The sequence below is a fragment of the Psychrobacter sp. Ps1 genome (assembly GCF_022129425.1).
Lineage (GTDB): Bacteria > Pseudomonadota > Gammaproteobacteria > Pseudomonadales > Moraxellaceae > Psychrobacter.
The window spans coordinates 57,672-115,342 of record NZ_JADQAN010000011.1 but is presented as its reverse complement, the minus strand read 5'-3'; the positions used below and the strand labels follow the sequence as shown (position 1 = coordinate 115,342).

The 57,671-nt window shown below is 42.8% G+C and carries 51 protein-coding genes and 1 pseudogene (2 of these 52 cut by a window edge); 25 read left to right on the top strand and 27 right to left on the bottom strand.

Translation table 11 applies throughout. From position 1 onward, the window contains the following. Positions 1–299, top strand: partial view of a hypothetical protein gene (locus I3249_RS07550; RefSeq protein WP_102091853.1) — the 3' portion only. The gene continues 97 nt to the left of window position 1, outside the view; only the last 299 of its 396 coding nucleotides appear in the window; its start codon lies beyond the left edge, outside the window; its stop codon occupies positions 297–299. A 186-nt stretch (positions 300–485) separates the two neighbouring features. On the opposite strand, the gene trxC is transcribed toward I3249_RS07550, so the two are convergent. The 3 genes from trxC to I3249_RS07535 all read right to left on the bottom strand — a co-directional run bounded on the left by trxC (position 486) and on the right by I3249_RS07535 (position 2,699). Beyond that, complete coding sequence (gene trxC, locus I3249_RS07545) at positions 486–923, bottom strand: thioredoxin TrxC (RefSeq protein WP_102091852.1); 438 nt, start codon at positions 921–923, stop codon at positions 486–488. A 132-nt stretch (positions 924–1,055) separates the two neighbouring features. Next, on the bottom strand, positions 1,056–1,667 hold the full coding sequence (locus I3249_RS07540; protein ID WP_238069354.1) for a class I SAM-dependent methyltransferase: 612 nt from the start codon (positions 1,665–1,667) through the stop codon (positions 1,056–1,058). A gap of 159 nt (positions 1,668–1,826) precedes the next feature. Beyond that, a complete protein-coding gene (locus I3249_RS07535; RefSeq protein WP_238069352.1) occupies positions 1,827–2,699 on the bottom strand; it encodes an MBL fold metallo-hydrolase in 873 nt (290 codons plus the stop codon). Between the two features lie 378 nt (positions 2,700–3,077). Here I3249_RS07535 and I3249_RS07530 point away from each other — a divergent pair, with 378 nt between their 5' ends. The 6 genes from I3249_RS07530 to I3249_RS07505 all read left to right on the top strand — a co-directional run bounded on the left by I3249_RS07530 (position 3,078) and on the right by I3249_RS07505 (position 8,249). After that, on the top strand, positions 3,078–3,365 hold the full coding sequence (locus I3249_RS07530; protein WP_057761516.1) for a metalloregulator ArsR/SmtB family transcription factor: 288 nt from the start codon (positions 3,078–3,080) through the stop codon (positions 3,363–3,365). A 46-nt stretch (positions 3,366–3,411) separates the two neighbouring features. Then, a complete protein-coding gene (locus tag I3249_RS07525; protein ID WP_238069351.1) occupies positions 3,412–5,115 on the top strand; it encodes a SulP family inorganic anion transporter in 1,704 nt (567 codons plus the stop codon). Between the two features lie 236 nt (positions 5,116–5,351). Next, positions 5,352–5,678 carry a sulfur transferase domain-containing protein gene (locus I3249_RS07520; protein WP_057761519.1) on the top strand — a complete coding sequence of 109 codons (327 nt, stop codon included), beginning with the start codon at positions 5,352–5,354 and terminating at the stop codon, positions 5,676–5,678. Positions 5,679–5,741: 63 nt separating this feature from the next. Beyond that, on the top strand, positions 5,742–6,074 hold the full coding sequence (locus I3249_RS07515) for a TIGR01244 family sulfur transferase (protein WP_057761521.1): 333 nt from the start codon (positions 5,742–5,744) through the stop codon (positions 6,072–6,074). A gap of 376 nt (positions 6,075–6,450) precedes the next feature. Beyond that, on the top strand, positions 6,451–7,308 hold the full coding sequence (locus I3249_RS07510; RefSeq protein WP_238069349.1) for a bile acid:sodium symporter family protein: 858 nt from the start codon (positions 6,451–6,453) through the stop codon (positions 7,306–7,308). Between the two features lie 182 nt (positions 7,309–7,490). Beyond that, positions 7,491–8,249 carry a glutathione S-transferase family protein gene (locus I3249_RS07505; protein WP_238069347.1) on the top strand — a complete coding sequence of 253 codons (759 nt, stop codon included), beginning with the start codon at positions 7,491–7,493 and terminating at the stop codon, positions 8,247–8,249. Positions 8,250–8,333: 84 nt separating this feature from the next. On the opposite strand, the gene I3249_RS07500 is transcribed toward I3249_RS07505, so the two are convergent. Together I3249_RS07500 and ahpF are read right to left on the bottom strand one after the other, a co-directional pair. Next, positions 8,334–9,782 carry an alanine/glycine:cation symporter family protein gene (locus tag I3249_RS07500; RefSeq protein WP_101205735.1) on the bottom strand — a complete coding sequence of 483 codons (1,449 nt, stop codon included), beginning with the start codon at positions 9,780–9,782 and terminating at the stop codon, positions 8,334–8,336. A 258-nt stretch (positions 9,783–10,040) separates the two neighbouring features. Next, positions 10,041–11,618, bottom strand: a complete 1,578-nt coding sequence (ahpF, locus tag I3249_RS07495; RefSeq protein WP_238069345.1) for an alkyl hydroperoxide reductase subunit F — start codon at positions 11,616–11,618, stop codon at positions 10,041–10,043. 439 nt (positions 11,619–12,057) lie between these two features. On the opposite strand from ahpF, the gene I3249_RS07490 reads away from it, so the two are divergent. Further along, a complete protein-coding gene (locus I3249_RS07490; protein ID WP_057761532.1) occupies positions 12,058–12,306 on the top strand; it encodes a DUF465 domain-containing protein in 249 nt (82 codons plus the stop codon). Positions 12,307–12,475: 169 nt separating this feature from the next. Here I3249_RS07490 and ahpC read toward each other — a convergent pair whose 3' ends face one another. Next, positions 12,476–13,042, bottom strand: a complete 567-nt coding sequence (gene ahpC, locus I3249_RS07485) for an alkyl hydroperoxide reductase subunit C (RefSeq protein WP_238069343.1) — start codon at positions 13,040–13,042, stop codon at positions 12,476–12,478. Between the two features lie 268 nt (positions 13,043–13,310). Here ahpC and I3249_RS07480 point away from each other — a divergent pair, with 268 nt between their 5' ends. Then, positions 13,311–14,222 carry a hydrogen peroxide-inducible genes activator gene (locus I3249_RS07480; RefSeq protein WP_160022407.1) on the top strand — a complete coding sequence of 304 codons (912 nt, stop codon included), beginning with the start codon at positions 13,311–13,313 and terminating at the stop codon, positions 14,220–14,222. A 40-nt stretch (positions 14,223–14,262) separates the two neighbouring features. After that, positions 14,263–14,934, top strand: a complete 672-nt coding sequence (locus I3249_RS07475; protein ID WP_238069342.1) for a hypothetical protein — start codon at positions 14,263–14,265, stop codon at positions 14,932–14,934. Here the strand turns inward: I3249_RS07475 and I3249_RS07470 are convergent. From I3249_RS07470 to I3249_RS07440, 7 genes are all read right to left on the bottom strand, one after another. Then, positions 14,912–15,514, bottom strand: a complete 603-nt coding sequence (locus I3249_RS07470; RefSeq protein ID WP_238069341.1) for a methyltransferase domain-containing protein — start codon at positions 15,512–15,514, stop codon at positions 14,912–14,914. The genes I3249_RS07475 and I3249_RS07470 overlap by 23 nt on opposite strands. 204 nt (positions 15,515–15,718) lie before the next feature. Then, entirely contained in the window at positions 15,719–16,270 is a 552-nt protein-coding gene (locus I3249_RS07465) for a M48 family metallopeptidase (protein ID WP_238069340.1), read from the bottom strand. Between the two features lie 198 nt (positions 16,271–16,468). Then, a complete protein-coding gene (locus I3249_RS07460; protein ID WP_238069339.1) occupies positions 16,469–18,025 on the bottom strand; it encodes a DUF1513 domain-containing protein in 1,557 nt (518 codons plus the stop codon). Between the two features lie 3 nt (positions 18,026–18,028). Then, on the bottom strand, positions 18,029–19,180 hold the full coding sequence (locus I3249_RS07455; protein ID WP_238069338.1) for an imelysin family protein: 1,152 nt from the start codon (positions 19,178–19,180) through the stop codon (positions 18,029–18,031). A 69-nt stretch (positions 19,181–19,249) separates the two neighbouring features. Then, a complete protein-coding gene (locus I3249_RS07450) occupies positions 19,250–20,806 on the bottom strand; it encodes a di-heme oxidoredictase family protein (RefSeq protein WP_238069360.1) in 1,557 nt (518 codons plus the stop codon). Between the two features lie 381 nt (positions 20,807–21,187). Then, a complete protein-coding gene (locus I3249_RS07445; RefSeq protein WP_238069337.1) occupies positions 21,188–22,648 on the bottom strand; it encodes an imelysin family protein in 1,461 nt (486 codons plus the stop codon). Positions 22,649–22,978: 330 nt separating this feature from the next. Next, entirely contained in the window at positions 22,979–23,635 is a 657-nt protein-coding gene (locus I3249_RS07440) for an OmpA family protein (protein ID WP_057761553.1), read from the bottom strand. 375 nt (positions 23,636–24,010) lie between these two features. Here I3249_RS07440 and I3249_RS07435 point away from each other — a divergent pair, with 375 nt between their 5' ends. The 5 genes from I3249_RS07435 to minE all read left to right on the top strand — a co-directional run bounded on the left by I3249_RS07435 (position 24,011) and on the right by minE (position 28,713). Next, entirely contained in the window at positions 24,011–24,973 is a 963-nt protein-coding gene (locus tag I3249_RS07435) for an acyltransferase (RefSeq protein WP_238069336.1), read from the top strand. Between the two features lie 351 nt (positions 24,974–25,324). Then, a complete protein-coding gene (locus I3249_RS07430; protein WP_238069335.1) occupies positions 25,325–26,422 on the top strand; it encodes a hypothetical protein in 1,098 nt (365 codons plus the stop codon). 71 nt (positions 26,423–26,493) lie between these two features. Then, positions 26,494–27,318, top strand: a complete 825-nt coding sequence (gene minC, locus I3249_RS07425; protein ID WP_238069334.1) for a septum site-determining protein MinC — start codon at positions 26,494–26,496, stop codon at positions 27,316–27,318. A gap of 289 nt (positions 27,319–27,607) precedes the next feature. Next, the gene (gene minD, locus I3249_RS07420) at positions 27,608–28,420 is read left to right on the top strand and encodes a septum site-determining protein MinD (RefSeq protein ID WP_057761560.1); all 813 of its coding nucleotides are present in this window, start codon (positions 27,608–27,610) and stop codon (positions 28,418–28,420) included. Between the two features lie 2 nt (positions 28,421–28,422). Continuing rightward, on the top strand, positions 28,423–28,713 hold the full coding sequence (minE, locus tag I3249_RS07415; RefSeq protein WP_057762631.1) for a cell division topological specificity factor MinE: 291 nt from the start codon (positions 28,423–28,425) through the stop codon (positions 28,711–28,713). Positions 28,714–28,798: 85 nt separating this feature from the next. Here the strand turns inward: minE and I3249_RS07410 are convergent, their stop codons facing one another. The 9 genes and pseudogenes from I3249_RS07410 to pilG form a co-directional block, all read right to left on the bottom strand. Further along, a complete protein-coding gene (locus I3249_RS07410) occupies positions 28,799–29,326 on the bottom strand; it encodes a cytochrome b (RefSeq protein ID WP_238069332.1) in 528 nt (175 codons plus the stop codon). 138 nt (positions 29,327–29,464) lie between these two features. Beyond that, positions 29,465–29,962 carry a hypothetical protein gene (locus I3249_RS07405; protein ID WP_238069330.1) on the bottom strand — a complete coding sequence of 166 codons (498 nt, stop codon included), beginning with the start codon at positions 29,960–29,962 and terminating at the stop codon, positions 29,465–29,467. 17 nt (positions 29,963–29,979) lie between these two features. Beyond that, positions 29,980–30,975 (bottom strand): chemotaxis protein CheB, encoded by a 996-nt coding sequence (locus I3249_RS07400; protein ID WP_238069329.1) that lies wholly within the window; start codon positions 30,973–30,975, stop codon positions 29,980–29,982. Further along, positions 30,965–37,840, bottom strand: coding sequence for an Hpt domain-containing protein (locus tag I3249_RS07395; protein WP_238069328.1), 6,876 nt, complete (start codon positions 37,838–37,840; stop codon positions 30,965–30,967). The genes I3249_RS07400 and I3249_RS07395 overlap by 11 nt, the downstream gene beginning before the upstream one ends. Before the next feature lie 30 nt (positions 37,841–37,870). Further along, on the bottom strand, positions 37,871–38,728 hold the full coding sequence (locus tag I3249_RS07390; protein ID WP_238069327.1) for a CheR family methyltransferase: 858 nt from the start codon (positions 38,726–38,728) through the stop codon (positions 37,871–37,873). Positions 38,729–38,913: 185 nt separating this feature from the next. Then, positions 38,914–40,149 (bottom strand): annotated as a pseudogene (locus tag I3249_RS07385) (methyl-accepting chemotaxis protein); the annotation flags it as partial. A 354-nt stretch (positions 40,150–40,503) separates the two neighbouring features. Continuing rightward, positions 40,504–41,034, bottom strand: coding sequence for a chemotaxis protein CheW (locus I3249_RS07380; RefSeq protein ID WP_238069326.1), 531 nt, complete (start codon positions 41,032–41,034; stop codon positions 40,504–40,506). Between the two features lie 3 nt (positions 41,035–41,037). Then, positions 41,038–41,400 carry a response regulator gene (locus I3249_RS07375; protein ID WP_057761573.1) on the bottom strand — a complete coding sequence of 121 codons (363 nt, stop codon included), beginning with the start codon at positions 41,398–41,400 and terminating at the stop codon, positions 41,038–41,040. A gap of 179 nt (positions 41,401–41,579) precedes the next feature. Then, positions 41,580–41,957: a twitching motility response regulator PilG gene (pilG, locus tag I3249_RS07370; protein ID WP_102091826.1), complete on the bottom strand. Its 378-nt coding sequence runs from the start codon at positions 41,955–41,957 to the stop codon at positions 41,580–41,582. A 687-nt stretch (positions 41,958–42,644) separates the two neighbouring features. On the opposite strand from pilG, the gene I3249_RS07365 reads away from it, so the two are divergent. The 7 genes from I3249_RS07365 (at position 42,645) to I3249_RS07335 (ending at position 51,127) form a co-directional block, all read left to right on the top strand. Further along, positions 42,645–43,865, top strand: a complete 1,221-nt coding sequence (locus tag I3249_RS07365; protein WP_238069325.1) for an efflux RND transporter periplasmic adaptor subunit — start codon at positions 42,645–42,647, stop codon at positions 43,863–43,865. Positions 43,866–44,125: 260 nt separating this feature from the next. Continuing rightward, positions 44,126–44,848 (top strand): response regulator transcription factor, encoded by a 723-nt coding sequence (locus tag I3249_RS07360; protein ID WP_057761578.1) that lies wholly within the window; start codon positions 44,126–44,128, stop codon positions 44,846–44,848. A gap of 85 nt (positions 44,849–44,933) precedes the next feature. After that, positions 44,934–47,072 (top strand): sensor histidine kinase, encoded by a 2,139-nt coding sequence (locus tag I3249_RS07355; RefSeq protein ID WP_238069324.1) that lies wholly within the window; start codon positions 44,934–44,936, stop codon positions 47,070–47,072. 256 nt (positions 47,073–47,328) lie between these two features. Continuing rightward, positions 47,329–48,099 carry a methionine ABC transporter ATP-binding protein gene (locus I3249_RS07350; RefSeq protein ID WP_238069323.1) on the top strand — a complete coding sequence of 257 codons (771 nt, stop codon included), beginning with the start codon at positions 47,329–47,331 and terminating at the stop codon, positions 48,097–48,099. A 19-nt stretch (positions 48,100–48,118) separates the two neighbouring features. Further along, complete coding sequence (locus tag I3249_RS07345; protein WP_057761583.1) at positions 48,119–48,805, top strand: methionine ABC transporter permease; 687 nt, start codon at positions 48,119–48,121, stop codon at positions 48,803–48,805. A gap of 168 nt (positions 48,806–48,973) precedes the next feature. Next, entirely contained in the window at positions 48,974–49,951 is a 978-nt protein-coding gene (locus I3249_RS07340) for a MetQ/NlpA family ABC transporter substrate-binding protein (RefSeq protein ID WP_238069322.1), read from the top strand. A 327-nt stretch (positions 49,952–50,278) separates the two neighbouring features. Further along, positions 50,279–51,127, top strand: a complete 849-nt coding sequence (locus tag I3249_RS07335; protein ID WP_238069321.1) for an aldo/keto reductase — start codon at positions 50,279–50,281, stop codon at positions 51,125–51,127. 100 nt (positions 51,128–51,227) lie between these two features. On the opposite strand, the gene ccmE is transcribed toward I3249_RS07335, so the two are convergent. From ccmE to ccmA, 5 genes are all read right to left on the bottom strand, one after another. Then, complete coding sequence (gene ccmE / locus I3249_RS07330) at positions 51,228–51,728, bottom strand: cytochrome c maturation protein CcmE (protein WP_238069319.1); 501 nt, start codon at positions 51,726–51,728, stop codon at positions 51,228–51,230. A 243-nt stretch (positions 51,729–51,971) separates the two neighbouring features. Next, positions 51,972–52,193, bottom strand: coding sequence for a heme exporter protein CcmD (gene ccmD / locus I3249_RS07325; protein ID WP_101206028.1), 222 nt, complete (start codon positions 52,191–52,193; stop codon positions 51,972–51,974). Positions 52,194–52,209: 16 nt separating this feature from the next. Further along, positions 52,210–52,998 (bottom strand): heme ABC transporter permease CcmC, encoded by a 789-nt coding sequence (gene ccmC, locus I3249_RS07320; RefSeq protein WP_057761594.1) that lies wholly within the window; start codon positions 52,996–52,998, stop codon positions 52,210–52,212. A 286-nt stretch (positions 52,999–53,284) separates the two neighbouring features. Continuing rightward, positions 53,285–53,992 carry a heme exporter protein CcmB gene (locus I3249_RS07315; RefSeq protein WP_102094084.1) on the bottom strand — a complete coding sequence of 236 codons (708 nt, stop codon included), beginning with the start codon at positions 53,990–53,992 and terminating at the stop codon, positions 53,285–53,287. A gap of 84 nt (positions 53,993–54,076) precedes the next feature. After that, positions 54,077–54,706, bottom strand: coding sequence for a heme ABC exporter ATP-binding protein CcmA (gene ccmA / locus I3249_RS07310; RefSeq protein WP_238069317.1), 630 nt, complete (start codon positions 54,704–54,706; stop codon positions 54,077–54,079). A 162-nt stretch (positions 54,707–54,868) separates the two neighbouring features. Here ccmA and I3249_RS07305 point away from each other — a divergent pair, with 162 nt between their 5' ends. From I3249_RS07305 to I3249_RS07295, 3 genes are all read left to right on the top strand, one after another. Continuing rightward, positions 54,869–55,978, top strand: coding sequence for a hypothetical protein (locus I3249_RS07305; protein WP_238069315.1), 1,110 nt, complete (start codon positions 54,869–54,871; stop codon positions 55,976–55,978). 30 nt (positions 55,979–56,008) lie between these two features. Then, entirely contained in the window at positions 56,009–56,863 is an 855-nt protein-coding gene (locus tag I3249_RS07300) for a YbjN domain-containing protein (protein WP_238069314.1), read from the top strand. Between the two features lie 111 nt (positions 56,864–56,974). Continuing rightward, positions 56,975–57,671: the 5' portion of a histone deacetylase gene (locus I3249_RS07295; RefSeq protein ID WP_238069313.1), read on the top strand. The gene runs 218 nt beyond the window's last position; only the first 697 of its 915 coding nucleotides appear in the window; the start codon lies at positions 56,975–56,977; its stop codon lies off the right edge, out of view.

Sequence of the window (57,671 nt, the reverse complement as noted above, 5' to 3'; positions counted from 1 at the left end):
GTACTTATCAAAATTATAATTGCCAAGCACTTGGCCAAGAGTACACTCGCGTCAACCGCTATGTCGAAGCGGCTCGCAATGAGCAATCTACCCTATCGGCATCAGGCGTCGGTGTTGGTGTCTCTGCCGGACGCTGGGGTATCTCGCCGAATATCAGCTTTGGTCTAGGCAAGAGCAACAATACCAAAGCACGCGATGCAAAATTATCGCGTCTCTATGGTGAGCGTGATGCAATTGTCCAGTCGGCGCGCATTCAGCGTTGTAGCTTTGCCAATGGCATCAAGATTTATGGTGAGTAAGGTTAAGCAAGTGCAAAGCTATCTGCACGACTAAGATAGTGCCTGACACCGTAAAATAGTACATGAAATAGCAAAAAGCCAATATGCAGAGCGCATATTGGCTTTTTTATTGCTACGGTTTTTTATAAGAAAACATAAGTATTTGGATAAATAGCTTGGATGATAAGCAGTCTTATATAACTAGTACTACGACTGTAAGCTTTGCACCCACTGAATGATTTGATGACTTGGTAGCGCGCCTGATTGTCGCGCGACTTCTTTACCATTTCTAAAAGCAACCATCGTTGGCAAGCTGCGAATATTATAAGGAGCGGCTGCCTGCTCGTATTTATCCGTTTGTACCTTTGCAAAGACCACCTGCGGTAATTGGCTAGCAGCGCTCTTGAACTCTGGCGCCATCATGATGCAAGGCTGACACCAGCTCGCCCAAAAATCCACGATAGTCAGCACATCATTTTTTTGGATAACCTTATTGGCTGTTTGCGCATTTAGCTCATGCGGACTAGCAGTCAATAATGGCTGACCACATTTACCGCATTTTGGCGCAGCGCTTAATCGTGCAGCAGGTACACGGTTGGTTGCTTGGCAATGTGGGCATACTAGATGAAAACTTTGCTCACTCATTATTTAATTCCTATTCTAATTATTTTATTGTCTTAAATACTGTTCATGAACCATTTTATATAAAAGCTAGTTACGTTGATTGATTACATGAATAATTTTAGCATAGTTAATTGGGCTTATCCTTTATACGATTTACTGTGCCACACCGCTATACACATAGCTCATTGGTCTTGGGCCGGGCAAATACGCTTCGCTCAATTCATCAATAGCAAATCCACCTTCTCTGATAAGCGCCGGAATATCGCGATCTAAATGACACCCACCTGCTATAGGCTTCCAAAAAGGCGTCAATCGATGCTGCCAACGCTCAACAGAGGAATCTGGCGCTACGCCATGCTCACAAAATAATAATCGACCGCTAGGTTTTAACACACGTGCCATTTCTCGAAGCGCCGCTACTGGGTCATCAATACTGCACAAGGTAAAAGTCATTACAATCGTATCAAACTGATCTGTATCAGCATGGATACCTTGTACATCGACAGCTATCACTTCAACCGGAATGCCAATGTTAGCTGCACGCTCACGAGCCAGCGACTGCATTTGAGCCGCTGGATCCACACCGATAATAGAAGAGACTTTATTAGCATCATAAAACTGCAAATTCAAACCGCTGCCAATGCCAATCTCCAACACCTTACCGAGCGCTTGCGGAACAATTTTAGAGCGCGCTTTCATCACATTACCTGTACTACAGGCAATATCTATCATCTTTGGCAACACATAGCGCTCGTAAGGGTTCATTGCTCTCTCCAGTTATTGCCGCACTTAGCGCTTGCAGGTGGTCATACATAGCATCTAAAAATCGACAGTCTACAGGTTAGCATTCTTATAGATATCAATCATACGATACTTACGTAGAGCTGCATCGGGTAATGATTTTCAGTTATTAAACTGTTTAACTTATCCACCGAGGACATTGATCGGAACTTTTAGATAGCGCGTACCATTATCTTCTGGCTCGGGGAAATTTCCTGCATCGATATTGATTTGTACAGCAGGAATGATAAGGCGAGGCATATCTAGAGTCGCATCGCGGCGCTCACGCATCTGCACAAACTCTGCTTCATTTATACTGTCCTTGACGTGGATATTTTCTAGTTTTTGGGCGGCTACTGTCGTCGTTGGGCAATGCTGACGGCCTTTGCTTGGATAATCATGACACAGATACATGACCGTATCTTCAGGAAGTGCTAGCAGCTTTTGAATAGACTGATAAAGCGTTTTGGCATCGCCGCCAGGAAAATCGCAGCGCGCTGTACCGACATCAGGTGCGAACAATGTATCTCCAACGAATACCACTGTTTTTTCATCATCAGCGGCTAGATAGGCCATATCGGCACGCGTATGTCCGGGTACATACATCGCAGTGATAGTAATGTTGCCAAGCTCTAAGGTCTCGCCTTCGTCTGTCAAAATATCAAACTGGCTGGCATCAGTGCGGAAACTCGTGTCAAAGTTAAAAATTTGCTTAAAGATTTTTTGTACTTCGGTGATATGCTGACCGATGACTAGTTGTCCGCCAAGGCTTTCTTTTACATGGATGGCCGCTGATAAATGATCTGCATGCGCATGGGTCTCGATAATGTACTTGAGCGTCCAATCCTGCTCACGTACAAACTCAATCACTTCATCGACACTGCTGGTATTGGTTCTGCCTGACTTAGCATCGAAGTTCAATACAGGATCGACAATGGCGCATAATCTTTGCTCGGTATCAGCAAGTACGTGGGTATAGGTTTCTGTATCGCTATCTAAAAAAGAATGAACTTGCATGGCGGCCTCTTTGATTATTTATACGTAAGTTATTTATACATATTTTGGTCATAGGGATTTTTATCTTTAATTAACCCTTAAGTATGATATTCAGTCGTATATAATGCGTTCCTACGACTTATCTGATGCCACCAATATAACAACCACCATACAATTTATCAATTTATATAATGTAATTAATGATAACTTGCTATGTGGCGTGATATCATTGATAATCAACTATATATTGCTCAAAAAATCATGGTATTTGTTACCCTCTAATGTAAGGAATTTGTTCTGACTACTTCTATTTCAGCCGAAGGTACACCTACTCGCAGTACCACTGACGATGGGTCATCTGATACTGCAGATTTAGTACCTGCCGATCTTGCCAAGCAAATGCAGCAAGCATCGCTACAAGCCAGCCAACTACTAAAATCGTTATCGCACCCCGATCGCCTACTTCTTCTCTGTCAATTGACCCAAGGTGAATATTGCGTCGGTGAGCTGGAAGACTTGGTCGGGGTTGGGCAGCCGAGCTTATCGCAGCAATTGGGTATATTGCGTAAAGACGAGCTGGTCGCCACACGCCGCGAAGGTAAGCAAATTTACTATAGTATCGCAAGCGAGGATGCCCTAGCTGTACTCGATCTACTGTATCAACGTTTTTGTGCTAAAGCAGAATAACGCTGCCCTCGCCTAATTATTTATACTATCTACTGTGGTGATTGATATGTCCTCTATCGTCGCTCGTCTGATTCCAGCTTGGCTGCGTCAATACCAGCTCTCAGCGTTGCCGACTGATCTCGTCGCAGGCATAGTGGTGGGCGTGTTGGTCATACCGCAGAGCCTAGGTTACGCCGTATTGGCAGGACTGCCGCCTGTCTATGGCCTATATGCAGCGATCGTACCTGTCCTCGTTTATGCGTGGCTCGGCTCTAGCAACGTGCAAGCCGTAGGACCTGTTGCCATTACCGCCATCATGACCGCCAGTGGCTTACTGCCTTATGCCGAGCAAGGCACTGAACAATATGCACTGATGGCCAGCCTATTGGCACTGATGGTAGGTGCACTGCTGTGGATTGCAGGACGGTTAAAACTTGGCTGGATAATGCAGTTTATCAGTCGCGGCGTGTCCGCAGGGTTTGTAAGCGGTGCAGCGGTCCTTATATTTGTCAGTCAGCTCAAATATCTGACAGACATTCCGGTCACTGGCAATAGTTTGATTGGGTATCTATCTACCATGCAACGCTATGCCAGCCAGCTGCATCCATTAACCTTAGCTATCGGTATTACCGCATTTGCGCTATTGGTTGCCAATCGCTATGCAAGTGAGTGGATATGGCAGACGTGGCTATCATCGTCATATGCCAAATGGGCAGAGCGCTTATTTCCGCTTATTTTACTTGGTGTCGCTATTGTACTTAGTATGGCACTGCATTGGAGCACATATGGTGTCGCGACCATCGGTCGTATTCCACAAGGGCTGCCGAGCTTTACGTTACCGCATATCTCTGATCTACAAGAAGCGCTGAAGCTCTTGCCGACAGCAGGGTTGATGGCACTGATCGTATTTGTGTCGAGCAGTTCAGTTGCCAGTACCTATGCTCGCTTGCGTGGTGAGAGTTTTGATGCCAATCGTGAACTGACTGGACTGGGTCTGGCCAACCTGTCTGGTGGACTGTTCCAAAGTTTCGCGGTTGCGGGTGGCTTTTCACGTACGGCTATCAATGCCGACTCAGGCGCGAAGACACCGCTTGCCAGTCTCGTTACCGTACTGGTAATGATTGCCGCGCTTATAGCCTTTAGCAATGCGTTAGCCCCGCTACCCTATGCACTACTGGGCGCAACTATCATGGCCTCTATCATTGGCCTGATAGATATTGCGACGTTGAAATCTGCATGGCAGCGTGATCGCTTAGATGGTGCTAGCTTTTTGGCCGCGTTCGTCGGTGTGCTTATATTTGGTCTAAACACGGGGCTGGTCATTGGTCTCATGGTGTCATTTGCCAGTCTCATCTGGCAGTCAAGTAAGCCACACGTGGCTGTCGTTGGGCAATTGGGCGGTACAGGACATTTTCGTAATATCAATCGCCATGACGTCGTAATTTTTGACAACTTATTGATGTTGCGTATCGATGAGAGTCTGTTCTTTGGTAATAGTGAATCTGTACATCGACGCATCCTCAATGCCATGCAGCAATATCCCGATGCCAATGAAATTATATTGATTATGGCCGCCGTCAATCACATAGATCTGACCGCTCAAGAAATGCTTTGCACCCTAAACCACGAGTTAGCATTACAGAATAAGCGCCTACATTTTAGCTTTATCAAAGGTCCTGTGATGGACATCATCGGTCACACCCCATTGATTAGCGAGCTATCAGGACAAGTCTATCTAAGTACTTTAGATGCTGTCGATGCGTTAAAGTAATCTATAGTTTGACCACAACAAAGTTGCTGCTACATTAATTTCACTTAACCTCAATTACTATTGTCGCCTACAACACAATATCGCTATGATAGCGCCTGTGTTATGCTAGACGCACTAAATAAGGAATCAATTAACCTAGAAATCGGTCTAAAAAATGCTGATTTATAGTCCTTTGATATTCTTAGCCCAACCCTCAATAATAAATATACTTTAACAAATATAACTGAACCTATTTTATGACCGATGATTTAACGATTTATAAGCAAATATATCCAAGCCAGTGCGTTAAAATTGCTGAACTTGGTTATCGCTCAGTGCTTAATATTCGCCCAGATGCCGAGATTGAAACACAGCCTAATAGCTGTGATTTGGCGACTGCTACCGAACAGGCGAACCTAGCTTATCAGCATCTGCCGTTTGATGATGAACGCCTAAGTATGCTGACGGTTGAGCAGTTTGCCGATTTCTATCACTCAATGCCCAAGCCTATATTAATGTTTTGCGGTACTGGGGCACGCGCCAAGCTACTTTACCAAAGCGCATTGATGCAAGGTCTGTTATAACAACCATAGCTCGAACTAACACGTTTTATAAACCCAACAACACCAATAAAAAAAGGAGCTCTTATGAGCCATGAAGTTAGCTTTACCGGACAAATCACGCCTGACCAAGTGCCTATGATTGCCGAAAATGGTTTTAAAACCATTATCAATAACCGTCCTGATGGTGAAGAGCCAAATCAGCCAACCAGTGCCGAAATCGAAGCAGCAGCCAAAGAAGCTGGTCTTGCTTATAAAGAGATTTCTTTTGCAGGTAATGAGCTGAATCAAACTCATGTCGAAACGTTTGCAGATTTCTTTAATCAAGCTGAGCAGCCAATGCTGATTTTTTGCCGCACGGGTAACCGCTCAAACGGTATCTATGAAGCAGCCAAGCAAATGGATTTACTAGACGACTAGTGCAGCATAAATAGACTAGAAAGTTAGAGTATTTAGCCCACAGAATTTCGTGGGCTTTTTATTGCGCTTATCATTATGCTCAAAGCGTCATTAGCCAATCACTGCCCAATCATTGCCTAATCACTTCCCGATAGCTTCCAACAACCTCGACCAACCTTAATAGTCACGACAAGTGGGTTACTATACGAGCGTAATACCGCTATTATCATTTGATATGCTTGAGCTAGCTTAGTGGTTGAGACACCTCAATAGCTAGACGATTAAATACCAAAACACATGGAATGTGAGCAGCTGTATGGTGACAAAGTTGCCCCGCTGCTATTTACTTTCAAAACGCCATCTTGATATGGCATTTTAGTTTTACAAGGAATGTTTGATGAATAATACCGCGCTAGCATTACTGCCACTAGCCCTTGCCTACATTATGTTCACTCTAGGAGCAGGGCTAAAACTTAGTGATTTTAAGGTCATTGCAAAATATCCAAAAGCGTTCTTTGTCGGCTTAATCAATCAAGTTGTGTTGGTACCGTTGGTTGCGCTCGCAGTCGTGTTAGTGACGGCACCGCCACCAGCGATTGCTTTTGGGATTATGCTGATTAGCTTTTGCCCCGGCGGCGTCACTAGCAACATGCTGACCTACTATGCCAAAGGAAATGTCGCACTCTCTATCGCGTTGACTGGTGTGGTCAGCATACTATCGGTCATTACATTGCCCATTTTAATCACCCTGGCTTTTGATCACTTTATGAAAGATCAGGCAAACTCTATTAGCGCGATAAAGATTGGCCTAGTCATGTTCTTATTGACCACATTGCCCGTATCTCTTGGTATGCTTGCTCGCCACAAATTTACGGACTTTATGGTACGTCGTAGCAGCCTTCTAAACGGCTTGGCCAGCGTATTTTTTGTACTAATTGTCTTCGCTGCTATTGCCTCTAACTGGCAACTACTACAAACACAGTTCACTCAAATTGGTTTAGAGCTTATCTTTATCATTGCTATTTTATTTGCTATTAGCATCTCAATCTCTAGAGTCCTAAAGCTTAGCTGGTTTGATACCAAAACCATCTCGATAGAAACCAGTATTCAAAATAGTACGACGGCTATCACCTTAGCCCCTATCATCATGGGCGTGAGCACACTACCCGTCATCGCGCTGCCTGCTGCTTTGTATGGTGTGCTGATGTATGTCGTTGCGCTGCCCGTTATTTTCCTAATCAAAAACAAGAACTGATTGTAGTAAGTACGAGAAACAAAAAGCGCCCGTCTAAATAAGCGCCCTTCCAAACATTGGATGGGCGTTTTTTTCGGAATAGGATTTACATGATAGAAATATGGCTCGGGTTATAGACTGGTCAATACTCAATATTGAGTACATAATAAAATGCTACTGTTATCGCTTAATAGGACTCTATGATGCAAAAACCGCTATTAATTATTGGGAATAAAAACTACTCCTCTTGGTCGCTACGAGCGTGGCTATTGCTCAAAGCGTTCAATGTTGATTTTGATGAGCAGCTTATTGAGTTGTTTCATCCATCAGCACGTCCAACGCTTGAAGCGCATTCACCAACAGGTAAAGTACCTATTTTAGTCTATGGTGAAAAAGATAATAAAGTAACCGTTTGGGACACCTTAGCGATTGCGATGCATGTTAATGAGTACTTTACGGATATTGATATTTGGACAGGTATTGATAAATCTAACGCTGAAAAACGTAATAACAATCAAAGTAGAATAAATAGTGCCTATTGCCAAAGCATCGTAGCTGAGATGCATTCGGGATTGACAGGCATTCGTAATGAGATGCCGATGAATATACGAGCAAAGGCTAAGATACAGCCAAGTAGTGCTTGCTTAGCGGATATCGCTCGTATCGAAAACATCTTCGCCGATTGTTTAAAAGGTCGCTCAGCAGACAGTTTCTTATTCGGAGATTTCACAGCAGCCGATGTGTTTTTTGCTCCAGTGGTGCTGCGATTACAGACTTATGCTGATGCGTCCAATATTGCTTTGCAGCCAATGACCAAGCAGTATTGCCAAACTATGCTAAATCATCCACACATACAGGCGTGGCAACAATCAGCACTGACAGAAACTCGAATTATTGAAGAAGACGAAGCAGGCGAGATCATGTCGATAGCTGGCGTATTGGCGAATAACCATTCATTTTAGGCATAAATAATATCTTGCATAAAAAAACCACTTCAACTCAGTTAAAGTGGTTTTTTCTTTCATGAGAAATAAAGCCTACAGGTACTACTGTTTTTGGTCTAACGCTTCTTTCACTGCTTTTTTACCCCATGCGCTCAAATCGAGATCCAGTTTTTCATACTCTTGCGCATCGAACAACGGCTCTTTAACCCCTGATCTTAACTGACTTGCAAAGTCGTCAAGTAGACGCTTAGCTCGCGGAAATAACATTATCAAGGCCAATAAGTTTGCTAGCGCTAGCACGCCCATCAACGGATCAGCAAAGAAGAACACTGCGGTTGCTGCAGGAGCCACTGCGCCCAAGAATAATACCGCAATCACAACAATTCGCAAAATCAGAGTCGCCATTTTGATATTCTTTTTGATCAAGAAATTAATGGCATTTTCACCCATATAATAGTTATACATGATAGAGCTTAGGGCAAATAACAATATCGATATGGTGAGAATATACTGCGCCCAATCCCCAAGCTGGGTCGTTAGCGCCTGCTGTGCCAATACAATACCATCGACTTCAGCACCTGGTTGATACACGCCGCTCAGTAAAATCATAAATGCGGTGGCACTACATACGATTATCGTATCAATAAACACAGACAGGGACTGCGAGATACCTTGACTAACAGGATGAGTGGCGTAAGCGGTGGCGGCAATATTAGGCGCAGAACCCAAACCTGCCTCATTAGAGAATAAACCACGCTTCATGCCTTGCTCAATCGCCACACCAATACCACCGCCCACGACAGACTCAATGCCAAAAGCATTTTTGACAATCATTACCATCAGTGCAGGCAGTTCTGTAAAGTTAAACGCAATAATAATAAGTGCCATACTGATATAGATTAATGCCATAACAGGAATGACAACGTCGGCTACTTTTGCAATGCGCTGAATACCGCCAAAGACAATAAATCCACCCGCAATGACCAATACCACACCCGTTATCCAGCGATCAATCCCAAAGCTTTCAAGCGCTGAGCCTGCTACCGTGTTGCCTTGGAACGCCACAAACCCGATAGAAAAAGACAGTAGTAGCGAGATCGCATAAATAACAGCAAGCCAGCGATAGTCTTTACCTAACCCATGTAGAATATAGGTCGCAGGGCCACCGCGAAAGTTACCATCATTGTCTCTACGCTTGTAAAGCTGGGCTAAGCTACATTCGACAATGCTGGTCATCATGCCAATTAAGGCCACAACCCACATCCAGAATACCGCTCCCGGCCCCCCTAAAGAGATTGCAACCGCAACACCAGCAATGTTACCGCCGCCTACACGTCCACCGATAGAAACGAGCAACGCCTGACGGGCAGAAATTCCGTCGTCTCCTACTTCATCCGTTTTGAACACACGGAACATACGTTTAAAATATCTAAACTGGGCAAACCTACCTACGATGGTGAATAGTAAACCAAAGATAATTAGCATAGGCACGAGCGCCCAGCCCCACGTTAGATCCCCGATTAGGGCGAAAAAAGCTTCAATGTATTCCATGCCTATTTTCCTTATAGTTCATGACGCTATGATAGGTTTTATTGCATACATTATTGCATCAACAACACGAGTTTGTAATGCAAATGTCGAATTTGTAACGTAAATACTGATATTTTCTGAATGAAATCGCGTTATTTGTTTACTTAAGAGTCCATTTTCTAATTATCAGGATTTTTTTATATAGACGTATTTATGCGATAGCACAAAAAAACCACCTCAACCGAGGTGGCCTTTTGTACTGAAACTAAACTGAACAGCTTACTGCATGACTAGGTATTCAAAGGCTGACAATGCTGCTTTACTACCTTCACCCATCGCAATGTTAATCTGCTTAAATGGTACGGTGGTTACGTCACCACAAGCAAAGATACCTTTACGATCTGTACGGCAGCGCTCATCGATTTCGATCTCACCAAAGCGGTTTAGATCAACGAAGCCTTTGATGAATCCAGTGTTTGGTACTAAACCAATCTGTACAAACACCCCTGATAAATCACGCTCATGAGTCTCACCTGTGCTGCGATCTTGGTAGACGATAGACGATACTTTACCATCAGTCGCTTTGATCTCTTGCGTTGCTGCACCGGTAATGAACTCAATGTTGGTCTTCTCTTTAGCTTTATTAATCAGTACTTGGTCAGCTTTCAACTCGTCAGCGAACTCGAGTACAGTAACGTGATTGACGATACCTGCCAAATCTAGTGCTGCCTCAACGCCCGAGTTACCACCGCCGATCACTGAGATGTCTTTACCTTTAAAGAATGGGCCATCACAATGCGCACAGAAAGCCACACCTTTACCGATATTTTCTTCTTCACCTGGTACACCAAGCTTTCTCCACTGAGCACCTGTTGCTAAGATAATACTACGAGTATTAAAAGTCTCACCAGTATTTAGGTGAATACTGTAGTTCTCTTCTTCAGTCTCACCGATTTCTTTAACGCTCACATGCTCTTTTAGCGTGATATTATATTCGGCCAAGTGCTTAACAAAGTTGGCCGATAAATCTGTACCATTGGTTAGCGGCACTGAAATCAAGTTCTCAATGTCTTGCGTGTCTTTTACCTGTCCACCGATACGATCAGCGACCATCGTGACTTTTAAGCCTTTACGCGCTGTATAAATGGCTGCAGCCACACCTGCAGGGCCAGCACCGATGATAGTGACGTCTTGCTGCTCTAATTGCTCAGCATCGTCTTCTACTTCTGACAGTAAATCAGGGAACTGCTCTTGCAATTTTCCAATCAATTTAGCAGTGTCGATTAGACCATTAGCAAATGGCTTACCATTCAAAAATACAGCTGGTACACCTTGAATTTTATTCGCCTCTACTTGCTCTTGGAACAATGCACCATCGATCATTTCATTGCTGATACCATCGTTTAGTAGCGCGAATTGGTTCAATGCTTGGACCACTTCTGGGCAGCTATGGCATGACAATGACACGTAGGTCTGGAACTGTAATGGCTTATTAAAGCGCTTAACTAGCTTTTGGATACCTTCATCCAACTTTAGCGTATGACCACCCGCTTGCAGAATCGCCAAAATCAATGACGTAAACTCATGACCACCTGGGATACCGCTGAATACGATACCAGTGTCGTTTGATTCGCCATCAATGTGACTGACTACTTTAAAACTAATCGCACTAGGCAAACTATCGTCAGTTGCTTCTGCATCGAAGTTAATTTTATCTGTCGTTCCAGCAATCTTGGTCAAAAAATCTACCAATTCTGCACGTTTTGCATGCGTACCATTACCCAATACAAAAGTAATTGGACGTGTCATGTTTTCGCTATAGCTCTTAACGGCATCTAATAAATTTTGATCTATCATGTTTGTTCCTCATTATGACTGAATATGTAACGGCAGCTGTCATGCTACGCGTCTAAATATGAAATAGTTGGTGTTGATAATTTTGTATAAAAGGTTATATATAGTGGACTCTTGCCCTTTGATGTGTCTATTATCAAGCGTTTAGCGAGTTTCGGCAAGCTGAGAAACTCAAACTTTATGTTTTATAAAACCAATCGTTTATTGACTTAAATAATTAAATATAAATACACAAACAAATGATAGTGATGGTACATGGTCTATTTTTTCGCTACAATCGAATGGTATTGATAGCAATATGCATTATCAATATCGTGAAGTAACTATCTTTATTACCATTAAACGTTCACCCCTTCCAAACAAAGTCTCACCATCATAAGCGTCTTAACCATAACGTGCTTACGCTTATTCTAAGCTTGCACTAAATAACAAGGATGACAACATGACAATGACAGACACATGGCAAGATCACAGTGATATTATCGATGAGCTCAAGCAAAAGGACACGCATTTTGCGAGTATCTTTGACGAGCATACAACTCTAGATAGGCAAATCAATAAGCTTGAAAACGATGTGGTCAAGCATGCCAGTCGCGACGAAGAAATCGAACAGATGAAACGACGAAAGCTACAGCTTAAAGACGAGATTTATAAAACCATTGATAAAAATAAAGCACAGTCTCGCGCTTAATATTGCGTCTATACTTAGAGATATGCTGAAAAATAATACTAACAATATCTATGCTTAAGACGTAAAAAGACCCCATCAACTTATGTTAATGGGGTCTTTATTTGTAGCACTGACTTAAATCAGATGTTTAGGATACAGCGCTACTTTTATCTAAGTATGAAATATCTACTTAGATTTTACCAACTAGGTCAAGACTTGGCTTCAATGTTTCGCCGCCTTGTTCCCAAGCTGCTGGGCAAACTTCGCCGTCGTTTTCACGAACATACTGTGCTGCTTTCACTTTACGTAGCATGTCTTTTGCACTACGGCCGATACCGCCAGCATGGATTTCAGCGACTTGGATCAAGCCATCAGGATCTACTAAGAACGTACCGCGCTCAGCCAAACCTGCTTCTTCAATCATGACGTTAAAGCCACGAGTGATTTTACCAGTAGGATCGCCGATCATTGGGTATTGTACTTTACCGATAGCTTCTGAAGAATCATGCCATGCTTTATGCGTGAAATGAGTGTCAGTAGATACTGAGTATACTTCAACACCAAGGCCTTTTAGCTCGTCGTAATGAGCGGCCATGTCTTCTAGCTCAGTTGGGCAAACAAACGTGAAATCGGCTGGGTAAAATAGGAAAATCGCCCAGTTGCCTTTTACGTCTTCTGAAGTGATGGTTTTGAACTCACCGTTTACGTATGCATCTGCTGAAAATTCTGGGATTTCTTGATTGATGATAGACGCCATGGTTGGCTCCTCTATAGTTAAGTAAATTGGAAATTAATTATGTGGTTTTTTCAATTAGCCCTCTAGCTCTCTGGGCTACCTGACAAACTATACGCGAATTCTATGGTTAATCCAGTTAAAAGTTTTTAATGTGATGTTTTGTTTTATTAAACTTGTTAAACTATTATCTCTACATTTTATCATTGGTGCTTAATTGGTAATTTGCTACCTTGTAAAGGTTGACCAAACATAATAAATTCCATTAAAAACCCACTAATAGAGAGGTTTTATGATTACTTTACGACAACTTGAGTTTGCCCTAGCCGTCGCCAAACATCGTCATTTTAAACGTGCTGCTGAAGATTGCAATATCTCGCAGTCTGCACTGAGTTTGGGTATCGCAGAATTAGAAAAACAACTAGATACTCAGATTTTTGAGCGTAATAATAAACAGGTATTAATTACCCCTATCGGTCAAGACATCCTCACGCGTGCGCAGCGAGTGTTTTCTGAAGTCAGCGATTTGACCACACGTGCCCATAGCCATCAGACGCCGCTTGCATATCCTATGACTGTCGGTATTATTCCAACAATTGCGCCTTATTTGCTGCCAAAAGTACTGCCTGCGCTACGTGCTCAGTATCCAGAGTTCCGCATGACCATTGTCGAACAACAGACAGAGCGTTTGCTTGAACAGGTACGCTACGGTCATATCGACACCGCTATTATTGCGCTACCTTATGCGGTAGATGGGCTACACAGTTTTGAGTTTTGGAGTGAAGACTTCTTTGCTGTATTTCCAAAAGATGACATACATGCCAAGCTTGAGACCATCAATGCTGACGAACTGGCAACTGCCAACCTCATGCTACTTGGTGAAGGACACTGCCTAACTGACCAGACGCTATCTGTCTGTCATTTTGACCGTGCACAAATGAAATCAAGCTTCTCAGATGCCAGTTTAAACACTTTGATTCAAATGGCACTTGCCAATATGGGCACAACGCTAGTACCTGAAATGGCGCTCGATCAGCTACACCTACAAAACCAAAATGCTGTCGCCATACCATTAGCTGAAGACGGGCCGCATCGCCATATTGCCTTTGTCACCCGTCTGAACTATGCGCGTGTCGATGATGTTAGTTTGCTTGGTGATGTATTCAACAAAGCATTCAAAGATGCAGTGGCTAACAAAGAATAATCAAACCATTTTTACCATGGTCATAGTGAAAAAATGACATATGAAAACTGTCTCAAATAAGCATGATGAGCTTGGCAAGTGCTTTGCACAACATTTATCAACTATGACTAGCGATATTTCGCCAAAGCAAATAGATAGACTTTGGCAAAATATCGTGACGCGCTATGGTGAACCACAACGTGCCTATCATACACTCAATCATATTGAGCAGTTATTGGTACAGCTTGAGAATATTAATCACATTCTGTCTGAGCCGCATATCACTGCATTGGCACTGTACTATCATGATGTGATTTACGACCCAACACGCTCCGACAACGAGCTAAAAAGTACAGAATTTGCGACAGATGCTTTGAGCCCTTATCTAAGCACAGAGCAATGCCAACACATTCACGCTCTCATTATGATGACCGCTAATCATCAGCTAGATACGTTGGTAGACAATGACAAATATAACGATGCGGCATATCTGTTAGATATGGATTTGAGTATTTTGGGTGCGCCTTGGTCTGCATATGAGCAGTATGCAAAGGCGATACGTCAAGAATATGCACACGTCGCAGATGACAATTACCGTGATGGGCGCACTGCAGTGTTGCAAGGATTACTAGCACATCCCAAACTTTATCTGACTGACCATTACTATAATCAGTTAGAAACGCAAGCTCGTAATAATATTAAGCGCGAGCTTACTTTGCTCGCAGCTTTATAAACAGCTCACTACCCTGCCGCGCTAGATATGAATTATAGCTGGGCTCCATGATATCGATATCAAAATGACTTTGAAAACGCTGTTGGTACTCTTCATTGCTGCCGCCGAATGGTGGCTCTTCCCGTCCAAAATCCGTGTCGAATAACAACCCAATCAGTTTACCTTGTGGCTTTAATAGCTTTGCCATCTGCTGCACGTATTCATCACGTCGCGACGGATTGATCGCACAAAAAAACGTCTGCTCAAGTATCCAATCGAATTGATATTGCTCAGCTGATAAGCTAAAAAAATCCGCACAGATCAGATGTTCAGAGGGAAAATCAGGATAGCGCTCTGCAAACGTCTCAATCGGTGCAGGGGCAAAGTCAACCAACGTGACATTGGTAAAACCTTGCTCATATAAATAGCCTACTTCATAAGCATTACCCGCACCTGGCACTAGTATCGCTTGATCTTTCGCGCTCTCAGGTAGCTGGTCGATATATGCTTTGAGCGGTGGTGATACCTGTCCCATGTCCCAACCGATGCTGTTCTTTTCATAACGCTGCTGCCAAAACTCCGCTTGGTTGACGTTTTCCATATGACATCCCTGTATATAAATCCGCTGTTTAAACGACACGATTTGTACTGTTATTTCTTATCATATCAGGCTTATTCAGGTGTGTCCTTATTTTAAAAATGATGATAAAAATAGGACTAGGTGCTCTGCATAATGAAAGTTACGCAGATGATATCGAGGTGCTTACTAGGGTTATTTAGATGGTTAAATAGTTAGATGATAGGTTTAGTCCAGCTGTCCTGTTTTGCCCGCTAGGATATTATGCCATTGCTGATAATCTGGCATCGCTGTGGCAACCGTTTGCCAAAACGCTCGGCTATGGTTGGCATGATGCAAGTGGCACAGCTCATGAACGATTACATATTCGGTGCACTCAATAGGATAGGCAGGAAGATAAACCGATAGCCAAATTCGTTTTGCGCGCGTGTTGCAACTGCCCCAACGTGTGTGCATTTTTTTTAACCGTATCTCATTGGCATAAGCGCCAACGATTGGTTGCCACTTTTCAAATAGTGCAGGTGCGACTTCGGAGAGTTGTTGCCGATAATAGGTAACTTTTTTATCAGGACTGAGCGTAAATGATTGCTCTGTACCCCATAATGAAACTAAGTTATTAGCAGTTGAAAAGTCTGACGACGTATTGTGTCTACGTCTATATTGTTCTAATACCTGCGGGTGATTTTCAATCGCCCACGGTACCCGCTTAGCCACAGCATGCAACATTTGTAATGCGCTGACATGCATCGGTGCAGAGACCATCAACGTATGAGGCTTCAAGCGAAAATTGATATTTTTAACACGCTTTTTACGGATGTGTAGCTCGATGCCTGCTTGTCCAAGCTGCTGTCTGACCGTATCTAAATTGGTGTCTAAGCTAATGCTCTATCTCCTTGGCTGACTATTACTGCCATTCTAGTAATAGTCATTATTAATCACCATGCCTGTTCGTCTGTCGCTCTTGTTGAATGTCACGCATTACAGTGCTTGCAAATGGTTGTCAAACGACATCATATGCAGTTGACTGTCTTTGATAATCCGTTCATGACGTTCAACTTCTTTTACGTCCAAATTTACTTCTGGTAAAGCATTTACTCTTAACGCGGTTAACTGTCCTTGACCATCACTAACGATAAAACCTTTCGGCTCGGCATGTTTATCAATTTTACTCATTGAAGCACTAGAATTAGCTAACACCGAAGCCCCTGCACAATCTGGCAGACTTACATCATCAATCAGCTTGCGAGTATGTAAATCATAAATCGCTGCACAGCCGCCGATCGGTGTGGTCACACACAGTAAGTTACGCTCACTATCCACCGCCACGCTAGCGATATATTGGTGAAAACGTTGCCATTGATTGTTTGGCATAGTGAGTGGTGTAAAGCTGGCGTCACCACGTTTATGAGTCAGCACTAACGGGACATTGATATGTTTTTCACCTTGGAACTGAATACCGATCATCACTGTGCCGTCATCGTGCATGGCTAAATGGCGCACACTCATCTGATTATGTTTGGGAGTCACTTGCTCAAGCAATGTGCCATCGTGACGATTCAGATAAACCAGTGAGGGTCGCATGGTATCTAGATTTAGCTCTTCGCGTGAGGCCTGCTCGGTTTTGATGCCACCATTTGCAATGACGAGCGTTTCGCTATCAGGATGCATAATCAGTTCATGCGGGCCGATACCATATGAGTCAAACTCTGCTACTTTTTTATAAGCATCATGGGCATCATAGATACCAATTTTACCTGCCAAACTCACTGTGTCGTTCTCAGTTACATAGAGCAAGCTACCATCTAAGCTATAGCAAGCATGACCATAAAAGTGACGGTTTACATCAGCTTTGATCGCATGTTGTACTTGCCCACTTGACGTATTAAGCACCCAGAATCTTTCGCTTGGACGGCGACCCATGACGACGACATCACGTTTTTGATCCACATGGCTATGCTGAGCTTGAGATATATTGACAGGCAGAGGCTGAACAACGATGTCGTGGACACGCTCCGGCATAGTCGTTTGCCAAACGATTTGTCTGTCGGCATCAATACCTACCACGCCAAAGTCATGCTCATTTTGGCTTGATGAGGTCTGATCTTTTGGCATGGAGGCGACGCCACTGACCCAGCTGACTGGTCGTGCCAGCATCGTTGTCGTATACATGACAGCAAAGTCAGGCGTGTTACTTTTACCATCACCTACAGCGTGATAAGCCTGCTTCCAGGTTGCCGCTGCTTGCTCACAAGCATAACGTAAGCGCGAAAACTTCGGCGTTGAATCAGGACCAGCTCGTAATACCTGCAACTGCGTACGAATACCATTTACATAATCTTGTAGACTGGCATCTGGATGCTGCTGCTTACGATAACGATGGTGAATACCGACCAGCGCTGCCGTACCAACTGCTGTCAGCACTGAAATCGTCAAAAGCTCATGAGCTGACGAAGTTCTCCCAGACCGATTAGATCTGTTCATCTGGTCATGAGTCTGGACTGCTGACACTGCTGTACTCGCTTCGATAGTAGACATTGTCTAATCGCCATCAGTGCTGTTAAAGCCCACACGGATACCAAGTGCTGGGATTAACTGGCGCTTAATCAGACGAGTGACATCAGTCAGATGATCGTACAACGCTTGTTGATCGTCCTTACTAGCCTCTGATAAATCTTCTGGCATTTGTGCTAATAATGCAGTCGTGTCAGCCAATGCGGTCGATAGATTATCCGAAACTTTGTTTTCGTCATTGCTGTCAAGAATAGCCGTCAACACAGGGTCAGTCATGGCTTTATTAATCGTATCTAACTTAGCATTGATAATAGCGCGGCTTTGACCAGCAGTAGCAGCAGGCAGATGACCTTTTGCTTTACCTGTTAGACCGAGTGGCTGATCAATAGCGTTAGACTTCATGGTCTCAATCAATGACAGCAGAGAATTAATCCATTGATTTAGGCCTCTATCGCTTTCTGCTGTTTTGTCTATCGCCAATAAATCAGTCGCGTTTTGCTGCCAGTTTTTCTCGATGTCTTTTAGACGCGTGCTCAACGCACTACTGGCACTAATCACGTAAGCACACTGACCCGCGTCTAAACTGTCGTTGGCAAACAAAGCCTCTTCCAACCCTGGCACACCTTGTACGATCGCGCTCTCGCCAGCAAGCTGCTCTGGCGTTAGTTTTGGATTGGCAGCGATTAAATCAGCCACGCCACTATGTACGAGTCCGCGCTCGTCAGGATAGTAGTTGATGTATAGATTGCTCATACTAGCAGTCGCAGGACCAAAGTTGACCATCTCAGCACTTGACCATGCTTTTGCCAATGCTAGCCACTGCGCACGTAATGCTTGTAGCTCGTCGCCACTTACTGGAGCTTGGATACAATGTTTCTGCGCCAATTCGTTCAACAGATCGCTTTGCTTGGCTGCATCAGCATACGCCGGAATAACGATATCGTCTGCCACATGCGTCAAGTACGTTTTTGCAGTCTCAGGGCTGATATCTACTGCTACGATTTGCTCAGTACTTTCTTTGCTGTTTTCTATTGAGCTGTCCGTAGCTGCACTGTCTTGCACAACTTTTTGGCTGTCTACGTCTGCAGCTTTGTGGTCATCGGCAGGTTTGACACAACTGATCAGCAGTCCAGCACTCAATGCAGATAGCGCCATTGCCAAAGCGTGGTTTATTTTCATAGGTTTCTCGGTAATGTTATAGGTAGTAATTTATAGCGTTTTGATACTGGTCTTATAATAGCGACTTTATTACAGCGACTTTAGGAACGCATTAAGCTCTGCGCGACCTTGTTTGTCCAACTTCAATACTTGTTGCTTTTGCTTTTCGGCTTCTCCGCCATGCCATAAAACCGCTTCCATCAACGTACGTGCACGGCCATCATGCAAAAACGTCGCTTGAGGATCAACTGTCTGCGCAAGTCCTACGCCCCAAAGTGCTGGCGTACGCCATTCATAAGAGTTGGCTAAAAACTCAACTTGGGCATCTTTTGGTGGTAGCTTACCGGCAATCGTACGATCAGCGAGATCATTGCCCATATCATGCAATAGCAAATCTGTGTAAGGATAAATCACTTGTCCATGCTGCTCAAGATGATCATCGTCGGTTTTTGGCAACTGATATCTTGGCGTATGGCAGCTTTGACAACCCATGTCATAAAAACGCTTTTTGCCAGCCAGTACAAGCTTATCATCTGCATTACGGCGATGCGGCACTGCTAGATTGCGAGTATAAAACTCTACAAATTTCGCAACCTCATCGTTTACTTCAACGGGTGATTTACCATTGCCCTGCTCATCAGCACCTGTCGCTGCATTTAGGCAAGCGGTCTGCGTTGGCATACAGGACTCGTTAGGACGGATGTTGGACGTCAGACCCATGTCTTCGTTAAAGGCACTTTGGTTCTGAGTAATAAGTTTGGTTTGACCCGCTTTCCAGCCAAATCGTCCAAGCGCACGCTTGCCCGTTTGTGGATCCATGACCCAGTTAAACTTACCACTGATATCGCTATCATTACTGTCGTTGGCTTGTTTTTTAATGTCATCGTCAGGTATTTGCTCTAGTAACCCAAGCCCAATCATCGGTAGCGCCACACGCGGTGATACCATCATGTCATCGTCAAAAGCACCGTAACCAGGTTTGGTCAAATTAAACGTTGGCGCACGCAGTGTCTCGACATATCCGTCAGCAAAGGTAACTGGTGTGTCTGTCCACTGCACCGCAATTCTCGCTTCAGCAGGCACGCCCTGAATACCACGATCTTGTAGCTGCCCACCATACATAGGATGAGCCACTTTTTCAATCAGCGAATCCTGTAGCTGCTGACGTTGCTCATCGGTCGTCGCAGGCATAGACAGACGAATCAATAAACTATCAGCATCGTCATCGACAGTCATCGGCGCGTGACCTCGCCCGTCTTTGACATGACAAGACTGACAAGCGGCCACATTGAATAATGCGCCCAGTCCATCACGACTATCAGTACTAGCAGGTGCAACGACCCATGGCTGCTTGAAAAACGCATTACCAATAAAGAACGACCCTTTACGAGAAGCTGCTAGATTCGATGAAGGCTTTGAGTAGCTCTCAGCACTGCTAATACTAATACCAGAGTCACCGCCCTGCTTAATCTCTTGAGGGTCAAAGCTCACCAATTGCTGCATTGGCACGCCTGCTAGTACTTCTATATTTTTGGCGTGTTCGGACGACAGCGATTGACTGTTTTCACTGCCACTTTCATTATTTGAGGCCTGCTCTGAAGGGTCGTCAGAAACGCTATCAGATGGTTGACACGCACTGATAGCCATTGCACTGGCAATAATTAGCGCAAGCTTAGAAGGTATATGTCGTAGGATTTGAGTAGCAAGAGGAGAATCAGAAGGGTTAACATAATTGGCGTTCATAGAAATTCAGTGCCTTAGCGCTAGAGTAGAACCATTAAAATTTTGTCATACCATCTCATTATATGTCGTCACAATCATTGCTTATCGACATATAATGAAATGGTACACCGGCCAATTGGCTTATTTAATGCTCGTAAAAATGCGTTGCCAACGGTGGCTGACAACGCACGTATTATATCTAATCTAAGTATCTAATAAACAGCGGTTACTGACCTATAACGACTAATAGAACGTCGCAAAGCCAATGAAAGGCTTTTAAATAAGGGCCGTTAGCTTAAATTTTTCTTAAAACTGTGACCCTGCATCTGCGTCTAGATTATCGATTCCAACTACTTTTGCAGCGTTTTCAATACTGGCCGTCAGCTCTTGTAAGCTAGTGATGCCCGCTTCAACCCATCCACGACGGACATTTTGTTCTTCAGCAGAGATACCTTCTTGGCTGGCTTGACCGACAGTTGCAATCATCTGGTCAATCTTGATACCGTCTTTTTCGCCTTTTTCAACGATAACGTTAAACGCGCCTTCTACTTTGTTGAACTCAGCAGCCAATTTATCAGCAGCTTCTGTGTGGCCGTTATCCGTTAGATAATCTTTGATACCGTAGCCGCCCACTGTCTTACCAGCGACTGTTGTATAGCTACCATTAAAGACGTTTTGGATACCGCGCGCATTATTGGCATAGCTCAAATGAGTCAAATCACTAAAGCATTCGTGCTCATCTTCAGTAGAGCCAGTAACAAAAGCGACCTGCATACGCTCAGAAGCAAGCTCACCTAATGCTAAGCTGCCCATTTGATACATAATTTGGCGCAGACCATTGTCATATTTGCGCGCTATCAAATCACTACGCAAGGTATTCTTAGTATCAGGCTGCCACTGAGCTTCCATCGCGGTCAAATCATTAACCAATAGTTGAGTTGCAGCAGTTAAGAATTTACCACGGCGCTCACAGATATTGGCGTCGTCATTGACGGTCTCACCACTAGTACACTGTCCGGCTTCAGTCGCATAGTCAGTGACTGGGCGATTACCTGCGCCTTCTTTCACGCCATTGTTGTCTTGACCCCACAGCATAAATTCAATCGCATGATAGCCAGTCGTTACGTTGGCTTCACTACCACCGATTTCATTCATTTCTGCAAGTAGCTCAGGCGTAATCGTACTGGTATCTTGCTTGATACTACCGACAGTAATGCTGTCGCTATTGATGATGTTCTCTTGGCTGTTATATTCGCCTTCATAGTCGTCACCAACATAATCAATCAGCGCTTCATCAAGTGGCCAAGCATTGATCTGCCCTTCCCAGCTATCGATGCTGTTGATAGCACGTTTGTCATTGGCAGTCACAAAGCCTTCATCAAAACGGAAAATCTCAGTTTGTGAGTATGGTTGGCGTGCTGCTTTATAGGCAGCTTTTGCAGCATCAAGGTTTTCTTGTGTTGGAGTGGCCACGTATGTTTCTACCGCAGTTTGTAGCGCTTTAGCCGTGTCCAACGAATCTTTATAAGCGGCGTGTGCCATATTTGCATAACTGATAATCAATCTATCAATATGTGCTTTTTCGGCAGCAGTCATCTCTGAATTATCCGCTGTCTCTGTGTTTGCTACTTCTGTTTGCGTTTCTGTCGCAGCATTGGTGTCTTCATCGGCTTGCTTTGTACAGCCCGACACCATTAACAATCCTGCAAGTGCAACAGCTAAAGTAGTTGGTAAAAGCTTACGGCTCGTTACTGTGGTAATCGTCATACATATCCTCAAGAAATATAGCAAAAAATTTGTTTTGGTTAAGTAGCCTCAATTATTTTGATAATCAAGCCATGTTACAGCAGGCTATCTTAGCCATGCACATTGATTCTCAGTGCGCACGATAAGACGTTTAATATTGTATCAATAGCAAACACTGACAAATTATAGTGTTATTGATAATCATTATCAATATTTAATTTAATATTAACTATATCTATCAATCATCACTGTTTTATTCAAACTGAAAATACAAAAAAAGAGCCAGCATATCGCTGACTCTTTTTGAAATATATGTGCTCAAATATCTAGCACATACTCAATAGCTATTGATTAGTTTACGCTCTGTGGTGCGTTAACTGTTAGCTCAACACGGCGGTTTTGACCACGGCCATATTCAGTATTGTTGTCTGCGATCGGACGTGACTCGCCGTAAGCAACAACGTTTACACGGTTTGAAGCAACACCGCGAGCTGTTAAGTAGTTAGCAACTGAGTAAGCGCGATCACGTGACAGACCCATGTTATAAGATGCTGAACCTTTGCTATCAGTGTGACCAGCGATAGTAATTGTGTTTTGGTTGTACTGGTTCATCGTTGAAGCAAGCTTATCAAGCGTTGGCTTGAATGATGAGCTAAGGGTTGCATCATCAAATGAGAACGTGATGCTACCTGGCATAACCAAATCAATGTTACCAGTGGTTGGATTTTGCTCAACAGTTACGCCTGTGCCAGCCATTTGCTGCTCAAGCTGACGAGCTTGACGCTCCATGTAGTAACCAACGCCTGCACCTAATGCTGCGCCGATAGCCGCATCACGACCAGTTTTGTCACCGCCTGTTGCTTTTGAAATAGTTGCACCACCTGCTGCACCAACTAGACCACCTAGAGCAGCTTTGTTTAGACGCTGTTGTCCAGTGTTTGGATCTGTTGTACAACCGCTAAGTGCTAGACCTGATGCTACTGCTGCAATCATTAAAGTATTACGCATAATATTTCCTCTTAAGTTTAAAAAATCGTGCTTTTTATAAAGATTGTCCGTTAATCTTTTTTAAGTACTTATCTACATTCCCCATTATTATGGCAACTACAACCTATCTCTGTGTAATATTTTGTCATACCTATGTATGAGAAGTGCAGGTTATATTTCAATGGTTTTATAGGTCAAATCTTCGCGCCTTGCTACCACTAGTCACGTTTACAACCGTACACTACAACATGTTTCTGCTAAAATTATATCGCTGAATTTGTCGGCTTTAAATAGTCATGATTTGAAGCTTTACGTTCATAATATTCCTGACTTGACTAGGACAGATTCAGCGGCATACGGCTTATTATTAATCAGATAGACTGAAAAGGATTGAGCATGCGATTGACATCTACCATTCGAAAAATGCATAAACGTTCGCCTAAATTAGGCAAAGCTGTGTCGCTTGCAACAGCCACTGGTGTCATCGCCGCCAATAGCTTCGGTGGTAGTATTCCTTTATGGCTAATGGGCGTCGGTAAAGTCATTACTGGCGCCTCTATTGCAGACAAAGCCGTCATAAAAATTGCTACTCACTGGATCAGTAGCAACAGTGCCTTGATCGATAACATGTTGCCTCGTAAAGATTGGCGTATCAACCTACCGGACGATATCCATACCAATGGTAAATACCTGCTAGTGAGCAACCACCAATCATGGGTCGATACCAGCATCGTGCAGTATATTGGCGAAAAACGTTTGCCACTTACGCGATTTTTTACCAAGTTTGAGCTGATCTACATCCCTATCGTTGGCCAAGCTTTTTACTTTTTAGATTTTCCAATGATGCGCCGACATTCAAAAGAAGCCATCGCCAAAAACCCTACGCTAAAAGGCAAGGATATCGAAGAAGCCAAACGTGCCTGTGCCCTACTAAAAGACAAACCATTTACCTTATTAAATTATTTGGAAGGTACTCGTTTTACCAAAGCCAAACAAGCTCAGCAAAAATCGCCCTATACGCACTTATTAAAACCTCGTGCAGGCGGATTATCATTGGCTATCAGCGCACTAGGTGAAGATATCGATGGCATACTAGATATGACAATCGTATACCCTGATGGTGTGCCAAGCTATGGGGATCTTTGGAAAGGCAATATCAAACGCTTGGGCGTTGATTTGCGCTACATCGACATACCAGATGCGTTGTTCGAAAGTATCAAGCAAGGTGGCTACGAAAATGACGAGGATACAAAAGCTCAAATGTTCGACTGGGTTGAACAGGTGTGGCGTCAAAAAGATGAACGTATTAGCACTATGTTGGCAGATTTTGAAACCAATCCTAAAGCGCAAGATGCCTAACAAAGATGCTCAGCAATACTAAACTGGCTGACTGTTAGACCTTATAAAATACCAAGCACAGTCTATGCAAGCGTACTAAGTAGTAAATATCGATAATGAGATAAAAAGTTATAGGGCAATAAAGTTACGGGTACAAATGTCACAATAGTCATATCTTACTTATGATGCCTACTGTTAAAACAGCCATGCATCATAAGTAAATTTTAATCAAAGATGGGTTGTTTTTTAGCCTTATTCATTGATAATGTGACTAATCATGAACGCATAGATTTTCGATGTCTACTTTAATAGTAAATAGTAGTAAATATCGAATTCTGACCCATTTTTTGTGCCATTTATTACTTATAAGGTATGACTGTGCCCACCTCTACTACTAGCTCGCCGTTAGCTACCGAATCTGTTTTGAGTCAGCCTCCTTATCCAATAAGTGATGAGCCACCAAACCCGAATCATCCAAAGCCGAGTCGCTTTAAGCTCACTTACGATATTGTCATGATTATTGCCATCAGTATTGATCTGCTATTGATCAGTATCGACGCTATTTTGATGAGCAATTTTAGTAGTAATGCTGCAGAATGGCTAACCATCAGTGAAGCGCTCAATTGGTATCAAACAACCCTACATGATCCTCTACGCACTGCTGGAGGATTTTTTACTATCTTTTTGGTCGTTGAGTTGCTATTGCGCTGGGCGATTGCCATTAAACAAAAAGTCTATTATCGCTGGTTCTTTTTCCCATTCGTTCATTGGTACGAAGTATTAGGCTGTTTTCCGCAGCTACGTGCTTTGCGACTGCTGCGAGCGGTCGTTATTGGACGACGTCTATATCAGCTTGGCTACCAAGTACTGCCGCAGGCGTGGATAAACCGAATCAAGTTCTACATTGACCTACTGTTAGAAGAGCTCTCAGATCGCGTTATTTTGACAGCGATACAAAACTTTCGACAAGAGCTAACCAGTTCAGACACGCATAAATCATTCATTGAGTCGACGATTGCAAAAAATCGAAATGAGATTGAAGCGGCCGTATTGTCTGTGCTGCGTACAGAGCTTGCACCGAAGCTACAAGAACTGACTGCCTCATCAGGTGGGGGCAGTATATTGGCGAGCGAGATGGGCAATGCTATTGAAGAAGGATTGGCCAACACACCTGAGTTGCGCCGCTATCTACGCATGATACCTATCGCGGGCAGCCTGATTGAATCACAGCTACATCACGTCGGGCACAATATCGGTGAGAACGTCGTAAACGCATTAAACAAGCGACTTTTAGACCCTAAGCGCTTGGATATATTAATGATGGAAATTGCTAGCGGTATTGCGCAAATAGATACCAATAATACAGCGCTAGATACCTTAATTTCTAGTATCATTGATGACAGTTTGACTGCGTTTGAAGCGCAGGTAAAAGTGCAGCAATGGAAGCACCAAGATATGTTAAACCTATAGTTTAGCTATCTAATAGCATGATGTAATAAGAGACATAATACCGTGACAGAATTATTTTTAAGGGTTTGTATATGACAGTTTCAGCTAACGATAACCAGACTGCACCAGCGCTAGCTTTCTATGGCAAGATGCTGACGTTTTCACGCGTACAGTTTAGTACAAACGATCTAGCAGCTATAGAAGCTCAGCTAACTGAAACGCTCAGCAATAAATCGAGCAATATTCCTATCCTTATTGATAGTGACGTTGAGCAGGATTTATCAGCATTGGTAGAGCTGTTATGGGCATGGGGATTGCAGCCTATTGGCGTGGTGACAGGAGTGCTTGATGCGCAAGCACGTGAGCAGCGCTTAGCGATATTTCCAGCAGATGGTAAGCGTATTGAGCGTATATTACCAAGTAAAAAAGCCCCTATCCCTACCCAACCATCACCAGGAAATGATAACGCCGAAGCAGTTAATGCTAATAGCGTCGATAATGCTTCTACCACGAGCGAACCTGCCACTGAAACCACACTATCTAATATGCCCACCGAGACGTTGGTAAGTACTCAGCATATTACCAGCTTAATCTATGATCAAATGCTGCGTTCAGGACAAAGCCTCAATCACGTTGGTGGCGACTTGATTTTGACCAGTAGTATCAATAGCGGCGCTGAAGCGATTACTGACAATAGCTTGCATGTATATGGCCGTGCACAAGGGCGTCTGGTGGCAGGCGCAACAGGGGACAAAGATGCCCGTATATTCTGCCAAGTCTTTAATCCTTCACTGGTATCAGTAGCAGGAACTTACTGCTTACGAGACAACTTACCTGAGCATGTCATCGACAAGTCTGTGCAAGTAAAATTCGTAGAAGGCGAAGGCTTAGTATTTACCGTGATGGATGAAGCTTAGAACGCTATTAAAAATAATACACCGTGAAGTGACTTTATAGAAAACTAAGGTAGTTAAGCTGCTCTATTCGACAAGCCAAAAACCATAGTTATAACCCTACTAATACCACGCAGAGAGGCTAATTGAGCGATACATAGGTTGTTTTTCTGCTTTAGTATCGAGCTGCTATAAATTTTTGTTTATTTATGCTAGGCTAGCTTCGAAGATAGTGTATATATGTTAGGTGAATAACATGTAATTTTGCTATTTATATAAAAGATATCCCATTGATTCATAGGAGTGTGCCATTGTGGCGAAGATAGTTGTAATCACTTCAGGTAAAGGCGGTGTGGGTAAAACCACGACAAGTGCTTCTTTTGCCGCTGGTTTGGCGTTACGTGGCTATAAAACAGTTGTTATCGACTTTGATGTAGGTCTACGTAATCTAGACTTAATCATGGGTTGCGAAAACAGAATTGTTTATGACTTCGTTGATGTCATCACTGGAAACGCGCGTTTGTCGCAAGCACTTGTCAAAGACAAACAGCTTGAAAACTTATATATCCTGCCCGCCAGTCAGACACGCGATAAAGACGCACTGACAGACGAAGGGGTATCAGAGGTAATGGCTGAGCTCTCTAAACAGTTTGACTATATTATTTGTGACTCGCCTGCTGGTATTGAGCGCGGTGCACAGCTAGCGATGTATCATGCGGATGAAGCTATTATTGTCACCAACCCTGAGATTTCTTCAGTGCGTGACTCAGATAGAATCATCGGTATTCTACAAAGTCAGACGAAAAAAGTAGAAGAGAACCAAGGGACTGTTCGCGAGCATTTGATTATCACTCGTTATAATCCTGAACGTGCGGCTGCCAATGAGATGATGGATATTGATACTATCTCAAATGATATCCTAAAAGTTCCACTACTTGGGGTTGTTCCTGAGAGCCATTCTGTGCTTGAAGCGTCCAACCATGGCGAACCAGTTATCCATTATACCGACTCTGTGGCTGGTCAATGTTATGAAGACATTGTCGCCCGTTTCTTGGGTGAAGAGCGTCCACTACGTCATATTGACGTGAAGAAAAAGAGTCTATTACAGCGCTGGTTTGGGGGATAATGATGACTAAGAAAAAAGGATTTTGGAGTAGCCTATTTGGTACTGACGACAACAGTAACGCAGGTAGCGCAAATTTAGCAACTGAGCGTTTAAAAGTTATCGTTGCTAGCGAAAACAGATTGAACAATCGCTTAACGGTTGATCGCATCGAAAAAATGAAACGTGAAATCTTAGAAGTTGTGAACAAATACGTTAACGGTGTGCAGATTGATGATGTCAATATTAACCATCGTTCTGAAGACAGCTTAGATGTGTTAGAGATGAATATCAATTTACCTGAGCATAAGAAATAGCATTCTAACAGTACGTATTTCTACAATGAATAAAAAAAGCCCCAAGTTTGATACTTGGGGCTTTTTGATGTTTATCGATTACAGATTATTTCATACGGGCAATGAGATTGTCTTTTTTGACAAACTGATGGTATAACGCGGCGGCTATATGCAAGACCGTAAAACCAATAATCATTGGCCAGATAATCTCAGTATGCAAGTTATTGTAAAAACGAGCCAAACTTCTATCTGGGGTCACGAATACAGGTATCTGAAAAATACCAAAAATATCGACTGGTCGACCGCCATATACTGCCATCAATAAGCCAACCATTGGCATAGCAATCAGTATGGCATAGAGAGCAAAATGTGACAGCTGAGATACGAGCATTTGCCATTTTGGCATGGCTAACGGTGGTGGTGCCTTAGTAAAAATGCGGTTGATGACTCGGGCAATCATCCAAAATAATAGGCTCACGCCGAACGCTTTATGGTATCCAATAAACAGATTGCTATCTAAATTCTCATATAGCAGTATCATTATCCATGTGACTAACAGTAAAGCTGCACTAATCCAATGAAAAATACGGCTACTAACCGACCACTTTGATACATTCGAGTTGGCATTATTCATGAGTGACTCTACTACCTTTATCAGGAATTATCTCTAATCAATTTTATAAGCCAGCTAATGCTCTTCAAGAGATGAAGTCATTAACATTACTGGCTTACTATTTATAGAATGGAGAATACCTTAAATAACGATAAGAATCTAGCTATCCGAATCAATCAGGTGATAGGCAATTTTATCCAAATCTGGCACTAAGTAGATTTCGTCATCAATCATCACTGTTTGATATAGGTAGGATGAGACGTCATTTTTATCAAAATATTCTTCCCTACCTTCGATATTAGCACCACTAAATTGTTCAGGTGTCTCTACATCTTTCACTTCAGAAATTCGTGCTTGCAGCTGACGCAAATCACCTGCCGTCTGTAAGGCAAAACGGTGATCAGTCGTATTACCTTCCAAAACAACCATTTTGTCTGGAGTTTGATCTTGCAGTAGCAAATGAAATACAGCCAAATCTTGCTGTTGCCAGTCGTATCTAGAAACCTGCTGCTGAGACTCATCCACACTCAAAATTAGGCTGCTTGGAATGATCCAGTCCGGCTGGTTAACTGCTGGAACAATAGTGACGTCAAGCATACCGTTGTTGGTAGTCAACAGACTCACAGCCTCAAACGAATGTTTTAAAATTTGTGTCATACGTCACTCGCAATAAGTTAATGTGAATGGCTAGCTGCCTTTTCACCAATGTAATCGGTTAGTTTTTTTGCTAAATCGGTAGGGCTACCAACAAAATTGCAATACCCTGAGTCAATGATAGCCTGAGGCTGACTTGGACATGCACTCAAGCTCGGATCTTGTGCCCATAATTGACTGTTATTATCTTGGATTAAATCTAGATACTGAGAGCCATCATTACCCATACCTGAAAATATAATATTAATAAGCTCGCTACCATGAACATCGCTAGTATTTTTGAGCAGCTGTCCGATTGCAGGCTTATATTCACCATGCCAATCTTGATCCAATAGTATCACGCGACCTGTTGAATCACAGACAACCTGCTTATCAATAGGTACTATCAGACACTCTCCTGCTCGTAGCCGCTGTGAAGAAGCGATAATCTTACAGCGCCAGTCGTTATGACGATTAAGTATGCGGGGCAACGTACCAATCATAGCCTGATTAAAATGATGTGCCAATAAAATACAAATTGGTAGTGTGGCTGGTACGTTATCTAAAAACTCTTTGACCGCGCTAGGACCACCCATAGAAGCACCCAAAAATACGACATAATGCCAGTCAGTATCAGCAATCTTGTAAGCTGGAGCATCTACCAATATTGGCAAGTCAAGCAATTGGGCAAATTTACGCTTTAACTTACGTTGCCACTTTGCATATTCTTGTGATTCGTTTAGATACGGTGCTTGACTGAAGCCCACTAGTACTGCTGCTGGTTTGGATGCCACCGTCGCTATTGCCACACTGTCATCATAATCACTGTCTATCAGCCAAATATCGATAGCTGAGTTAGAAAGCGCACCTGTTTCCCGCCACTGTGCTCGTGACACACAGCCGACCAGCGTAAAGCCGAAGCCACGTACCGTATCTGAAAAAGCCATGCGCTGGCGGTGGTCTTCTGCCACCACCATCACTTTAATATCATTTTTATTTTTTTTTCGCAGCGCTAAAACACGTGCATTATCCTTCATTAGTCAGGCTGACCCCTTCACCTAGTAATTTTTGCATTTTATCAAGCAGCTCTTTTTCTTGGAATGGTTTACCCATATAGTCATTCACACCAATCTCTAAGGCACGTTCACGATGCTTTTCGCCAGTACGTGACGTTATCATAATAATTGGAATTTGCTTTAGACGACTATTATGTCGGACTTGAGTGGCGACCTCGAAGCCGTCCATACGAGGCATTTCGATATCAAGCAATATCATGTCTGGTGTCATATCTTGCAATATCTCAATTGCGTCAATACCATCTTTAGCGACGGCCACATTGAACCCTTGGCGCTCTAAGAAACGTGAGGTGACTTTACGTACCGTCACGGAGTCATCGACGACTAAAATGGTAGGTTTGGACTCTATGCGCCCTCTTTTGGCATCAACGGCTTTCGTAATGTTTTTGACCAATTGCGCATTACGCATGAGAGCAATCAGATCTAAGATGAGCATGACCGAGCCATCACCCATGATAGTAGCAGCTGAAACTCCTGGAATATTTGATAATTGTTGGCCTAAAGGTTTGACAACAACTTCTATGCGCGAACCTGCAATCTGATCCACTTGCAAAGCAATGTTCTGTCCAGTACGGTTTTTAATAATGATAAGCGGTAAGCTGGTATTGGTATTTACAACCAATTCGTTTAACTTATTACCTGATAAAATTTCATTTAGATAGCGTACTCGATACTCTGTGTCTTCAAAATTCAATGTGGCATCATTTGATTGATAATAGTCATAGAGCTTCTCTGGATTCATTCGAACCACACGCTCAATCTGTACCAATGGAATCGCGTAGTAGCGATCTGCAGCACGAACAACCAACGCGTCAGACACGGCTACCGTCAATGGTAGACGCATTGTGAAACTAGAGCCTTTACCCAACTCTGAAACGACGGATACTGAGCCACCTAGTTGGCGAACCTCACTAATAACAACGTCCATACCAACGCCGCGTCCAGAGATCTGAGTCACTTGCTGACTAGTACTCAATCCAGCGTTGAAGATGTATTGCATAACATCAAGGTCTGACAGACTATTATCGTCTGCATCAATTAGACCCTGAGAGATGGCTTTACTACGTACTGCTTCAACATCAATGCCTCGCCCATCATCTGTTAATTGGATGACGATCTCACTACCTTCACGATGCACCTCAAGGGTAATACGGCCGCTACGCTCTTTGCCTGACTTTAGACGGGTCGATGTGGTTTCAATACCATGGTCGACAGCATTACGTAACATATGCTCAAGCGGTGAGGTAATGCGCTCTAGGATGGTTCTATCCATCTCGTCATCAGCATTAATGATGGACAATTCAACAGACTTATTAAGCTCGTTAGCTGTTTGACGTACGATACGTTCAAGACGTGGTGTCAAGCGCGTAAATGGCACCATACGTGAATTCATCAAACCATCTTGCAGTTCAGTCTGGGTACGAGACAACTGTAGCAGTAGGCTTTCACTATCACGGGTTTTTTCTAATAATGTATGGTTAATATCAACCAAATCCGAGGCTGACTCTGTTAAAGATTTAGATAGCTGATTCAAAGATGAGTATTGATCCATCTCTAGAGGGTCAAAGTCTTCATTATCGATGAGTTCCTCATCTATCTGAGACAAAATCTGTGCTTCTAGCTCGATCTCCATACGACGTAGCTGATCTGCCAGGCGTTGTACTGTCGTACCCATCTCTTCGATACTGTTTGTTAAACTACTGATACCCATATCGATACGAGCACGGTTAATCGCTGACTCACCAGATAGATTAATCATGTGCTCAATCAAACCACCCGAGATACGAATCATCTCATTGCTACTAGCGCTCTGATCTTCCTCGTGAGTATCTCTAAGCATAGACGGCATTTCACTGATATCTTTTGCAAGATACTGTGAATCTTGGTTTTCTTTGGCAATCAAGATTGCTTCACGCTGGGCTTGTAGAGACTCTTTAGGTATCGTTTTTAGGCTATCAGGGTTTCTACCAAATTGCTCCAACGCTTCAATTAATAGCGTAGGCGTCGGTGGATTAACATGTTGTTGAAGAATAAATACTGCATCAGCTAGCCAGTCATGACTTGCAACCAGCAACTCTAATACTTTTTTGGTGGCTGGACGTCGATTACTGACAAAGTCTGTATAAACCGACTCCATCTCGTGAGCCAAGTCAGCAATACCAGAGGCAGTGACCATTCGTGCGCCACCCTTTATGGTATGCAAATCACGTTGGAGCGCTTGCAACGCTGTGGTATTACTCGTGTCTTTTAAGAACAAGTGTAGATACTTATTACGATTGGTAAGCTCTTCTGCCTCTTCTAAAAATACCGCTAATATATCAGGATCAGGAAGTCCGTTAGCCCATGATTGTTTAATCATGCTATCCAGACTTAGGGTACTCAATACCTCATTATCACTGTCAACAACATTGGCAGCAATGCTACGCTCTGTAGGTTCAAAATGATTTTTTGGCACTGGTATGACTAGATCGATTACCTCTGGTAACGTTTTTGCTTTTTCAAGCTGGCGCAACTGCTCAATGAGCTCTGGAGTAAAGAAAGATTTCTTATGACTCACAATATGCATCACTTGTAGTGACATGGTGTCTTGCACCATTTGCATGATTTCAAGCCACTGCGCGGTTGGCGCTCTTCGGCTCTCTACAAACGACTCATAGACACTTTCTGCTTCGTGAGTCAAATCGCCAATACTACGGATACCCGCCATCCGTGCACCACCTTTAATCGTGTGCAAATGACGCTGTAGAACCTTTAGCGAATTGATATTGGTGATATCGGCACGCCACTTATTGAAGCTTTCATCTAGTGCAGTATCAAGCTCTTGTGCTTCTTCTAAAAATATTTCTAACAGCTCGATATCAGTGTCAATGGTTTCAAATTGTAGGTCAGCTGCTGGAACGGCTCTAACGATGAAGCCAACGTCTTCATTGTCATTACTTTCTTGATAGATATTCTGTAGATCATCAATGACTTGTTTATCTATTTTTAAGGAGGTACTTCCAGCTAAGGCATCAAACAAGCCTATCAGCTGAGCATGACCTGCATGCAATATCGCTTGAATGTCTTGATTTTTAGCTATATCGATATGATTACTTAAATAACGATACGCATTACCCAGCTCATCTAAAATTGTGACAAATTTTGGAAATGCTTGCGCTTTTTCCATAAGAAAAGCTATTTGTGAAACTTGCTGCTCTATATAACCTTGAATATGCTCTATCTCAGTATGATTCAACGCATCATCTAATTCCCACTCAGCATCGAGCAACGTATCAATATTACTGTCTAATAACTCTTCTATCGTCGGTTTCTTATTTGTCATGACAGTAGTGTCATTAGCCACGTATTGCTTACCAAGCATAGCTTGCAATGACGCTATATCATGCTGACTCTGCGAACCATCGTCCTCTGTTGATACATCATGCTGCTCTACATTTTGCTTATAGTTATTTAGATAACCATCTATTAATGTGGCTGACTGAGCTAATGCTGCTAGATGCTGAGCATTCATGCCTATATCTTGTTGTTGTAATAATTCCAAGCTATGCTCGATGGTCGCACTAACTTCGCTGATAGCGGCTAAAGCACTAGAACCCGAAGCGCCGCGCAAAGTATGAAATGCGCGTACGATCTCATCTGTGATTTCTATATGATGCTGTTCTCTATTGTCTTTGACAAACTGTTCGATGCAATCAAGCAGTTCTTCTGCTTCATCAATAAAGATCTTACAAAATGCTTTTTCTTCTTCAGTTTGAGGGGTAAGAACAACCGCTGCCTCTGCCATTTTTTCATTGACCGAACGAAAGGTCTGTAAGGTAGAGTCTATGGCTTCATTACTGTTGTCATCATAAGCATAGCGAGTCTCAGCCGTATCAGACCATGGCGTCTTTTCTTCCATCTCATCTATAGAGCTATCTACTGATTGTGCAAATAACGCAGCATAGCTAAATCCATTACCCTGCTGTTTGCTATACGCATCAGCACACGCAATCCACACTGGAACTACAGCCGGATAGTCTTGAGTACCCTGTTCAAATGCTATGAGCATATCAGGATAAGCTGCCAATACATCTGTAATTAACTGACGCATATCAGCTGAGATGGCGACACTGTTATCTAAAACACGGTTAAGCATGTTTTCTATAGACCATGCCAGTTCCGCTGTATAGTTAGCGCCTACCATGCGGCCCGAACCTTTCAAGGTATGGAAACCACGACGAATATCTTTTAATCCCTCTAGATCGGTCGAATTTTCCTGCCAGCTTTCATACAATGGCACAATTTCTGCCATTACTTCATTGGCCTCTTCTATAAATATCTCTTTGATATCAGGATCTGCATCGTCGGCATCAGCTGGTAGTTGGTTAGTCTCTCTAATAAAAGGTGCAAGACTCTCTGGAATATCCAATGTAGATAGATATTCGTTGATATTCACTTCCTTGTTATTCGAGTCAGTGACTAACTCGGTACTATCGTTATTAGAATCAGTATCAACATCATCAATTTCTAGTAGCGATTTTTCTAATTCTGCATCATCTGACATAAACTCTTTGGGAGCAAGTTCAGCTAGCGTCAGTCCAGTGTTGACCGGCTGCTGACTCATAAGATTACTACTTTGTAAGATAACAATCGCAGGATCAAAGCTTGGTGGTCGCTGCGCTGAAAAATCTGCTACCAATGCTGGTAGAATTTTTGTGGTATCAACCACTAGATTTACAACATCATCTGTTACTGGTAATGTTTTATCTAGTAAACGATTGAGTAGGTTTTCGATTGACCATGCTATCTCGCTGATACTAAAGGCACCAACCATACGACCTGAGCCTTTTAGAGTGTGAAAACCTCTACGCACTTCAGTCAATGAGGTTAGATCTTGTGAGTCTTGCGCCCAGATAGGAAGGAAATCTTCAAGATCAGTGATAATTTCGGTCACTTCTTCGATAAAGATATCGTGGACATCTTCATCTGTTTCAAAGTTATCAGGCTTCACGTGTTCACGAGCCTGCTTTAGTGCATCACTTTCAGTATTGTCAGACAGACTTACACTATCTTGTTCAACTACATTTGCATCGCCTATATTGATAACAGGGCTGATCTCACCACTATCATCATAACGTATAACATTCGTCGCAGCTGACTCTTGAGTGAGTACAGTCTCGTTAAGCATTGCTGGTGATTCGATATCAGTATCAAGAAGCTGTGTTGCTCTGGCCGTATGTGTATTTGCTAAAGTGAGCAACTGCTGGTCGAAAACCTGCTGCGCAAGATAATCAAGTAATAGCTCAATAGACGTTAAGCTCTCAGCCAACGCCTGCACCAAACTCCAGCTCGGGGTAGTAATATTACGAGTAGTTAACTGTGTAAATAAACTACCAATATCATCCATAGTATGACGAATTTCTGGCAATTCCATATCGTCAAAGGCTTGACCAATACTGGTAAAATCAGTAGACGCTGGTAATAACCCAATATCTTGGTGTTGTATATAGTCGTTGAAGTTTTGCTTTATCTCTTCTACTGCAATTCGAAGCTCACGTAGGCCATCATCGGTAGGAATAGAGTCATGTTTACCTTTTAATTCTGTCTCGTTACTATTTATCACTTCAGGCACAGTAGCGAAAGAGGTTGCCTCACCAATCTTAAGAGAAATGGTTTGCTCAGTACTATAAATAGCGTTGTATAACTCTTGCAGCTTGCGTTCAATTTGCCACTGCTCTTGCGCAAAACTTGTTTCTGATACAAGAGACTGTTTTAAATCTGCAAGGATTGATTCCACCTGAGACACATAGTAAGTCCAGCCTCGGTTTTTGAGCTGCTCTTTGATATGTTGTAAAGGAGCTACCAAGCTATCTGGATCATCCAGTTTGAAAATAAGCGCATCGAGCTGAGTTAATAATTGCGGTAAAAAACGAGACGCTGTCGTGCTACTTTGAGATACTTTATCCAAAATAGACTGAGTACGTTTGCTACTGTGCGCTAGATAACTCAATTCGACATAGATTGCGGTGGTCAATCTTACAACTATAGTTGAAGGTACTTCATTTGATTGGGCACAAGATTCTATAACTTGATCAAGCTGACCTAATAATGGAGCATAACGCTCAGGAAGTGGCGTCTCGTTTTGGGCCAGATCGCTTAGCAGTAATTCGGTTAAACACCATAGTCTTTGTAAACCACTATCTTGTGTTGTCTGCTTAAGATACTGGCTAGCTTTTTCTAAGGTACTGAGTGCTGACGACTGATTTGTATTAGTGATTAGTAATGCCTGTACTTGTTGACGCCATACGAGTAGCAACTGCTGACACTGTTCACTTGTCAAGCTAGCAGTAGCTTGTTCTGTTGGTACGGCCACTTCAATACTATTGATAATATTTTCGTTATTCGCATGATCATTCGTGTATTCATGCTGAATATCACTAATGTTTACAAGAATATCAGTTTCTATATCTCGTTGAGACAAGGCTTGGGTCAGCTCATCAACCGCCCTACTTATTAGGCCTATATGATAGATTCCTGTACACGCATACTGATTGATCTCTCGTTGCAACAATCGATGAGAAAACTGACCTATACGACGCTCTTTGACAGAAAAATCATCGTAATTTCGTAATCCTGCGAGTTGACTCAACTTGCTAGCAACATTTGCTAATAAGGGATGCTTAAGTATGATGAGTGCACCACTAACCTGATGATAACTTGATATCAGCTGTTCATGGTCGATGCTAGATTCACCTAATTGCCAACCGTCAGATATCTGTGTTAACTGCTGATTGAATAATGGTAGCAACCACTGAAATGTCACGATGTCATTGGGCTGGTTTTTCATAGGTTTATCCTAACTCGTCTATGCACTAATTTAGGCACTAATTTTTTGCCACACATTAACCTGTGGGTGCGCAATGCGGCGCATATTTGAAGGACGCCAGAACAACGCCTCACCTGGAGCCAATATAATATATCCCTCTAACGCGCACTGCTCTGATAACCGTGCCAAAATATCACGCTGATCAAATTTACGAAAATATAGCAGCATGTTTTGGCAAATAATCACATTCTGAAGATGCGTAGTGGGTGGTTTTTGTTCAATAATATTATGTACAGAAAAATTGACGTGTGGCTGCAATACAGGCGCTACCTGCCAACTCTCCTGCATACTATTAGCCGCTTCTGATGTGCTAGGCTTCAATCTGTTTGATGTACTCTTAGAAGGTAGCGGCTGAACAAACGGCTGACACGGTTGCGGGATTAAAGTTTGCTGCCTGTTATCGTATTGCCCCAACCGTGCGCTTTTAATAGCCTCTTCACTGATGTCTGTCCCTAATATGACATAGTCTTGACATCGCTGTGCGGCCAAGCTCATGGCCAGTGACCAAGCTTCTTGTCCACTTGCGCAACCAACACTCCAAATACGAAATAAACTATCAATGTTGTCAGCTTTATGATGCTGTAATGCATACTCTGTAACAAAGTCGATAGAGGGTCTATGTCGAAAGAAGCGACTCTCATGAATGAGTACTTTATCTAGCAACTGCTGACGCAACTCATCACTTTTCGATAATTGATACCATAATTGTTGAACACTCAATCCGTTCGACATCGCCGTACAGTCGATTGCATTAGCCAGCCACTGTAGCTGTATGTCTGGCAGCACAAATCCAGTTTCCTGCTCTATGTACTTCTGCCATCGCTGCACATCCAAACTGTCGACTTTCATCAAAGTATTACCCAATGTCAGATCAACTGTATTAAGCAGATGGTTTAACTAATTAACACCATCTATGCCAGACAAATCGTCTACTATAATTACGGCTTCTTTCTATCATTCTTGATACAGCAGTTTTGTTCAATATAAAGAACAATAGAATACTATCAATCTGGCTCTAAAAGAGTAACTAACCACTAAACGCTTTCTTTCAATGCGCCTTCCGTATCCAACACTTCATAATCTACTAGCTCGTCGTCGTTCGATACCTTAAAGCCTGTTACCGATTCCTGTAGTGCTGCTGCCATTTCACTTAGTTCACCAATAGAACGGGCTGTTGCCATCGTTCCAGAAGAAGTCTGTGAAGTAATATCTTGAATGATGTTCATGGTGTGAGAAATATGACCCGCAGACTCAGCCTGTTGTAATGCAGCGTTTGAGATGTTTTGAATCAAGTCAGCCAAGGTGTTAGAAACGCTCTGTACCTCTTCTAGCGCCTCACCTGCATCTTTTGCTAAGCGTGCGCCGCGTACAACTTCAGAAGTTGTTGACTCCATCGACATAACTGCTTCGTTGGTATCAGCCTGAATGGTTTTTACCAATGTTTCAATCTGCTTAGTAGCATTTGCTGAACGCTCAGCCAGACGCTGTACTTCATCAGCAACAACCGCGAAGCCTCGGCCCGCTTCCCCTGCCATCGATGCCTGAATAGCGGCGTTCAATGCCAAAACGTTGGTCTGGTCAGCAATATCATTAATTAGTCCAACGATATCACCAATCTCTTGCGAAGACTCACCAAGGCGCTTAATACGTTTTGATGTTTCTTGAATCTGATCACGAATAACGTTCATACCCTCAATAGAGCGTTGTACAACCTCTGCTCCGTTATGAGAAATAGCAACTGAACGCTGGGCAACCGTTGCAGATTCCGCAGCATTGTTTGAAACCTGATCAATCGAGACAGTCATCTCATTAATAGCGGCTGATACACCAGCAATCTCTTGTGCTTGGTGTTCAGAAGCTTCGGCCAGTTCAACAGCATTCATCTGCGTTTGCTCTGAAGACTGTGAGACTCGGTCAGCAGTGCTGTTAATAACCAGTACCAACTGTCGTAATTGGTCAATTGCAAAGTTGACTGAATCAGCAATCGCCCCTGTAAAGTCTTCTGATACAGTCGCGTTGACTGTCAAATCACCTTCTGCCAAATCACCCAATTCATCAAGTAGACGTAAAATAGCGATCTGGTTACGTTCGTTTTCTTCTTGAATTTGACGCGCTCGCTCAGACTCAGCTTCTGCTTCTTGGCGACGACGCAAGGTTTCTTTCTCAATAAGTGATCGCTCTGATCCACCACGGTGTTTCAGTAGCTGGTACAAAGCAAACACAATCCCTAATGCGCCGATTGCAAATACAGCCGCTGGCAAGATAACGGATTGATTGAAACTATCGAAATACTGACTTACCGATGATAGCGAGTTAACTAGCCAAATCAGACAAGCCAAACTTAATAGAACAAAAAATCCTAACAATAGCTTCCAAGTACTATCAGCGTCTTTGCCATCTGCTGATGTTTTAGCCATACCAGCTACAGGTTTTTTTATCACATCACTCATCTTGCGTCTTCCTTTCAAACAGTCATCAAAGTCTAATTGTGGCTGACTTTGACAATCGTATTGTTATCTAAACAATGATTAGCAAAGCCTGTATAAATGCTGACATCGAACCCTATTATGTCAGTCGCTATTTCTCTGTCGTTACTTGATAGACAGGTCTTCTATTATCGACAATTATATTGCAGCATCTGAATACTGAGGATCCTGTGCGAGCAAACTTGGCATAAATACATACCAGTCTTGGTCATTTTTGAAAAACTTGCCATGGTTATAAGGCGCAAACGGCGACTCTGGATCTATGGCTTCTGGATGATACTGTTCTTGTGTGAACTGTTCGATACCAAGTACTTGATCAACCAGCAGTCCTGAAAAGTTATTGTCATAATCAATGACGATAACTTTCCGTTGGCTCATTTGTGTCAAGCGACTAGGGACTTGCAAAAAATGCGACAAATCCGTTAAAGGTAAGAGTCGCCCACGAATGTTGGCAATACCTAGCATCCATGGCTTTACTAGAGGTAGGCTAGTATATTCTGGCATAGATAATACCTCTGATACCTGACCCATAGGGGCAACTAAGCGCTGCCCACCAATTTCAAATACCACACCTTGCCAATCAAACTCTTGGCCACCGCGGCGACCGCTTTTGCGCGCGCGTGCCAAATCTGCTAAACGCAGAAGCTCAATAAATCCTCTAGAAGCCACAAGTTACTCCATCACTTTGCGAATCATATTGACCAATCCACTTTCATCAACTGGTTTGTTCATATATTCTTTGGCGCCCTGACGCTTGCCCCAAACTCTATCAGTTTCTTGGTTTTTGGTACTGATCATGATGACAGGGATATGAGCAGTGGTTTTACCGCGAGTAATCTTGCGCGTGGCCTGAAAACCATTCATTTCAGGCATGACCACATCCATCAAAATCACATCTGGTAAATGTTCAGCTGCCATCTGGCAACCTTGCTCACCATTGGTCGCTTCCAACACTTGAAAGTTATTTTTGGCAAGCATATCGCGAAATTTCGCCATTTCTGATGGCGAGTCGTCAATGACTAAAACGGTAGTCATAGGAGGTTCCTTTAAGTTCTAAAATATCTGTGAAGATATATTGATATATGGTTCAGATAAAATGATTAAAAATAGTACTTATAAATCTACTGGTAGCGATTCTTTAATCATAATTATTCAGTATTGAATAATCTGGAGCGATAATATCAATCACTCCCTGTAAGTCTATATTTATTCGATTAACGGTACTGATTAATGGCATCAAAAAGCTCATCTTTACTAAATGGCTTAGTCAGATACTCATCAGAACCCACAATACGACCACGTGCCTTATCAAATAGACCATCTTTAGATGACAACATGATTACCGGTTTATCAGCATAATCAGGGTTATTTTTTATCAGCGCACAAGTCTGATATCCATCTAGACGTGGCATCATAATGTCGACAAAAATAATATCTGGATTGTTATCTACAATCTTTGCTAACGCATCAAAACCATCGATAGCGGTCACTACTTCACAGCCCGCTTTTTGTAATAAAGTTTCTGCAGTACGGCGAATGGTTTTTGAATCATCAATTACCATTACTTTTAAACCTTCAAAATTATTTTCCATTCTCATTGTCCTGTAAACGACTATTTGTTCGTAACGCTATCTAGCAATACAAAGTTTGCTTGGCTATTTTAAACTTTTATATCATCTATTGTCAGATCGATATAAGTACCTATATTTGCATTGTCTGCGTTGAAATTTGTGATAACAGCGAATCTTCTACAATTGATGCCTACTGACTAATCGCGGTATCAATATAGCGTACTATACGCACTTTATTATTATTAATCTTACAAAATCTAGCGTTATTTGAGTGCTTTGAATAAGATAACTTACCCTGCGCATATCCAAGAAAAAAGTCAAATATAACAACGATTCCAATTAACTATAAATCCATTTTCTAACATATAAATAGATTGAAATTTGAATTGAAGGTAGCGTTATTATATTTTTGTATTGTATATAACTGGCAATGATATTACTGGATAATTTTCATTTGTAATAAAAATGTATCAATGCATTTTATAGTGTTTGTTTTAGCACAGTTATTATTGCTTTTCCAGTAATTAGTAAAATTATGTTCGAACTCATTAGTATCACAAATAGCTGTTCTTATTTATTAAAGGCGTAACTTCAACTTTCCTTAATACTTGAATTATCAGCTTTCTTAAGTTTAGTAAATATCTTACAGTCGTTCCACCGCGTTACAATTCACTATATAATAATATGACGATTACAATGGTGACTGCTATGACAGCTTCTAGACGTTTAAGAAAAATCCTCTATTTATTCAGCGTACTATTTATCGCAGCTTGTCAGCCGTCACCTGTAAATGAATCGACTGTTACTGACACTGAAGCAGAGACCGCTGACACGCCACTTATCATCACAAGTGATAGTGTCACAATGACGCCAGAACATATCTTGAGTATCAAACCTTCAAGGTATCAGCCGAGTCTCGGATTACAAGGTAATATCGAACCTATCAAGCAGACCACATTTGTTGCGGTACATCCGATTCGTATAGAAAAAACACTGGTTAGTGAAGGTCAATGGGTAGAAAAAGGCACGCCATTGCTTGTCTTTAGACGTACGGGCACGGCTAGCAAAGCTGAAGATTTGAAAAAGCCTGAACAAGGTAATTCAGAATCAGGGGGTACTAATCAAAACAATCAAGAAGATACGCAAAACTCTGATGCTAACTCCGCACAAGCTGCGCCAGACGCAGATATCGCTGTTGTAAGAAAAACTGACAGTGATAAAACGTTAGAAGCAAATTCTGCGATAAATACTGATAGCAACATCACTAATCAAAATGCAGACATTAATACGGCTAAACAAGATGCGCAGTATAATTCGATTACCATTCATGCTAGTTTCTCAGGGCGAGTAGAAAACTTATCTGCTGATGCAGGACAACAGTTGGCGGCGCGCGCGTCTCTACTACAGATCAGTGACGAAACCAAGCTGCACTTTATGGCTACCCTGCCTATACAAGCAAAACCACAGCTTTCAGTGGGACAAACGGTCAATTTTACTGCCGATGGTATCTCAGACAAGTTTACGGGACAGGTCAGCAAACTGGTATCGACCAGTCAACCCAAAAAGCTCTTGGTCTATGTTAATGTCATCGACAACGAGGTAAGTCGTGATAAGTTACTGCCAAATATGAAAGTCACAGGGCGCGTCAACTATGGTCAAATAGATGTAGGCACTATTGTACCTAAGCGCGCGCTACATGACGTCGACCTAACAGAGTTGCAAACTCCTCCTTATATGCCGCTACAACCATTGACTGCGAATGTTTGGATTATAGGTCAAGATCAGCGTTTAACACGCCAACCTATTGAAGTAGTTGAATACGATCCTACTACGCAGCAGTATTTGATAGCAGGTGTGAGCAATGATAGCTTAATTTGTTTGGCTGACTTACCTGTTGATTCTAAAGGTAAAAAAGTCATTGTGTCATAATAGCTTATGCTGACAGTTACATTGCGTAGAAACATTAACAAAGCTTCTCTTGTTTTGTAACAGCATAATTAGGCAATATGACCCTACTATATATAGCATTATCCGAGTATTGAAATACGACTCACATTTAATTATGCGCTATTCTTTATATTTGAAAACGTAGAGGCTTAATAGTTTAACTATTTATTATTACCAACAGCTTATCCTTACCAGAAACGTTATACTTTTTATAAATCACAATAACAATTAGAGGACACCCCATGAGTAAGCAGATTTTATTGATTGAAGACGATCCAGATTTGGCTGAGCTGATCAGCGATTATTTGACCATGAACTATTATGATGTGCATCATGCTGGTCTTGGTCAAGAAGGTCTCGACCTATTAGACACCAAAGAGCGCGATATTGACTTGGTTGTATTGGATCTTATGCTACCTGATATGGATGGTATGCAAGTATGTCAAAAGATTCGTGGTAACAAGAATAACATGACCAATAAAGTACCTATTATCATGCTGACCGCAAAAGGCGATACAACCGATCGCGTGTTGGGGCTAGAGATGGGTGCTGACGATTATATCGCCAAGCCTTTTGAGCCACGTGAGCTTTTAGCTCGTATTCGTGCAGTTATTCGTCGTCATGAGCAACCAAATCAAGCCGATAGCCAATCAGACAGCTTAACCTTTGGTCGTTTGAGTGTGTTCCCTGATAGTCATGAAGTCACTATCGATGACCAACCAGTACGTTTAACCACGCATCAGTTTCAGTTATTACACTACTTTGCCACTCACTCTGGTAAGGTGTTGAATCGTGAGCAGCTCTGGCAAGCGATGCCAAATGATGACAGCTCAGACAATATTGACCGTGCAATTGATGTACATATTTCGCGTCTACGTGCTTTAATCGAAGACAATCCACGCCAGCCAAAGCGTATTATTACTGTACGCGGCGTCGGCTATCAATTTGCCACTGATCAGGTTTGATTGTAAAGGATGCCTAATTAGCTGACTCATGGTGTAAACTCTGTACTATGAGTCGGTACAAGCGTTTAATAATAGAGATCGTTTAATGCAGCAATTGGGTTTTCGTTCCGTATTTGCCAAACTATTTGCCAGCGTTATGCTGGCACTTACGTTATTTGCTGTAGCAATGGTGCTGTTGACCCAACTTGTTCATGACAAAGACGCTGGTATTCGCTCAGAGATATTAGCCACACAGATTTTGGGTCAAATCGATCCATTCTTGCACGAATTAAACATTTCTATCAGTAAAGACAATCGTTTGCAGTCACGTTTTATGCTGGCTGTCGTTAAGAAAAGCTTCGATATTTTTGATGAATCACTGCAAGCGAAAATGGGATTGTATGACAGCGAAGGTCGGCTGCTCATGCAAACTGACAACAGTGACCTACCGCTAGAGCTTCCCCCTACTCCTTCTTTATTTTCACGCGTTTTTCCATCACTTGCAGATACATCACCTACTAAGCAAGCTCAAGTGTATAGCAGTACAGGTTATACCTTACTGTATGAATCACGTCTAACGCCTAAAAAACCTGTCCTTTCTGCAGCCTTGAACTTATTCACTGGTACGCTACTACTCTTGCTCATTATGGCAGGTGTACTATGGTTGATTGCACGGACGATGACATGGCGTATTGACCAGTTAAGCCAACAAATGACTCAATTGGGTGATGGTGATTTTACGGTGCGAGTGAATGCGCGTGGTAATGATGAAATCGCTGCACTAGCACGCGGATTCAACCAAGCAGCACAAAAAATTGAACACTTGATTGATGCCAATAACTTGCTACTGGCACATGCCTCTCATGAGCTGCGTACACCGATTACACGTATCCGTCTACAGATTGAAATGATGGATATGCTAGCTGGTGCGCTACCAACTGATACCAAAGCAAAGTTCGATAAACGGGCACAAGCGATCAATAGAGACTTGTCAGGTCTTAATGACTTAGTGGAAAGCATATTATTGGTTAGCCGTTTGGATGCAGGTCATGCCTTACAGCAAATTGAAAATCTAGATTTATACGATTTGGTAAATCAAGAACGTCAGCACTATCCTGAAGCTACTCTGATTGGTGAGCACATCGTGATAGATGGTCAGTCATCAATGTTGACTCATTTGATTCGTAATTTACTTACCAACGCTATGCTACATGGCAAGCCACCTGTTACGGTATTGCTATACGGTGTTCAGAGCATGGAAGAAGCTGGAACTGTGCCCGACTATCTATTACAAACAGTGCTATGCAGCAGCTTTGTCGATTACAACAGTTTAGACTTTGACGATTATGAAGAAAACGCTGATGCTAAAGTAATTGAGCACCACACTGCTAAACATGAAGCCACTAGTGCAGTTGATAAAAATAAATCAGAAACGACTGACTCAATAGCAGAGCTACCAACGCCGACTATCTATAAAAACGGTGAAGACATAGCTGCTCGCCACGAGAGCAACGAGAGCAATGATGAAGTCAGTATTGATAACGGCCTTTCAGATGAAAGCTTGATAGACAGTGCTAGCAAATCCCAACCCACTACTAGCGAATCATCACTACTTGCTGACTATTACAGCTTTACCAGTGAATTAACTGACAGAATTAAGAAAGTTATTTGGAAAGCTGTTCCAGACTCTACTGATCTTGCTAACGATGCTAATAGTATTAATAATACTGACAACGCTGGCTTGATTGAAGTAGCTAAAACAAACTCTATAAGCAACGTAGAAAGCGCGAATGCTGGCACTCTCGTCGATAATAGCGCTCAAAAATCAGATAAATCTATTACTGATACCACTACTAAAAATAACGGCTCAAACAATACGAAAGATGACGCCAAATCTAATAGCTCAAACAGTGAGAGCTCAGGTGCAGTCGCGCGTAAAGAAGGCTTATTTGCTAAGCATATGAAAAAAGCCAAAACTGAACCTGAACGTCCTTTGCCGAAATATGCTGTGCTGGCTGTAATCGACGAAGGCACCGGTATACCTGAAGGTAAGCGAGAAGAAGTCTTTAGCCCATTTGTACGTTTACAGCAGAAAAACAAAGGCTCTGGATTAGGGTTATCTTTAGTCTCACAAATCGTTACCGCTCATCAAGGGCGCATTATTACAGATACGCTAAATGGTCATACTAGATTTTTAGTGACTATTCCCATTCATCATGACCCTCATTACAACTATCACGAGTAATCAATTCCCATTATTATATAGATAGCTATCACGCTGTCACCTTCATACTTAGCATTTTAACTGCTTATTCTTAATAGCTATTAATCATAAGTCGGACACGTCTGTGCATATCCAAAGTGCCTGATAATATGCTATATTACCGCCCCTTATTATACGGTTATTGACTGTTGTCGTTTTGACAAGCTTCTTACATATTGAAAGAGGCCTGATGACGGGTTTTTGACCATTAAAAAATTTATTAAATTTTGAGCCCTCCATGAATGACATGATTGTCTTAAACGATGTGACCAAAAGTTTTTTAAGCGACCGATCAATCAAAGACAAGGACGGCAAGCCACATTGGTTTACCGCTGTTGAGCCGACATCTCTGACTATCAAACAAGGCGAAATCTTTGGTCTAATGGGTTATTCAGGCGCAGGTAAATCTACCTTATTGCGCCTAATCAACATGCTTGAACGTCCAGATTCGGGTCAAGTCGTGATAGACGGTACTGACCTAACCACGCTGTCTGCCAGTGATCTGCGTATTGCCCGTCATAATATCGGTATGATTTTTCAGCAGTTTAATCTGATGTCTAATCAAACGGTTTTTGACAACGTGGCATTTAACTTAAAAATCTCTGGTTATCCAAGTCGCGACATTCATAAACGCGTCATGGATTGTCTTGCGATTGTTGATTTGACCGATCGTGCTGGTCACTATCCTGCGCAGCTATCAGGCGGACAAAAACAGCGTGTGGGTATTGCCCGCGCGATTGCCCCTAGTCCAAAAGTATTGTTGGCCGATGAGCCAACCAGTGCGCTTGACCCTGCAACGACCCGTAGTTTGCTGACTTGTCTGCGCGATATCAATGAGCAGCTTGGCGTGACTATCGTCATCGTGACTCATGAGATGAGTGTGATTCGTAGACTTTGTGATCGCGCAGCGTTATTGCATCAAGGACAACTATTAGAAGTTGCGGATGTGCGAGACGGTCTGATTCAAGCAACCACCCCGATTGGCAAAGGCCTAGTCGTCGAGGACTAATGAGGCAGGAGAAATAGATATGTTAACTGGTACTGAATTATCCGCCTCTATAGACAAGCTACTTGTGTTACGCAAAGAGATCGTGAGCGCGTTTATTGATACGTTTGTGATGCTCGGTATTTCAACCACAGTCGCAATCGTCATCGGTGGACTGTTTGGCGTATTCTTGTTTTTGTCTAGTGATCGACAGTTTTTGCAAAACAAGACGTTGTACGGTGTGCTTGGCGGTATTACCAACTTTATGCGTGCTTTCCCTTTCGTGATTTTGATGATTGCAATGAGTCCGTTTACTAAGGCCATCGTTGGTACGGGTATCGGACCAATTGCTGCATCACTAGTACTGGCTATCGCTGGTTCGTTTTATTTTGCGCGTTTGGTCGAGCAAAATTTACGTGAAGTGCCGCGCGGTATTATCGAAGCCACTGAATCAATGGGTGCACGACCTTTTACCATTATTAAAGTACTACTTAATGAAGCTCGTTCAGGTTTAGTATTGTCAGTCACTATTCTTTGTATCAGCTTGCTCTCTTATTCAGCTGCCGCTGGTATGATTGGTGGTGGCGGTTTGGGTGATTTGGCCATTCGCTATGGCTATTATCGCTATCAAACCGAGGTAATGATTTTTATCGTGATTGTACTATCCATCATGGTCGTCTCGATTCAAGCCTCTGGTAACTGGCTCGCCAATCGTTTAGACAAACGTTAAACCGCTTTAGAGAATACTTGACATTACGAGCGACTAGGTTTATTTTTGGCAACACTCAACCCTTATCTCAGCGCTCATAAAAAGCAGCATTACTATTTATAATGTTGCTTTTTTAATGTTCAGACGATAAACGTTTTACTCAACCCCATTCATTATTAAGGACATATTATGAAATTAACAGATATCAGCCGTCAGTTAGCTACCGCATTTGCTGCTGTTGGTGTATCAGGTCTAGTCTTAGTTGGTTGCAGCAATTCATCAGCGCCAGAAGCGACTAAAGAGCCAGTAACCGAGGGTGCCACTGCAGAAACTGCCGCTAGCGATATCGATCCTGACCATACCAAAATTGTTATCGGTACGACTGAAGGCGATTTTGCTGATATGGTCCGTAACCAAGTGAAGAGCACGCTTGAAGCTCAAGGTTATGAAGTTGAGTTGATTGCTTTTACTGATTATGTCCGTCCTAACCTTGCATTGGCTGAAGGCGATTTGGATATCAACATCTTCCAGCATAAGCCTTACCTTGATACCTTCAAAAAAGAAAACAACCTTGATTTGGTTGAAGTATTCCAAGTACCAACGGCTCCACTTGGCATCTACTCAGGTAAAAAGACTAGCCTTGACGCTGCATTCAAAGGTATGAGTGTTTCTGCACCAAACGATCCAAGTAACTTTGCTCGTGCTTTGGTAATGATGGATGATCTTGGTTGGATTACCCTAAAAGACGACATCGATCCATTGACTGCGTCAAAAGCTGATATTGCTGACAACAGCAAATACGATATCGAAATCGTTGAGCTAGAAGCTGCTCAATTACCACGCGCACGTGATGAAGTTGACTTCGCAGTTATCAACGGTAACTATGCTACTGACTCTGGTATTAAATTGACCGAAGCCTTGTTCCAAGAGCCAAGCTTTGCTTATGTAAACTGGTCAGCAATCAAATCTGCTGATACTGGTAAAAAATGGGTTGAAGATGTGACCAACGCTTATAACTCAGAAGCTTTCAAAAAGTACGCTCATGAAACGTTCCCTGGCTACAAGTACCCAAAAATCTGGGGTACTGATCATAGCGCACATATGGACACTGCTGCTAAAACTGAAAGCGCTGATGCTCTAGAAACTACAGAAGCTGCTGCTCAGTAAGACTTTAAATCAAAAGTACCTAGTTTTTTAGGTATTATGATTAATAGAAACGCCCATTACTTAAAGTGATGGGCGTTTTTTTGTTTTTGATTTTGGGAGTGCTGTCTTCCAATACAGTTATCAAAAGAATAACTGAGTATTAAATAACTATCAAAAATCACGTTACAGCCTGTTTGCCCTTTGTAGGAAACCGTCACTCACGCTTCCACTTGTCCTTGGTTTTTCTTATAGTGGACAAGCTCAATAGTAATTTACTCGTTAGACCATACTATTGATGACATTTGAAACTAATGAAAATTATAAGATACACATAACAAGGATAATAATATGAGCGCTAAAAACTATAGTATTCGTACCGCTGGACAAGCAAATATTCCAATCCTAGGGCTAGGTACTTGGCAGTCAACTGGACAAGATTGCGTAGATGTGGTCAAAAAAGCGTTAGAAATGGGTTATGAGCATATCGATACCGCTCAAGCTTATGGCAATGAAAAAGAAGTTGGCGAAGGTATCAGACAGTCAGGCGTGGCTCGTGATAAGTTCTTTTTGACTACCAAGATTTTCCCAGATGATATGAAGTTTGAGCCAGAAAAACTGGTCGCAGCAGCAAAACGCTCTTTAGAAGATTTGGGTACAGATTATGTTGATCTGTTGCTATTGCACTGGCCTGATGACCGCGTACCGTTATCTGAGACCATTCCTGCGCTGTGTGAACTCCAAAAGCAAGGTTTGACACGTCATATTGGTGTTTCAAACTTCAATATTGCTAATATCATTGAAGCCAAGAAATATGCTGATGTACCTATCGTCGTCAACCAAGTAGAGTTTCATCCGTTCATTAAGCAAAACACATTGCAGACCTTTTTGAATAATCATCATATTCTACTAGAAGCCTACTCGCCATTAGCGCGTGGTGATGTATTTGATAACGAAGTGATTAAAGAGATTGCAGATAAGCACAACGTAACACCAGCACAAATCTCACTAGCATGGATCTTATCAGACAAGCATCGTGTGGCTATTCCGAAAACGTCTAACCCTGATCACCTGCAAGGCAATCTAGATGCTATTAAAGTTGAATTAAGTGCAGATGAGTTAGAAAAAATTGGTAACCTAGCCAGCTCTGACGGTCGTAAAATTGAACATCCTGACTATAGCCCAGTATGGGATGACTAACAGGGTTAATAAGTACGATTAGTTGATTAGCTAAACAAAGCGCAATAAAAAGCCACCGATAATCGGTGGATTTTTTATATGGTATGAAAATTCACAATCATTACTGTTGTAGCGTTTCGGTCTCATGAACCTTTTCAGCAGGATTATACTGTTCAGAAGAAGGTATCGCTCCGCTGCGATTATTTTCTTTCATAGATTTGGCAACTTCTGGTGGCATATAGTTTTCGTCATGTTTAGCCAATACTTCACCAGCGACGAAAGTATCGCCCTGCATTTTACCCGTAGCCACGACGCCTGAGTTTTCGGCAAATAAGTCTGGCAAAATACCTTGATAAGTCACAGGTACGGTTGATTGAAAATCAGTAATCGCAAACTCAACATTTAATGGATTGTCTGCTGCACGCTGCACACTACCGGCAACCACCATACCACCAGCACGAATACGTTTGTCCTGAGGCGCTTCGCCTTGGGCAATAGCGGTTGCATCAAAGTAGTAGTCAGTTTGCTGCCCGATGGCATAGATAACTAACATAACTGCTACGGCCGCACCTGCCAGTGTAAACATAACCCACGTCAGTTTTTTCCGACGAACTGCATTCATACCACTACCCCATTAATGAGTCACTGTTTTATAAATCATAATCAATCTATAAAGCAGAAAAATTTGAAGAAACCACCATTAGAAAAACGTTCTAAAAATGTCTTTCTAATCGTACTTTTCTAATCGCTATATGGTAGCATTTTTCGGACAAATCAATAAGCCCCATCGCTATTCGCAAGGTCATATTTTTGTCAGTAAAAGGATACGGCTTCTTACGCTAAAACCCTGATATTAAGATGATTTTTATTCAGCTTGTTTAGTCGCAGGCGTTGAGGTTTTGGTGGTTCGCTGTGCTTGACGCGCTTGCTGGATAGTCAGCTGTTTGATAAGTGACTGTCGTTGTTTGCGGCTATAGATAATAAACGCCAACATCACGCCAATCGTTATCGCCCAGCACGACCACACAAAAACCCCATGCTTACCCATGGCGAAAAACTCAGATACGCTATAAAAGTAAGGCTGCATAGTATTTTCCTAGCCGTTATTTGTGTTGACCACGAATGTATTCTTTGACCCACGCTTTGCCTTGATCACGGTATAAAATCAGCGTGTTAGTACGATAAATCGCTAATGTCGCAACCAGTAAATAGCTGCCGATAATCATCAGTAGCAAGGGCATCCACATATCTGCCGACATCTTCGGTGCGGCAGTCAAACTAAAGGTCGCGCCTTGATGCAAGGTATTCCACCACTCTACTGAGTACTTGATAATAGGCAGGTTCACTGCACCCACAATAGATAAAATAGCAGCTGCTTTACCACGATTGGCCGTATGCTCAAAAGCAGCAAACAATGCCATCACGCCCGCGTACAAAAACGCCAATATCAGCATTGACGTAAGACGTGCATCCCATACCCAGTAAGTACCCCATGTTGGCTTTGCCCAGATAGAGCCTGTAAGCAAACTGATGACACACAGCAAAAACCCCATCGGAGCAAGTGCCTGCGCGACCAGACTGGCCGTCTTAATCTTCCACACCAAATAAATTACCCCCAAGACCGCAAGGGAAAAATAGATAGAAATGGCAAGACTGGCCGCTGGCACATGGATAAAGATAATGCGATAGCTATTGCCCTGAAGATAATCAGGCGGCGCAAAAGCAAGGCCCCATACGCTACCAATGAGCAAACAGAGACTGGCTAATATCGCGAGCCACTTGACCCAAGGGCTAAAGATACGAAAAAACTGCTTGGTACCCACAGTGGTCAAGAAACCCTGCCAAATGCGCTGCCACAAGCTAGGGGATGAGACGTTATTCAGGTTGGGCATGGGAAGAAACCTATTACACAGCTTACTGGCGATAAATGATGCGGTCTATAAAAGTACCACTATCAACTCACCTGCTGGCGTTAAACACTGGATAGAATCTACAAAGAGCTGTTTACGTATTCAATTGACTATTATAGCAAAATTGCCAGTTTTCACCACGATGTTAATACATGTGATACAGATAACTAGATTTCGATGGCTAGGTTTAGATAACTAGATTTATATAACTGGGTTTAGATAATCAAATTTCGAAATCTGGATTTTAAGATTGCAACAAGCAAATCGTTTAATTGAGCCATGACATCTTTAAAGTGGTAGCAATCACCCAAGGCATAACTAGTACAGAAACAATACTTCCTGCTAGTAATAAAGCTAAGATAGGCAAACCATTCAGCCCAGAGGCAAATAAATCAACCGCACCCGTAGCAAAAATCAAGACTGGCAACTGCATCGGTAAAGCAATCAAAGGCACTAATACTGCCCCATTCTTTAACGATAGCGTCAAACTACTGGCCACTGCTGATAACATCAAAAGCATTGGGCTACCTGTCACGATAGAAGCCATCAAGATCCACGCTTCAAACCAACTGAGCTGAAATAACGGCACGGCAAGCAAGCTAAGCACTGCCACAATACCACTACTAAAAATCCAATGAATGACCAGTCTAATCAGCACCCATAGCGGTAGTGACGCTTTGGCCACGACCAATTGCGCAAGCGTACCATTATCAAGCGCAGGCTTAAATAATCCATCAACACCCATTACCAGTGACAGCAATGCAGCAATCCACACTGCTGATACGCCCAGACGCTGCAATAGCGCAGGCTCACTACCCACTGCTAACGGAAACAAAGTAATAATCACTAAGAACAGTACTAACGGATACAACCATTGTACCGCTCCTTGCTGCTTGACTTGCCATTCGCGGCGCCATAGCTGCAGGAAGCCAATACTGCGAGGCACTGCGACAATAGCATTTGGACTTTTATTCATGGCTGCTACTGATCCTACTTGTATTGGACTGTCTGTCATTATTTGTCCTTGCACATATACTGATGGTACTGATAGCAATCAAACTTATACCATATAATCTGACAAATCGAGCACCTGATTGGCGACCCCGACTGCCTGATGACTGGTCATTAGTATCGACCCGCCAGCCTGTGCAAATTCGCATAATCGCTCTTCCATACGTGCCACCATATCGACATCTAGCGCCGTGAAAGGTTCATCAAGTAGCCAGAGCGGTGTCACGTCAGGAGTTAACAAGAACAATCGTGCCAGCGTGATGCGCCGCGTTTGCCCAGCGGACAGATGACTTGAGCTGATCGTTTCAAACCCTTGTAGTCCAACCCATGTGAGTGCATCGTCAATATCAGCAGCGCTTGGCGTAATACCATATAAGTTCAGTAGAAACGTCAGGTTTTGTGCCACTGTCAAATTCGGATGAATGCCCAACTGGTGCGAGACATATAAAGGCTGGATGGGCAAGCACGATTGTCCTTGATAAGTAACTTCACCTGACAAAACAGGTAACAATCCAGCCAACTGCATGAGTAACGTGGTCTTTCCCGTCCCATTTGCCCCGATTAGATGGCAAATACTACCCGCAGATAGCTGCAACGCAACTCCTTCGCACAGCGGTATCTCACCGCGCTGAACCGTCAGCTCCTCAAGTGCAAGTAAAGGCGTATCCAAAACCGTCATCAAAACCTCTGGTTATTTATCAAGCAGCAATCAATATTCATCACAAACACAGGCAATGTTCGTGGCATAATACCCTATGCTCGCTACAAACACACAGTATAACAAATTGTCGATTACTCTGACTTCAAAAAGTACGACCTCAAAAAAATACGACTTTAAAATATGACTTCAAAACCTATGCCGACTTCACAAGATAGCCAAAAACATAATACTGCTGCAGAGACTAAAAATGACAACGCAGACACTAACTTGTCAAAAGAGCCATCAGCCAGCCGTTTGACAGTAGATAGCTTGATCGATGCTCAAGTCAACTTTATGCAACGGTGGTTGCACAATCAAGCTGAGCCACTAGCGATGGAAGCTTGGCAATGGTTTGGTGCGCAGCCTTTAAGCAAATATATTACCTGTGACCATTTACAGCAGCTGATGAAAGACTGGCTGTTAAATCAGCCGATGACTGAAGTGATGCGTACCGACATCCGTGATATTTTGCACACTATTATTTATCACCCAGTTAATGACAATGTGCCTTTGTCTGAGCTGGTTGATGATGCCCAAGTTGAAACGCTGGCCAACTATATCGGTAGCCATGAGCAGCAGCGCAACATATTGATTCATACGCTGGTCGGTAACGAAACCTTTGCAGATTTATTGACCCAAACACTCTATCACGCTATCAACGACTTTATGGAAAGCACCCTCGATAAAGCAGGTGGCGTTGGTAAATTGATGAAGCTTGGGCGTAGCTCTTTTGAAAAGGCGACCAACAGAAACCTCGATGAAAAACTGCAAACCTACTTGCATCGCAATATCAAAGATTTGACGCGCAAAGCTGAAGCCAATGCGCAGGAACACTTGTCAAACGAAGAGGTGGCGCGCCTGATGGTTATGGGCTGGGATCGTATCAAAGACCAACCGATCAGCGAGCTGCAAACCTACTTAAGCGATGAACCTGGTAATAGTAGCATCGACCATATCGAAGCCAGCATCCAACAAAGCTACAACCGCCTGCGACTGTCACCGTATCTGCACAGCTTAGTCTCGACAAGCATTGACACTTGGTATGCCAATCATCAGTCTGACACGATGGCGACCATCGCGGCGAGTTTGCACATTGATGAAGCGGCTATGAAGCAATGTAGCACTACACTACTGCCTATCGTTTACGATGCTCTTGAGACGCCTTGGTTGACGGCCCATATTCGTGAAATGCTAGCAGCGTTCTATACACAGCCTGCTATCAAAGAAGGTTTGGCGTTTAATCACGATTAACTTATAACCCTTACTTGTCAACATACTATTATGAGTCAACGCAATAAACTCAGCTTGTGGCAAAAAATAAAACGGTTACTGACTGCTTCCGCACCGCAGTCAGTCGTCGACGGTACAAGCGAACCATCACGTTCGTCACCTGCTGAGCGTGAAACTGATAATGCAGTAGATATAGAAGCTGGCATCCCTAATATTAGCTCTCAGGCCACTGATAACATTGCCTCTGATATTTCCCATGAATTAGAGACCAATCAAGGCAACGAACAGGGCCTTGATCAAGTGCAAGCAGATACGTCTCATCTCAGAAACGATAACTTAAAAACCGATAACGCAAATGCAGAACCTCAAAACCAGAGTGACACACCTATCGTCGACTGCTTAAAGCAATACTTCAATGACAAACAGTGGCACTACACGCATTATCGACCCAAAACCAGCGACAGCCAAAAATCGCATCATTTATCCTTGAGGATGCGTCATAAGCAAATAAATTGTGGCTATCTGTTTCGAGTACAAGAAAAAAACAAACTGTTGGCCATCTACGGCATCTTGCCATTTTTGATACCAGAAACTCATCAAAGTGCCGCGATGCTACTCATCACCCAAATCAACTATGACATGCTAGTCGGTAATCTAGAAATGGATGTCAACGATGGTGAGATACGCTACAAAAATGCTATCGATGTCGAAGCAGTTGGTATAGATAATGAGATTATTGAACATTTACTGCAAAGCGTGGTTGCGATGACCACGGTTGCAAGCGAGCTATTTGGCAACTTGGTTAATAATCAAGACCCTGCCGAAGACATGCAAACATTACTGTTAGAGCTACGTCAACAGTCAGACGCGCGCACGTTCTTTTTGCCGACTCAGTTTGTTCAATAGTTCAGTTCGTTCGATAAACTGGTTGTTCAATCAAGCCATAATCCGCGATAGCGGATACTTATCTCTTTATTTTTCTATCCAAAAAACCATCAATACTAAGCTAGAATTCTTATGCTAAAAATTGCCTACTCTGACGTCTTTCGCTATTCCGTGCCAGAAAAACACCGCTTCCCCATGCAAAAGTACACTATGATTCCTGAGCGCTTACTGGCAGAAGGCACTATCAGCCAAGATAACTTCTTTGCCCCTGCTCGCTTAAGCGAAGATGAGATTTTGACCACGCATACTGCAGAGTACTGGTATCAGCTTAAAACTCAAACACTGCCGCGCAAGGCTGCTCGTGCGATCGGATTTGAGATGACCCCGCAGCTGGTGGAGCGCGGTCGTTATATTGCCCATGCAACGTATGAATGCGCGCTATATGCTCAGCAATATGGCGTGGCGATGAATGTTGCAGGCGGTACTCATCACTCCTTTGCTGGTCATGGAGAAGGGTTTTGTGTCTTCAATGATGTTTGTATCGCTAGCAACTTACTACTAAATCGTGGACAGGCACAGAAGATTTTAGTTATCGATTTGGACGTGCATCAAGGCAACGGCAACGCCAGTATCATGACAGATGAGCCACGTGTTTTTGTTTTTAGCATGCACGGTGCAAAGAACTATCCGTTTCGTAAACAAGTATCAGACTTAGATATTGAATTAGACAATGATACAGGCGATGCTGAGTATTTACAGATATTAGAAGATACGCTGCCACGTTTAATCGCTGAAGTTGCACCAGATATGATTTTTTATCAGTCTGCGG

Excerpts from the sequence above, each read along its gene's own strand:
- I3249_RS07435 (WP_238069336.1), top strand. The coding sequence starts at position 24,011 with ATGCGATTGACATCTACCATTCGAAAAATGCATAAACGTTCGCCTAAA.
- I3249_RS07505 (WP_238069347.1), top strand. The coding sequence starts at position 7,491 with ATGCAAAAACCGCTATTAATTATTGGGAATAAAAACTACTCCTCTTGG.
- I3249_RS07455 (WP_238069338.1), bottom strand. The coding sequence starts at position 19,180 with ATGAAAATAAACCACGCTTTGGCAATGGCGCTATCTGCATTGAGTGCT.
- I3249_RS07490 (WP_057761532.1), top strand. The coding sequence starts at position 12,058 with ATGACAATGACAGACACATGGCAAGATCACAGTGATATTATCGATGAG.
- ahpF (WP_238069345.1), bottom strand. The coding sequence starts at position 11,618 with ATGATAGATCAAAATTTATTAGATGCCGTTAAGAGCTATAGCGAAAAC.
- I3249_RS07395 (WP_238069328.1), bottom strand. The coding sequence starts at position 37,840 with ATGAAAAACCAGCCCAATGACATCGTGACATTTCAGTGGTTGCTACCA.
- I3249_RS07480 (WP_160022407.1), top strand. The coding sequence starts at position 13,311 with ATGATTACTTTACGACAACTTGAGTTTGCCCTAGCCGTCGCCAAACAT.
- I3249_RS07340 (WP_238069322.1), top strand. The coding sequence starts at position 48,974 with ATGAAATTAACAGATATCAGCCGTCAGTTAGCTACCGCATTTGCTGCT.
- I3249_RS07470 (WP_238069341.1), bottom strand. The coding sequence starts at position 15,514 with ATGGAAAACGTCAACCAAGCGGAGTTTTGGCAGCAGCGTTATGAAAAG.
- I3249_RS07410 (WP_238069332.1), bottom strand. The coding sequence starts at position 29,326 with ATGAATAATGCCAACTCGAATGTATCAAAGTGGTCGGTTAGTAGCCGT.
- I3249_RS07350 (WP_238069323.1), top strand. The coding sequence starts at position 47,329 with ATGAATGACATGATTGTCTTAAACGATGTGACCAAAAGTTTTTTAAGC.
- I3249_RS07440 (WP_057761553.1), bottom strand. The coding sequence starts at position 23,635 with ATGCGTAATACTTTAATGATTGCAGCAGTAGCATCAGGTCTAGCACTT.
- minC (WP_238069334.1), top strand. The coding sequence starts at position 26,494 with ATGACAGTTTCAGCTAACGATAACCAGACTGCACCAGCGCTAGCTTTC.
- I3249_RS07355 (WP_238069324.1), top strand. The coding sequence starts at position 44,934 with ATGCAGCAATTGGGTTTTCGTTCCGTATTTGCCAAACTATTTGCCAGC.
- I3249_RS07300 (WP_238069314.1), top strand. The coding sequence starts at position 56,009 with ATGAGTCAACGCAATAAACTCAGCTTGTGGCAAAAAATAAAACGGTTA.
- pilG (WP_102091826.1), bottom strand. The coding sequence starts at position 41,957 with ATGGAAAATAATTTTGAAGGTTTAAAAGTAATGGTAATTGATGATTCA.
- I3249_RS07305 (WP_238069315.1), top strand. The coding sequence starts at position 54,869 with ATGACTTCAAAACCTATGCCGACTTCACAAGATAGCCAAAAACATAAT.
- I3249_RS07525 (WP_238069351.1), top strand. The coding sequence starts at position 3,412 with ATGTCCTCTATCGTCGCTCGTCTGATTCCAGCTTGGCTGCGTCAATAC.
- I3249_RS07475 (WP_238069342.1), top strand. The coding sequence starts at position 14,263 with ATGAAAACTGTCTCAAATAAGCATGATGAGCTTGGCAAGTGCTTTGCA.
- minE (WP_057762631.1), top strand. The coding sequence starts at position 28,423 with ATGACTAAGAAAAAAGGATTTTGGAGTAGCCTATTTGGTACTGACGAC.
- I3249_RS07400 (WP_238069329.1), bottom strand. The coding sequence starts at position 30,975 with ATGAAGGATAATGCACGTGTTTTAGCGCTGCGAAAAAAAAATAAAAAT.
- I3249_RS07390 (WP_238069327.1), bottom strand. The coding sequence starts at position 38,728 with ATGAAAGTCGACAGTTTGGATGTGCAGCGATGGCAGAAGTACATAGAG.
- I3249_RS07515 (WP_057761521.1), top strand. The coding sequence starts at position 5,742 with ATGAGCCATGAAGTTAGCTTTACCGGACAAATCACGCCTGACCAAGTG.
- trxC (WP_102091852.1), bottom strand. The coding sequence starts at position 923 with ATGAGTGAGCAAAGTTTTCATCTAGTATGCCCACATTGCCAAGCAACC.
- ccmC (WP_057761594.1), bottom strand. The coding sequence starts at position 52,998 with ATGCCCAACCTGAATAACGTCTCATCCCCTAGCTTGTGGCAGCGCATT.
- I3249_RS07375 (WP_057761573.1), bottom strand. The coding sequence starts at position 41,400 with ATGACTACCGTTTTAGTCATTGACGACTCGCCATCAGAAATGGCGAAA.
- I3249_RS07510 (WP_238069349.1), top strand. The coding sequence starts at position 6,451 with ATGAATAATACCGCGCTAGCATTACTGCCACTAGCCCTTGCCTACATT.
- ccmA (WP_238069317.1), bottom strand. The coding sequence starts at position 54,706 with ATGACGGTTTTGGATACGCCTTTACTTGCACTTGAGGAGCTGACGGTT.
- I3249_RS07335 (WP_238069321.1), top strand. The coding sequence starts at position 50,279 with ATGAGCGCTAAAAACTATAGTATTCGTACCGCTGGACAAGCAAATATT.
- I3249_RS07530 (WP_057761516.1), top strand. The coding sequence starts at position 3,078 with ATGCAGCAAGCATCGCTACAAGCCAGCCAACTACTAAAATCGTTATCG.
- I3249_RS07520 (WP_057761519.1), top strand. The coding sequence starts at position 5,352 with ATGACCGATGATTTAACGATTTATAAGCAAATATATCCAAGCCAGTGC.
- I3249_RS07345 (WP_057761583.1), top strand. The coding sequence starts at position 48,119 with ATGTTAACTGGTACTGAATTATCCGCCTCTATAGACAAGCTACTTGTG.
- ccmE (WP_238069319.1), bottom strand. The coding sequence starts at position 51,728 with ATGAATGCAGTTCGTCGGAAAAAACTGACGTGGGTTATGTTTACACTG.
- I3249_RS07535 (WP_238069352.1), bottom strand. The coding sequence starts at position 2,699 with ATGCAAGTTCATTCTTTTTTAGATAGCGATACAGAAACCTATACCCAC.
- ahpC (WP_238069343.1), bottom strand. The coding sequence starts at position 13,042 with ATGGCGTCTATCATCAATCAAGAAATCCCAGAATTTTCAGCAGATGCA.
- I3249_RS07405 (WP_238069330.1), bottom strand. The coding sequence starts at position 29,962 with ATGACACAAATTTTAAAACATTCGTTTGAGGCTGTGAGTCTGTTGACT.
- I3249_RS07365 (WP_238069325.1), top strand. The coding sequence starts at position 42,645 with ATGACAGCTTCTAGACGTTTAAGAAAAATCCTCTATTTATTCAGCGTA.
- I3249_RS07430 (WP_238069335.1), top strand. The coding sequence starts at position 25,325 with ATGACTGTGCCCACCTCTACTACTAGCTCGCCGTTAGCTACCGAATCT.
- I3249_RS07540 (WP_238069354.1), bottom strand. The coding sequence starts at position 1,667 with ATGAACCCTTACGAGCGCTATGTGTTGCCAAAGATGATAGATATTGCC.
- I3249_RS07360 (WP_057761578.1), top strand. The coding sequence starts at position 44,126 with ATGAGTAAGCAGATTTTATTGATTGAAGACGATCCAGATTTGGCTGAG.
- I3249_RS07445 (WP_238069337.1), bottom strand. The coding sequence starts at position 22,648 with ATGACGATTACCACAGTAACGAGCCGTAAGCTTTTACCAACTACTTTA.
- I3249_RS07315 (WP_102094084.1), bottom strand. The coding sequence starts at position 53,992 with ATGAATAAAAGTCCAAATGCTATTGTCGCAGTGCCTCGCAGTATTGGC.
- ccmD (WP_101206028.1), bottom strand. The coding sequence starts at position 52,193 with ATGCAGCCTTACTTTTATAGCGTATCTGAGTTTTTCGCCATGGGTAAG.
- I3249_RS07500 (WP_101205735.1), bottom strand. The coding sequence starts at position 9,782 with ATGGAATACATTGAAGCTTTTTTCGCCCTAATCGGGGATCTAACGTGG.
- I3249_RS07450 (WP_238069360.1), bottom strand. The coding sequence starts at position 20,806 with ATGGCTATCAGTGCGTGTCAACCATCTGATAGCGTTTCTGACGACCCT.
- I3249_RS07460 (WP_238069339.1), bottom strand. The coding sequence starts at position 18,025 with ATGTCTACTATCGAAGCGAGTACAGCAGTGTCAGCAGTCCAGACTCAT.